The sequence below is a fragment of the Streptomyces sp. ISL-12 genome (genome assembly GCF_018614415.1).
GTDB lineage: Bacteria > Actinomycetota > Actinomycetes > Streptomycetales > Streptomycetaceae > Streptomyces.
Window position 1 is genome coordinate 57,131 of record NZ_JAGGOO010000059.1, and the last position, 47,260, is coordinate 104,390.

At 73.0% G+C, this 47,260-nt stretch carries 48 protein-coding genes and 1 pseudogene (1 of these 49 only partly in view); 30 read left to right on the forward strand and 19 right to left on the reverse strand.

Going from position 1 to position 47,260, the window contains the following annotated elements:
- On the reverse strand, positions 1-59 hold the 5' portion of the coding sequence (gene ileS / locus J7I94_RS16580; RefSeq protein ID WP_215167878.1) for an isoleucine--tRNA ligase. The gene continues 3,088 nt to the left of window position 1, outside the view; only the first 59 of its 3,147 coding nucleotides appear in the window; it begins with the start codon at positions 57-59; the stop codon falls past the left edge of the window.
- Between the two features lie 468 nt (positions 60-527).
- Here ileS and J7I94_RS16585 point away from each other — a divergent pair, with 468 nt between their 5' ends.
- The 5 genes from J7I94_RS16585 (at position 528) to J7I94_RS16605 (ending at position 5,232) form a co-directional block, all read left to right on the forward strand.
- Positions 528-1,460 carry a TraR/DksA family transcriptional regulator gene (locus J7I94_RS16585; protein WP_215167879.1) on the forward strand — a complete coding sequence of 311 codons (933 nt, stop codon included), beginning with the start codon at positions 528-530 and terminating at the stop codon, positions 1,458-1,460.
- A gap of 50 nt (positions 1,461-1,510) precedes the next feature.
- A complete protein-coding gene (gene lspA, locus J7I94_RS16590) occupies positions 1,511-2,089 on the forward strand; it encodes a signal peptidase II (protein WP_215167880.1) in 579 nt (192 codons plus the stop codon).
- A 48-nt stretch (positions 2,090-2,137) separates the two neighbouring features.
- Positions 2,138-3,082, forward strand: a complete 945-nt coding sequence (locus tag J7I94_RS16595; RefSeq protein ID WP_215167881.1) for an RluA family pseudouridine synthase — start codon at positions 2,138-2,140, stop codon at positions 3,080-3,082.
- Positions 3,079-3,555 (forward strand): GNAT family N-acetyltransferase, encoded by a 477-nt coding sequence (locus J7I94_RS16600; protein ID WP_215167882.1) that lies wholly within the window; start codon positions 3,079-3,081, stop codon positions 3,553-3,555. The genes J7I94_RS16595 and J7I94_RS16600 overlap by 4 nt, the downstream gene beginning before the upstream one ends.
- Before the next feature lie 90 nt (positions 3,556-3,645).
- Positions 3,646-5,232, forward strand: a complete 1,587-nt coding sequence (locus J7I94_RS16605) for a Na+/H+ antiporter (protein ID WP_215167883.1) — start codon at positions 3,646-3,648, stop codon at positions 5,230-5,232.
- Between the two features lie 20 nt (positions 5,233-5,252).
- Here J7I94_RS16605 and J7I94_RS16610 read toward each other — a convergent pair whose 3' ends face one another.
- Positions 5,253-6,377, reverse strand: a complete 1,125-nt coding sequence (locus J7I94_RS16610; protein ID WP_215167884.1) for a mechanosensitive ion channel family protein — start codon at positions 6,375-6,377, stop codon at positions 5,253-5,255.
- Between the two features lie 144 nt (positions 6,378-6,521).
- On the opposite strand from J7I94_RS16610, the gene J7I94_RS16615 reads away from it, so the two are divergent.
- Positions 6,522-7,115: a dienelactone hydrolase family protein gene (locus J7I94_RS16615; RefSeq protein WP_215167885.1), complete on the forward strand. Its 594-nt coding sequence runs from the start codon at positions 6,522-6,524 to the stop codon at positions 7,113-7,115.
- Here J7I94_RS16615 and J7I94_RS16620 read toward each other — a convergent pair.
- From J7I94_RS16620 to J7I94_RS16635, 4 genes and pseudogenes are all read right to left on the reverse strand, one after another.
- Positions 7,100-8,780 (reverse strand): annotated as a pseudogene (locus J7I94_RS16620) (alkaline phosphatase). The gene J7I94_RS16615 and the pseudogene J7I94_RS16620 sit on opposite strands and share 16 nt — an antisense overlap.
- A gap of 110 nt (positions 8,781-8,890) precedes the next feature.
- A complete protein-coding gene (locus tag J7I94_RS16625) occupies positions 8,891-9,736 on the reverse strand; it encodes a thioredoxin domain-containing protein (protein ID WP_215167886.1) in 846 nt (281 codons plus the stop codon).
- Between the two features lie 81 nt (positions 9,737-9,817).
- A complete protein-coding gene (locus tag J7I94_RS16630) occupies positions 9,818-10,522 on the reverse strand; it encodes a hypothetical protein (RefSeq protein WP_215167887.1) in 705 nt (234 codons plus the stop codon).
- A gap of 67 nt (positions 10,523-10,589) precedes the next feature.
- A complete protein-coding gene (locus J7I94_RS16635) occupies positions 10,590-11,927 on the reverse strand; it encodes a DUF2252 domain-containing protein (protein WP_215167888.1) in 1,338 nt (445 codons plus the stop codon).
- Positions 11,928-12,151: 224 nt separating this feature from the next.
- Here J7I94_RS16635 and dnaE point away from each other — a divergent pair, with 224 nt between their 5' ends.
- Positions 12,152-15,691, forward strand: a complete 3,540-nt coding sequence (gene dnaE / locus J7I94_RS16640) for a DNA polymerase III subunit alpha (RefSeq protein ID WP_215167889.1) — start codon at positions 12,152-12,154, stop codon at positions 15,689-15,691.
- A gap of 80 nt (positions 15,692-15,771) precedes the next feature.
- Here dnaE and J7I94_RS16645 read toward each other — a convergent pair whose 3' ends face one another.
- On the reverse strand, positions 15,772-15,939 hold the full coding sequence (locus J7I94_RS16645; protein ID WP_215167890.1) for a hypothetical protein: 168 nt from the start codon (positions 15,937-15,939) through the stop codon (positions 15,772-15,774).
- Positions 15,940-16,161: 222 nt separating this feature from the next.
- On the opposite strand from J7I94_RS16645, the gene J7I94_RS16650 reads away from it, so the two are divergent.
- The 4 genes from J7I94_RS16650 to J7I94_RS16665 all read left to right on the forward strand — a co-directional run bounded on the left by J7I94_RS16650 (position 16,162) and on the right by J7I94_RS16665 (position 20,085).
- Entirely contained in the window at positions 16,162-17,385 is a 1,224-nt protein-coding gene (locus J7I94_RS16650) for an NYN domain-containing protein (protein WP_215167891.1), read from the forward strand.
- Between the two features lie 120 nt (positions 17,386-17,505).
- Entirely contained in the window at positions 17,506-18,480 is a 975-nt protein-coding gene (locus J7I94_RS16655) for an ABC transporter ATP-binding protein (RefSeq protein ID WP_215167929.1), read from the forward strand.
- Positions 18,481-18,563: 83 nt separating this feature from the next.
- A complete protein-coding gene (locus tag J7I94_RS16660) occupies positions 18,564-19,388 on the forward strand; it encodes an ABC transporter permease (RefSeq protein WP_215167930.1) in 825 nt (274 codons plus the stop codon).
- A gap of 34 nt (positions 19,389-19,422) precedes the next feature.
- Complete coding sequence (locus J7I94_RS16665; protein ID WP_215167892.1) at positions 19,423-20,085, forward strand: AAA family ATPase; 663 nt, start codon at positions 19,423-19,425, stop codon at positions 20,083-20,085.
- Between the two features lie 328 nt (positions 20,086-20,413).
- On the opposite strand, the gene J7I94_RS16670 is transcribed toward J7I94_RS16665, so the two are convergent.
- From J7I94_RS16670 to J7I94_RS16695, 6 genes are all read right to left on the reverse strand, one after another.
- Entirely contained in the window at positions 20,414-21,295 is an 882-nt protein-coding gene (locus J7I94_RS16670; protein ID WP_215167893.1) for an alpha/beta fold hydrolase, read from the reverse strand.
- Between the two features lie 112 nt (positions 21,296-21,407).
- Complete coding sequence (locus tag J7I94_RS16675; protein WP_215167894.1) at positions 21,408-21,986, reverse strand: TetR/AcrR family transcriptional regulator; 579 nt, start codon at positions 21,984-21,986, stop codon at positions 21,408-21,410.
- Between the two features lie 168 nt (positions 21,987-22,154).
- Positions 22,155-22,655, reverse strand: a complete 501-nt coding sequence (gene ybaK / locus J7I94_RS16680; RefSeq protein ID WP_215167895.1) for a Cys-tRNA(Pro) deacylase — start codon at positions 22,653-22,655, stop codon at positions 22,155-22,157.
- 22 nt (positions 22,656-22,677) lie between these two features.
- A complete protein-coding gene (locus J7I94_RS16685; RefSeq protein ID WP_215167896.1) occupies positions 22,678-23,418 on the reverse strand; it encodes an LON peptidase substrate-binding domain-containing protein in 741 nt (246 codons plus the stop codon).
- 11 nt (positions 23,419-23,429) lie between these two features.
- On the reverse strand, positions 23,430-24,488 hold the full coding sequence (locus tag J7I94_RS16690; RefSeq protein WP_215167897.1) for a hypothetical protein: 1,059 nt from the start codon (positions 24,486-24,488) through the stop codon (positions 23,430-23,432).
- Positions 24,489-24,649: 161 nt separating this feature from the next.
- Entirely contained in the window at positions 24,650-26,227 is a 1,578-nt protein-coding gene (locus J7I94_RS16695) for an oxidoreductase (protein WP_215167898.1), read from the reverse strand.
- A 179-nt stretch (positions 26,228-26,406) separates the two neighbouring features.
- On the opposite strand from J7I94_RS16695, the gene hisD reads away from it, so the two are divergent.
- The 8 genes from hisD to hisF are packed head-to-tail and all read left to right on the forward strand — an operon-like array spanning position 26,407 to position 32,137.
- Positions 26,407-27,732, forward strand: a complete 1,326-nt coding sequence (gene hisD, locus J7I94_RS16700) for a histidinol dehydrogenase (RefSeq protein ID WP_215167899.1) — start codon at positions 26,407-26,409, stop codon at positions 27,730-27,732.
- Positions 27,729-28,841 carry a histidinol-phosphate transaminase gene (locus tag J7I94_RS16705; RefSeq protein WP_215167900.1) on the forward strand — a complete coding sequence of 371 codons (1,113 nt, stop codon included), beginning with the start codon at positions 27,729-27,731 and terminating at the stop codon, positions 28,839-28,841. Before hisD ends, J7I94_RS16705 begins: the two co-directional genes overlap by 4 nt.
- On the forward strand, positions 28,838-29,431 hold the full coding sequence (hisB, locus tag J7I94_RS16710) for an imidazoleglycerol-phosphate dehydratase HisB (RefSeq protein ID WP_215167901.1): 594 nt from the start codon (positions 28,838-28,840) through the stop codon (positions 29,429-29,431). The genes J7I94_RS16705 and hisB overlap by 4 nt, the downstream gene beginning before the upstream one ends.
- Entirely contained in the window at positions 29,428-29,592 is a 165-nt protein-coding gene (locus J7I94_RS16715) for a hypothetical protein (protein WP_215167902.1), read from the forward strand. The genes hisB and J7I94_RS16715 overlap by 4 nt, the downstream gene beginning before the upstream one ends.
- The gene (gene hisH, locus J7I94_RS16720) at positions 29,583-30,233 is read left to right on the forward strand and encodes an imidazole glycerol phosphate synthase subunit HisH (protein WP_215167903.1); all 651 of its coding nucleotides are present in this window, start codon (positions 29,583-29,585) and stop codon (positions 30,231-30,233) included. Before J7I94_RS16715 ends, hisH begins: the two co-directional genes overlap by 10 nt.
- Positions 30,234-30,237: 4 nt before the next feature.
- Positions 30,238-30,963, forward strand: coding sequence for a bifunctional 1-(5-phosphoribosyl)-5-((5-phosphoribosylamino)methylideneamino)imidazole-4-carboxamide isomerase/phosphoribosylanthranilate isomerase PriA (priA, locus tag J7I94_RS16725; RefSeq protein WP_215167904.1), 726 nt, complete (start codon positions 30,238-30,240; stop codon positions 30,961-30,963).
- Positions 30,960-31,355: a RidA family protein gene (locus J7I94_RS16730; RefSeq protein ID WP_215167905.1), complete on the forward strand. Its 396-nt coding sequence runs from the start codon at positions 30,960-30,962 to the stop codon at positions 31,353-31,355. The genes priA and J7I94_RS16730 overlap by 4 nt, the downstream gene beginning before the upstream one ends.
- Before the next feature lie 26 nt (positions 31,356-31,381).
- Positions 31,382-32,137 carry an imidazole glycerol phosphate synthase subunit HisF gene (hisF, locus tag J7I94_RS16735; protein WP_215167906.1) on the forward strand — a complete coding sequence of 252 codons (756 nt, stop codon included), beginning with the start codon at positions 31,382-31,384 and terminating at the stop codon, positions 32,135-32,137.
- A gap of 49 nt (positions 32,138-32,186) precedes the next feature.
- On the opposite strand, the gene J7I94_RS16740 is transcribed toward hisF, so the two are convergent.
- Entirely contained in the window at positions 32,187-32,822 is a 636-nt protein-coding gene (locus J7I94_RS16740) for a TIGR03085 family metal-binding protein (RefSeq protein ID WP_215167907.1), read from the reverse strand.
- Between the two features lie 82 nt (positions 32,823-32,904).
- Here J7I94_RS16740 and hisI point away from each other — a divergent pair, with 82 nt between their 5' ends.
- The 11 genes from hisI to lgt all read left to right on the forward strand — a co-directional run bounded on the left by hisI (position 32,905) and on the right by lgt (position 41,757).
- A complete protein-coding gene (gene hisI, locus J7I94_RS16745) occupies positions 32,905-33,303 on the forward strand; it encodes a phosphoribosyl-AMP cyclohydrolase (protein ID WP_215167908.1) in 399 nt (132 codons plus the stop codon).
- A gap of 11 nt (positions 33,304-33,314) precedes the next feature.
- The gene (locus J7I94_RS16750) at positions 33,315-34,820 is read left to right on the forward strand and encodes an anthranilate synthase component I (protein WP_215167909.1); all 1,506 of its coding nucleotides are present in this window, start codon (positions 33,315-33,317) and stop codon (positions 34,818-34,820) included.
- A 25-nt stretch (positions 34,821-34,845) separates the two neighbouring features.
- Positions 34,846-35,487 carry a TIGR02234 family membrane protein gene (locus J7I94_RS16755; protein WP_215167910.1) on the forward strand — a complete coding sequence of 214 codons (642 nt, stop codon included), beginning with the start codon at positions 34,846-34,848 and terminating at the stop codon, positions 35,485-35,487.
- 176 nt (positions 35,488-35,663) lie between these two features.
- Positions 35,664-35,921, forward strand: a complete 258-nt coding sequence (locus J7I94_RS16760) for an HGxxPAAW family protein (RefSeq protein WP_215167911.1) — start codon at positions 35,664-35,666, stop codon at positions 35,919-35,921.
- An 86-nt stretch (positions 35,922-36,007) separates the two neighbouring features.
- The gene (locus J7I94_RS16765; RefSeq protein WP_215167912.1) at positions 36,008-36,481 is read left to right on the forward strand and encodes a DUF2752 domain-containing protein; all 474 of its coding nucleotides are present in this window, start codon (positions 36,008-36,010) and stop codon (positions 36,479-36,481) included.
- Positions 36,482-36,607: 126 nt separating this feature from the next.
- Positions 36,608-37,417: an indole-3-glycerol phosphate synthase TrpC gene (gene trpC / locus J7I94_RS16770; protein WP_215167913.1), complete on the forward strand. Its 810-nt coding sequence runs from the start codon at positions 36,608-36,610 to the stop codon at positions 37,415-37,417.
- 21 nt (positions 37,418-37,438) lie between these two features.
- Positions 37,439-37,678: a tryptophan biosynthesis modulator TrpM gene (gene trpM / locus J7I94_RS39535; RefSeq protein ID WP_374198396.1), complete on the forward strand. Its 240-nt coding sequence runs from the start codon at positions 37,439-37,441 to the stop codon at positions 37,676-37,678.
- Positions 37,679-37,744: 66 nt separating this feature from the next.
- Entirely contained in the window at positions 37,745-39,028 is a 1,284-nt protein-coding gene (trpB, locus tag J7I94_RS16775) for a tryptophan synthase subunit beta (protein WP_215167914.1), read from the forward strand.
- Positions 39,025-39,840: a tryptophan synthase subunit alpha gene (gene trpA / locus J7I94_RS16780; protein ID WP_215167915.1), complete on the forward strand. Its 816-nt coding sequence runs from the start codon at positions 39,025-39,027 to the stop codon at positions 39,838-39,840. The genes trpB and trpA overlap by 4 nt, the downstream gene beginning before the upstream one ends.
- A 63-nt stretch (positions 39,841-39,903) precedes the next feature.
- Positions 39,904-40,680: a thioredoxin domain-containing protein gene (locus tag J7I94_RS16785; RefSeq protein WP_215167916.1), complete on the forward strand. Its 777-nt coding sequence runs from the start codon at positions 39,904-39,906 to the stop codon at positions 40,678-40,680.
- 84 nt (positions 40,681-40,764) lie between these two features.
- Positions 40,765-41,757 (forward strand): prolipoprotein diacylglyceryl transferase, encoded by a 993-nt coding sequence (lgt, locus tag J7I94_RS16790; protein ID WP_215167917.1) that lies wholly within the window; start codon positions 40,765-40,767, stop codon positions 41,755-41,757.
- A 69-nt stretch (positions 41,758-41,826) separates the two neighbouring features.
- Here lgt and J7I94_RS16795 read toward each other — a convergent pair whose 3' ends face one another.
- From J7I94_RS16795 to J7I94_RS16815, 5 genes are all read right to left on the reverse strand, one after another.
- Positions 41,827-42,651 (reverse strand): CoA ester lyase, encoded by an 825-nt coding sequence (locus J7I94_RS16795; protein WP_215167918.1) that lies wholly within the window; start codon positions 42,649-42,651, stop codon positions 41,827-41,829.
- Positions 42,648-43,838, reverse strand: coding sequence for a CaiB/BaiF CoA-transferase family protein (locus tag J7I94_RS16800; RefSeq protein WP_215167919.1), 1,191 nt, complete (start codon positions 43,836-43,838; stop codon positions 42,648-42,650). Before J7I94_RS16800 ends, J7I94_RS16795 begins: the two co-directional genes overlap by 4 nt.
- Positions 43,835-45,196, reverse strand: a complete 1,362-nt coding sequence (locus tag J7I94_RS16805; protein WP_215167920.1) for an ADP-ribosylglycohydrolase family protein — start codon at positions 45,194-45,196, stop codon at positions 43,835-43,837. Before J7I94_RS16805 ends, J7I94_RS16800 begins: the two co-directional genes overlap by 4 nt.
- Positions 45,184-46,347: an ADP-ribosylglycohydrolase family protein gene (locus J7I94_RS16810; RefSeq protein WP_215167921.1), complete on the reverse strand. Its 1,164-nt coding sequence runs from the start codon at positions 46,345-46,347 to the stop codon at positions 45,184-45,186. Before J7I94_RS16810 ends, J7I94_RS16805 begins: the two co-directional genes overlap by 13 nt.
- The coding region (locus J7I94_RS16815; protein ID WP_215167922.1) for an ADP-ribosylglycohydrolase family protein at positions 46,344-47,260 on the reverse strand (917 nt) is incomplete at its 5' end. The genes J7I94_RS16815 and J7I94_RS16810, both read right to left, overlap by 4 nt.

The window sequence follows — 47,260 nt, forward strand, 5'->3', positions numbered from 1 at the left end:
TCGAGCGCGGGCAGGTCGACCTGGGCGGGTACCTGGCGGTACAGCGGCGGCGTATTCAACGCGTTTCCTCCGGCGGACGTGCTGCCTTCCGTCGGAGGGACGAGAGCTTTGCGCTCCCGCGGTACCACCCTCCTTGGCTCCCGGTGCGCCTTGTGCGCCGGTGAGCCCCCTCATTGGGGCGCGATGCCGGGTCTACTCGCCGCGTCCGGTCCGGTGCGGCTTTCTTCCGGCGGCTCCGGGGTGATCTTCGCGTCGGGCTCGCCCCCGGGCTCACACCGTCCCCGGGTCGCTCTGGGCTGCGTACGCCGCTACTCGTCCCCATCCACGCTTTTCGCTCCGCCCAGTGTACGGCGCCCGGCGGACAGCGGCCGACCGGTTTTCGGACCGGCATACCCGGCGGGGAGCTGGGCACAACGGATGCAGGTCGGTCGAGCGGGGCGGTGCGTCCCGTTGCCGCGGGACTCAAGTCGATTTATCGTCCCAGCACGGTTCGCGTGCAAGATCACAGTTTGTGAAGGGGCCGCGGCATGGTGGCGAAGAAGACCGCCGTACGGCACTCGGGGTCCGGCGGACCCGCCCGTGCCCCGGCCTCCGGCACCTCCGGCTCCGCCGGTGGGGTGGGGGAGGGGGCGGGCGGGAAGAAGAGCACGAGCACGCGGGGCGGCGGGGAGGCCGTGGCGAGGAGGACTGCGGCGGAGAAGGGTGCTGCGGGGAAGAGCGCGGCGGAGAAGACGGCGGCCAGAAAGGTCGCTGCGGAGAAGGCCGCGGTCAAGAAGACGGCGGTCAAGAAGACGGCGGTCAAGAAGACGGCGGCCAAGAAGACGGCGGCCAAGAAGGTCGCTGCGAAGAAGGGCGCTGTGAAGCAGACCGCGGCCAAGAAGGCCACGGGGAAGAAGGCCGCGGCAGCGCCGGGCGGCGTGGCGGGGAAGAGCACGGCCAAGAAGGCGGGCGCGGCCGAGGCCGCGGAGCAGACGGGAGCCACGACGGTGGTTGCGAAGAAGACCCCTGGCACGGCCACGGCGGCCAAGACTGCGGTACCCAAGGCGCGGGGCGGCGCGGTGGAACCCGGCGACCTCGCGGTACGCCCCGGTGAGGACCCGTGGACCCCCGAGGAGGTCGAGGAGGCGCGTGGGGAGCTGCAGTCCGAGGAGGCCCGGCTCCGGGCCGAGCTGGACTCCTCCGAGCGGGCGCTGCAGGGCCTGATGCGGGACTCGGGGGACGGCGCGGGGCACGACGAGGCGGACACCGGCACCAAGAACATCACGCGTGAGCACGAGCTGGCGCTGGCCGCCAACGCGCGCGAGATGCTCACCCAGACCGCGCACGCCCTGGAGCGGCTGGACGCGGGCACCTACGGACTGTGCGAGAACTGCGGCGAGCCGATCGGCAAGGCCCGGATGCAGGCGTTCCCGCGGGCCACCCTGTGCGTGGAGTGCAAACAGAAGCAGGAGCGCCGCTGAGGTGTGCCGTACTCTCTTCCTCAGTCAGGTACCTAGGTCGAGGGACTCACGTGGCAGAGGCGGAGCGCATCATCGGTACGCCGGACACCCCGGACGAGGCGGGGGACGGGCAGCAGGAGGCCGCCGGCGCCGAGCGGCCCCGGGGCAAGCGCCGGATCGCCGTGCTGTTCGCGGTGGCCGTGTTCGCGTACGCGCTGGACCTGGTCAGCAAGATGATCGTGGTGGCGAAGCTGGAGCACCACGAGCCGATCGAGATCGTCGGGGACTGGCTGCGGCTGGTGGCGATCCGCAACGCGGGGGCCGCCTTCGGCATCGGTGAGGCGTTCACCGTGATCTTCACGGTGATCGCGGCCACCGTGATCGTCGTGATCGCCCGGCTCGCCCGCAAGCTCTACAGCCTGCCGTGGGCGATCGCGCTGGGCCTGCTGCTCGGCGGGGCGCTCGGCAACCTCACCGACCGGATCTTCCGTTCGCCGGGTGTCTTCGAGGGCGCGGTGGTGGACTTCATCGCGCCCAAGCACTTCGCGGTCTTCAACCTCGCCGACTCGGCGATCGTGTGCGGCGGCATCCTGATCGTGCTGCTGTCCTTCCGGGGCCTGGACCCGGACGGAACCGTCCACAAGGACTGAGCACCTGCCGGTGAGGGAGTGTCGATACCGTCCGGCATACTCGACCGGGTGAGCACGCTTCCCGAGATCCGTACCCTGCCCGTGCCCGACGGCCTGGAGGGCGAGCGCGTCGACGCCGCCATCTCCCGGATGTTCGGCTTCTCCCGTACCAAGGCCGCCGAGCTGGCGGCGGCGGGGAAGGTGGCGGTCGACGGCTCGGTGGTCGGCAAGTCCGAGCGGGTGCGCGGCGGGGCCTGGCTGGAGGTCGAGATGCCGCAGGCGCCCGCGCCGGTCCAGGTGGTCGCCGAACCGGTCGAGGGCATGGAGATCGTCCACGACGACGAGGACGTGGTCGTCATCGTCAAGCCGGTCGGCGTGGCCGCCCACCCGTCGCCCGGCTGGACCGGGCCGACGGTCATCGGCGGGCTCGCCGCCGCCGGGTACCGGATCTCCACGTCCGGCGCCGCCGAGCGGCAGGGCATCGTGCACCGCCTCGACGTGGGCACCTCCGGGCTGATGGCGGTCGCCAAGTCGGAGCGCGCCTACACCTCGCTCAAGCGCCAGTTCAAGGAGCGCACGGTCGACAAGCGCTACCACACGCTGGTGCAGGGCCACCCCGACCCGACCAGCGGCACCATCGACGCGCCCATCGGCCGGCACCCGCAGCACGACTACAAGTGGGCGGTCACGGCCGAGGGCAAGCCTTCCGTGACGCACTACGACCTGATCGAGGCGTTCCGCGCGGCCTCCCTGCTCGACGTGAAGCTGGAGACCGGCCGCACCCACCAGATCCGCGTCCACATGGCCGCCCACCGCCACCCCTGCGTCGGTGACCTGACCTACGGCGCCGACCCGACCCTCGCCAAGCGGCTGCGCCTGACCAGGCAGTGGCTGCACGCCGTCCGGCTCGGCTTCGAGCACCCCGGCACCGGCGACTGGGTGGAGTACGCCAGCGACTACCCGGACGACCTCCAGCAGGCCCTGGACCGGGTCAGGGAGGAGACCTACGCATGAGCGGCGGTACACCGGTGTACGAGGTGCGCGTCGCCGAGGACCCCGCCGACCGCGAGGCGTGCTTCGCGGTGCGCAAGGAGGTCTTCGTGGCCGAGCAGGGCGTCGACGAGGAGATCGAGTACGACGCCTACGACGCCGTCGCCACGCACGTCCTGGCGGTCCGCGAGGACGGCGTGCCGCTCGGCACCGGGCGGCTGCTGACCGGGGACGCGGCGGCCGGGAAGACCGGCGGCGACGCGGGCGTGGGGTCGCTGGGGCGGCTCGCCGTGACCCGGGCGGCCCGGGGGCTGGGCGTCGGGGCCGCGCTGGTGCGGGCCATCGAGGACGCGGCACGCGCGCGCGGGCTCACGGCGGTGGACCTGCACGCGCAGACCCACGCCCTCGGCTTCTACGAGCGGCTCGGCTACACGGCGTACGGTCCGGAGTTCCCCGACGCGGGGATACCGCACCGCGCGATGCGACGCGTTCTGTGACCCGGGGTTCTCGGCGGGGCGACGGGGAAGGCGAGGTGGCAGGCTGGAAGCCTGCCGTGTGATCGCCGAGACCCCTCCGGAGCGCTGACCGTGGATCAGTTGGCCCTGTTGTTCGTGCTGTTGCTCGGGGCCCTGCTGAGCGTCCCGGTCGGCGACCGGTTCGGGCTGCCGGCGCCGGTGCTGATGACGGTGCTCGGCATCGTACTGGCGCTGCTCGACTTCGTGCCCAACGTCGACATCCCGCCCGACCTCATCCTGCCCGCCCTGCTGCCGCCGCTGCTGTACGCCGCCGTACGGCGTACCTCCTGGCGGCAGTTCGCGGCCAACAAACGGCCCATCTTCCTGCTGGCCGTCGCGCTGGTCTTCGTCACCATGACCTGCGTGGCCGCCGTGGCCCACGCGATCGTGCCGGGCCTCGGCCTCGCCGCCGCCTTCGCCCTCGGGGCGCTGGTGGCGCCGCCCGACCCGGTCGCCGCCACGGCCGTCGCCGGGCAGCTCGGACTGCCCCGCCGCCTGGTGTCGATCCTGGAGGGCGAGGGGCTCTTCAACGACGTCACGGCCATCGTGCTGTACAACGTCGCCATCGCCGCCGCCGTCGGCGGGACCTTCTCGCCGTGGTCGGCCGGGTTCGACCTGGTGCTGTCGGCCGTGGTCGCCGTCGCCGTCGGTCTGGCGCTCGGGTGGGCGGCCAACAAGGTCCTCGGCCTGCTGGGGGACGCGACCCTGCAGATCGGGCTGACGCTGCTGGTGCCGTACGCCTCCTACGTCCTCGCCGAGGAGCTGCACGGCTCCGGGGTGCTGGCCGTGCTCACCACCGCGATGTTCCTCGCCGAGTACGCCTCCGACGCCGACGACGTGCTGACCCGGCTGGCCGGGCACACCGTCTGGGACGTCGTCGACACCCTGGTCACCGGGGTCGCCTTCGGGCTGATCGGCCTGGAGCTGCACAACGCGGTGCGGACCGCGTCCGGGCACTGGGCCGAGCTGCTGGGCTGGGCCGGGGCCGTGGTGGGCGTGGTGATCCTGGTGCGGCTGCTGTGGCTGCTGCCGGCGACCTGGCTGACGAAACGGCTGCACGCCAAGCGGGACCGGGACGAGGACATCCCGATGAGCCTGCGGGAGACCGTCGTCATGTGGTGGGCGGGGATGCGCGGGGTGGCCTCGGTGGCGCTGGCCCTGGCGATCCCGCTGGAGACGGACGACGGGTCGCCCTTCCCGCACCGCGAGGAGATCGTCTTCATCGCGTTCGGGGTGATCCTGGTGACGCTGCTGGTGCAGGGGCTGACCCTGCCCTGGCTGGTCGGGCGGCTCAGGGTGACGGCCGACACCGAGCAGGAGAAGGAGTTCGAGCGCACCCTCGCCCGGCGCGCGGCCAAGGCGGCCCGGCAGCGGCTGCGGGAGATCGAGGCGGTCGAGGAACTGCCGGAGGAGCTGACCGAGCAGATGCTGCGGCGCGCCTTCGACATCGGCCTGCGGATCAGCCCGGAGATCGGCGACGAGGAGCGGCGCGAGGCGCACCAGCAGCGGGCGCGGCGGATCAAGCGGCTCCGCCGCATCCAGGGCGAGATGCTGAGCGCCGCCCGGCACGAGGTGCTGGCCGCGCGCAGCGAACCCGGCGCCGATCCGGAGATCGTCGACCGGGTGCTGCGGCATCTGGACGTACGCAGCCTGCGCTGACCGCCCGCGGGGCCGCCGGGTCAGTGCGGCTGGCCCCGGGTCGGCTGGTGCGGCAGGCGGCGTGCCGCGCCGTCGGGGGAGGACTTGCGCAGGGAGGTGCGGCCGGGCGGGAGGGCCGCGTCGGCCGTGTTGACGCGGGGCAGGGCGTAGGGGTGCTCGTCGGCCAGCCAGCGGATCATCTGCTCGCGCACCTCGACCCGTACCGTCCAGATGTCGTCCGCGTCCTTCGCCGTCACCAGCGCCCGTACCTCGATGGTGTTCGGAGTGGTGTCGGTGACGGTCAGGTTGTACGCGCGGCCGTCCCAGGCCGGGCACTGGCGCAGGATGTCGCGGAGCCGTTCGCGCATCGCGTCCACCGGCGCCGTGTGGTCCAGGTACCAGAAGACGGTGCCGGTCATCTGCGGGGTGCCGCGCGACCAGTTCTCGAACGGCTTGGACGTGAAGTACGACACCGGCATGGTGATCCGCCGCTCGTCCCAGGTGCGCACGGTCAGGAAGGTCAGCGTGATCTCCTCGACCGTGCCCCACTCGCCGTCCACCACCACCGTGTCGCCGATGCGCACCATGTCGCCGAACGCGATCTGGAACCCGGCGAACATGTTGCTGAGCGTGGACTGCGCGGCGATGCCGGCGACGATGCCGAGCACCCCGGCCGAGGCCAGCAGCGAGGCGCCGGCCGTGCGCATCTCCTTGAACGTCAGCAGCATCGACGACACGGCCACCACGCCGACCACCGCCGAGACCACCCGCATGATCAGCGACACCTGGGTGCGCACCCGGCGCACCCGGGCCGGGTCGCGTTGGGCGCGGGCCTGGGCGTACCTGGTGTACGACGTCTCCACGACCGCCGCGGCGATCCGCACCACCAGCCAGGCGGCCGAGCCGATCAGCACCAGCGTCAGTATGTGGCCGATCAGGCCCCGGTGCGCCGGGAAGACCCCGGCCTCGACGTACGACCCTCTCAGCAGCGCCGCGCAGAGCAGCAGCTGGTAGGGGATGCGGGCGCGGCGCAGCAGTCCCCACAGGGGCGTCTCGTGATGCCGCTCGTCGGCCTTGCGCAGCAGCAGGTCGGTGGCCCAGCCGATGACCAGCGTGAGCACCAGCGAGCCGCCGACCACGATCAGGGGGCGGAGTATGTTCTCCATCCCAGGAACGTAACCGGCACCGGCGGACCTGAACATGCGGCCTCGGACCGGAATGTGTGACATAGGTGACCTGAGGGGCATCCCGGGCGGCTCCCGGCGGGAGCGCGGACCCGCGTTGTCGGACCCGGCTGGCACGATGGCCTCATGAACATCGTGCTCTTTCACTCGACCTTCGGCCTGCGGCCCGCGGTGCGCCAGGCCGCCGACCGGCTGCGTGACGCCGGTCACCAGGTGTGGACGCCCGACCTCTTCGAGGGACGGACGTTCGACACGGTGGAGGAGGGGATGGAGCACAACGAGAGCATCGGGCGGGAGGAACTGCTGAAGCGGGCCGTGCTGGCCGCCGCCCCGTACTCGGAGCGGGGCCTGGTGTACGCCGGGTTCTCGCTCGGCGCCTCCGTCGCGCAGACCCTCGCCCTCGGCGACCACCGGGCCCGCGGACTGCTGCTCCTGCACGGCACCTCGGACATCGCCCCCAACGCCTCGGTGGACGACCTGCCGGTGCAGCTGCACGTGGCCGAGCCCGACCCGTTCGAGACCGACGACTGGCTCAGCGCCTGGTACCTCCAGATGGGCCGGGCCGGCGCCGACGTGGAGGTGTACCGGTACGCCGGGGCCGGCCACCTCTACACCGACCCCGGCCTGCCCGACTACGACGCCGAGGCCGCCGAGGCCACCTGGCGGACGGCGCTCGGCTTCCTCGACTCGCTCCAGCAGGAGGCTCAGACCGGGTCGTAGACGCGCTCGACCCGCTGGGTGCCGCTGCGGGTGCGGTACGAGCGCGCCCAGGCGGACGTGGCGTCCGGGTCGGTGCGGTCGGACAGCACGTAGTAGTCCATCTGCGTCCGCTCGGCGGTGACGTCCAGGACGCCGTAGCCGTGCCGGTCGGTGTCGACCCAGTGGACGTGCCGGTTGGCGGCCCGGATCAGCGGCGCGGCGAGCGCGGACACCGTGCCCTCGGGGACGTCGACGAGGTCGTCGAGGTTGTCGGAGGTCACCGAGGTGACGACGAACTCGGTGGCGGCCGAGGCGGACAGCGGGTACGTCCCGGCGTTGACCGGCACGTCGTTGGCCCAGGCCATGTGGATGTCGCCGGTCAGGAAGACGGTGTTGCGGATGGCGCCCGCCCGCAGGTGGGCCAGGAGTTCACGGCGGTCGTCGGTGTAGCCGTCCCACTGGTCGGTGTTGAGGGCGAGGCCCTCCTTCGGCAGGCCCAGCAGTTCCGCCAGCGGCTTCAGCAGCTCGGCGGAGAGCGCGCCGACGGCGAACGGCGAGATCATCACCGAGTTGCCGACCAGCCGCCAGGTGGCGTCGGAGGCGGTCAGCCCGGCCTTGAGCCAGTCGAGCTGGGCGCGGCCGGTGAGCGTGCGCTCCGGGTCGTCGACGTCGCCGCTCCCGGCCAAGACCTGCTGGGAGCGGTAGGTGCGCAGGTCCAGCAGCGACAGATCGGCGAGCTTGCCGAAGCGCAGCCGGCGGTAGGTGGTGCCGGCCAGCGCCGGACGGACCGGCATCCACTCGAAGTACGCCTGCTTGGCGGCGGCCTGCCGCGCAGCCCAGGCGCCCTCCGTGGCCTCGGTGTGGTTCTCCGCGCCGCCGGACCAGGCGTCGTTGGCGATCTCGTGGTCGTCCCAGATCGCGACGACGGGCGCCGCCGCGTGCAGCGCCTGGAGGTCGGGGTCGGTCTTGTGCAGGGCGTGCCGGACGCGGTAGTCGGCGAGGGTGAGGATCTCGTGCGCGGGCGCGGTGGGGCGGACGACGGTGCCGCGCGTGCCGTACTCGCCGGTGCCGTACTCGTAGATGTAGTCGCCCAGGTGGAGCCAGGCGTCGAGGTCGCCGCGGGCCGCGAGGTGGCGGTAGGCAGAGAAGTGGCCGGCCTCCCAGTTGGAGCAGGAGACCACGCCGAACCGCAGGCCGGTGACGGCCGCGTCGGCGGCGGGCGCGGTACGGGTGCGGCCGACCGGGGAGTCGGTGCCGCCGGCGGAGAAGCGGAACCAGTAGTCGGTGGCGGGGGACAGACCCCGGACGTCGGCCTTGACGGTGTGGTCGGAGGCGGCGCGGGCGGTGACGGTGCCCTTGGCGACGACGTCCGTCAGCGCCCGGTCGGTGGCGACGGTCCAGCTCACCGGGGTGTCCGGGCCGGTCCCGGAGCCGGGTATCGCCTCGGGCACCGGGGTCACCCGGGTCCACAGCAGGATGCCGTCGGGTGGGGGTCCCCCCGCGCCTTCAAGGCAGTGGGGGAGGGTCGCCGGAGGCCACGCCGTGCAGGAAGGCGGGGGCGGCGTCGGCGGCACCGGCGGGCAGGGCGGCGGCGAGCGGGGCGGCCAGGACGGCGCCGCCGGCCGCGGCCTTGACGACCGTACGGCGGCTGGGAGCGTTCTGGGGAGATCTGAATCGGCTGGTCACGGCCGGTCAGGCTACTGGCCGGTAAGCCGGGGGAGCGGGTGAACCGGTGAGAGTTCACCCGCTCTTCGGCATCACTTCAAGGCGTCACTTCAGAGCGTCACTTCACGGCGTCACTTCAGGGCGGCGCCGACCACCTCGGTGAACTCCGCGGCGGTCATCGGCGCGTTGCCGCTGGACGTCTGGAGCTGCTTGCCGTCCATGACGAGGCTCGGGGTGCCGGTGACGCCGTCCTTGTTCTTGTTGAAGGCGTCGGACATGGCCAGCGCCCAGGCGTCGTAGGTGCCCTTCTTCACGGCGTTCTCGAACTTGGCGTTGTCCTTCAGCGCCGGGACGGTGTCGGCGATCTCGATCAGGTAGTCGTCGTCCTTGAACTTGTCGTCGCTCTCCTCGGGGTGCCACTTGGCCGAGTAGAGCGCCGACTTGTACTTCAGGAACGCCTCCGGGCTCACGTTCAGCGCGGCGCCCAGGGCGCTCATGGCGTTCTTGGAACCCTCGCCGTGCGAGCCGACCGAGAACTCGCCGTCCTTCTCGGTGTCGCCGTCGAGGAAGGTGCCGCCGACGAACTGGACCTTGTACTTGCCGTCCTCGACGTCCTTCTCCAGGGTCGAGCCGGCCGCCTGCTCGAACGCGGCGCAGATCGGGCAGCGCGGGTCCTCGTAGACCTTCAGGGTCTTCTTGGCGCTGTCCTCGCCGATGACCACGGTGGTGCCGTTCTCGCCCGTGGTGTTGGCCGGGGCGACGATCTTCGTCTCGTCGGCCACCGTCTCCCAGTGGGTGGGCTTGTTGGCCTGGACGACGGCGTAGCCGATGCCGCCGGCTATCGCCAGGACGCCGACGATGGAACAGGCGACGATGATCTGCCGCTTGGCCTTGTCGCGCTTGGCCTGGCGCTCGCGCTCCTGGCGCAGCCGCTCACGGGCCGCCATCTTCTGCTGCTGGCTGTTTCGCTTGCTCATGGTGTCGTGACTCCGTGGGGAGGCGCACACGCGGGTGCGCGGGGGTGGTGTGGGGGACTGCCGGTGCTCGGTGTCGGGTGTTCACCCGAAGGCGAGCGAGCACGGCGGTCCGCGCCGCCCCAGGGAGTGGGCGAGGACGCTGTCGCGGGCGGTGGCGGTGCGGCGGACCGGTCGCGCCGGGCGGCGCGGGGCCGGGACCGGGCGTACGGTGACCGCCGCGGCGGCCAGCAGCAGCGGCCGGAACGTGGTCGCGGCGGCCGCCCGCAGCAGCTGGGCCAGCGCGCTCTCGCCGTGCCGCAGCCAGGCGGCGGCGAGCAGGCCGACGCCGATGTGCGCGGCCAGCAGCAGCCAGGAGGTGCCGGGCGTCGAGTCGGCGAGCAGGGCCGCGAGCCGGTCGGTGCCGGCGCCGGTGACCTGGGTCAGCGGGTTGGTGACGTCGGCGTGGACGCCGGTGCCGTCACCGCACAGCACGTCGAAGCCGACCGAGCGCAGCGGACCGGCGACCGGGCCGCCCGCGGGGCCGTAGCAGACGTGCTGGCCGGTGGTGAAGACCGTGTCGGCGGCCAGCTCCAGCGGGATCAGCAGGGCGGCGATCCCGCCGTAGGAGCGCTCGCGGCCCGCCATGGCGTACGCGACGAGGAACACACCGGCCGCGACCAGGGCCACCGTGGGCAGCGGCAGCGGGACCCCGGACAGCAGCACGTGCGACGCGGTGCTGAGGGTCACGGCGAGTGCCGTGAACAGCGCCGCGCGGACGGCTCTGAGCGGGGTTCCGGATATGTCCATGGCGTAGAGAGTGTGACACGGGCTCCGGTAAAGGAACCCTAAAGGGCGGCTGTGAGGTGACCCGGGGTCACAGACCCGGGATCCGGCCGTTGCGGAACAGGTCGACGAAGATCTGATGGTCGGCACGCGCGCGTGCCCCGTAGCCGTGCGCGAAGTCCACCAGCAGGGGCGCGAAGCCGTCCTCGTCGGCCGCGATCGCCGCGTGGATGGCCCGCTCGGTGGAGAACGGCACCAGGGACTCGCCGGACTGGTCGTCCGCCGCCGCGTGCATCGCGGCCGTGGCCCGGCCGAGGTCGGCGACCACCTCGGCGATCTCCTCCGGGTCGTCGATGTCGCTCCAGTCCAGGTCGACGGCGTACGGCGAGATCTCGGCGACCAGCTGTCCCGCGCCGTCCAGCTCGGTCCAGCCCAGCCACGGGTCGGCGTGCGCCTGCAGGGCGCGCTGGGAGATCACCGTGCGGTGGCCCTCGTGCTGGAAGTAGTCGCGGATCACCGGGTCGGTGATGTGCCGGGAGACGGCCGGGGTCTGGGCCTGCTTGATGTAGATGACGACGTCGTTCTCCAGGGCGTCGCTGTTGCCCTCCAGGAGGATGTTGTACGACGGCAGCCCGGCCGAGCCGATGCCGATGCCCCGGCGGCCCACCACGTCCTTGACCCGGTAGGAGTCCGGGCGGGTCAGCGAGGACTCCGGGAGCGTCTCCAGGTAGCCGTCGAAGGCGGCCAGCACCTTGTAGCGGGTGGCCGCGTCCAGCTCGACGCTGCCGCCGCCGGGCGCGAAACGGCGCTCGAAGTCACGGATCTCCGTCATGGAGTCCAGCAGCCCGAACCGGGTCAGCGACCGGGCGTCGCGCAGCGCGTCGAGCAGCGGCCCCTGGGCGGTGTCCAGGGTGAACGGCGGCACCTCGTCGCTCTTGGCGCCGGTGGCCAGCGCGCGGATGCGCTCGCGGTACGCGCCCGCGTACACCGTCACCAGCTCGGTGATCTGCTCGTCACTGAGCGCCTTGGCGTACCCGATCAGCGCGATCGACGCCGCGAAGCGCTTGAGGTCCCAGGTGAAGGGGCCGACGTAGGCCTCGTCGAAGTCGTTGACGTTGAAGATCAGCCGGCCGGTGGAGTCCATGTACGTGCCGAAGTTCTCCGCGTGCAGGTCGCCGTGGATCCACACGCGGGAGGTCCGCTCGTCCAGGTACGGACCCCGGTCGCCGCCCTCGTGGTCGGCGGCGTCCAGGTCGCGGTAGAACAGGCAGGCGGTGCCCCGGTAGAACGCGAAGGCCGAGGCCGCCATCTTCCGGAACTTCACCCGGAAGGCCGCCGGGTCGGCGGCCAGGAGGTCGCCGAAGGCGGTGTCGAAGACGGCGAGGATCTCCTCGTCGCGGTGCTCGTCGCTGAGCTGCGGGACCGACATCGCGGGGTGCCTCCTGGTGCTGACGGTGCGTACATGCGCGTGGCGACCGGAACGGATCGTCCGACCGGACCAACGTCCGACGGCGCGCGGGAGTGCCCGCGAAACGCCTCGCTCGAAGGTACGCGGGGAGGCCCCCGGAGTGTCAGTCGCGAGGCATAGACTTCGACGCTGACCCCCCGGACTGCCCGCAGCCCGTCACCCCGAGTTTGCCCAGGAGGCCGAACGTGTCCAAGCCGCCGTTCACGCACCTGCACGTCCACACCCAGTACTCGCTGCTGGACGGTGCCGCGCGGCTGAAGGACATGTTCGAGGCCTGCAATAACATGGGCATGACACATGTCGCCATGTCCGACCACGGCAACCTGCACGGGGCGTACGACTTCTTCCACACGGCGCAGAAGGCCGGGGTCACCCCGATCATCGGGATCGAGGCGTACGTCGCCCCCGAGTCGCGGCGCAACAAGCGCAAGATCCAGTGGGGCCAGCCGCACCAGAAGCGGGACGACGTCTCCGGTTCCGGCGGTTACACCCACAAGACGATGTGGGCGGTGAACAAGACCGGCCTGCACAATCTCTTCAAGCTCTCCTCCGACGCCTACGCCGAGGGCTGGCTGCAGAAGTGGCCCCGGATGGACAAGGAGACGATCTCCCAGTGGTCCGAGGGGATCGTCGCCTCCACCGGCTGTCCCTCCGGCGAGGTGCAGACCCGGCTGCGGCTCGGCCAGTTCGACGAGGCGCTGAAGGCGGCCTCCGAGTACCAGGACATCTTCGGCAAGGACAAGTACTTCCTGGAGCTGATGGACCACGGCATCGACATCGAGCACCGGGTCCGCGACGGCCTCCTGGAGATCGGCAAGAAGCTCGGCATCCCCCCGCTGGTCACCAACGACTCGCACTACACCTACGCGCACGAGGCGACCGCCCACGACGCGCTGCTGTGCATCCAGACCGGCAAGAACCTCTCCGACCCCGACCGCTTCAAGTTCGACGGCACCGGCTACTACCTGAAGTCCACGGAGGAGATGTACGCCATCGACTCCTCGGACGCCTGGCAGGAGGGCTGCGCCAACACGCTGCTGGTCGCCGAGATGGTCGACACCACGGGCATGTTCGAGAAGCGCGACCTGATGCCCAAGTTCGACATCCCCGAGGGCTACACCGAGGTCACCTGGTTCCAGGAGGAGGTCCGCCGCGGCATGGAGCGCCGCTACCCGGGCGGCGTCCCCGAGGACCGGCAGAAGCAGGCCGAGTACGAGATGGACGTCATCATCCAGATGGGGTTCCCGGGCTACTTCCTCGTCGTCGCCGACTTCATCATGTGGGCCAAGAACCAGGGCATCGCGGTCGGCCCCGGCCGAGGCTCCGCGGCCGGTTCGATCGTGGCGTACGCCATGGGCATCACCGACCTCGACCCGATCCCGCACGGCCTGATCTTCGAGCGGTTCCTCAATCCCGAGCGCGTCTCCATGCCCGACGTCGACATCGACTTCGACGAGCGTCGGCGCGTCGAGGTGATCAGGTACGTGACGGAGAAGTACGGCGCCGACAAGGTCGCCATGATCGGCACGTACGGCAAGATCAAGGCGAAGAACGCCATCAAGGACTCCGCGCGCGTGCTGGGCTACCCGTACGCGATGGGCGACCGGCTCACCAAGGCGATGCCCGCCGACGTCCTCGGCAAGGGCATCGACCTCAACGGCATCACGGACCCCTCCCACCCCCGCTACAGCGAGGCCGGCGAGATCCGCTCGATGTACGAGAACGAGCCGGACGTCAAGAAGGTCATCGACACCGCCAAGGGCGTCGAGGGCCTGGTGCGGCAGATGGGCGTGCACGCGGCCGGCGTGATCATGTCCAGCGAGCCCATCGTCGACCACGCCCCGATCTGGGTGCGGCACACCGACGGCGTGACCATCACCCAGTGGGACTACCCGCAGTGCGAGTCGCTCGGCCTGCTGAAGATGGACTTCCTCGGCCTGCGCAACCTGACGATCATGGACGACGCCGTCAAGATGGTGAAGTCCAACAAGGGCGTCGAGCTGGACCTGCTCTCCCTGCCGCTGGACGACCCCAAGACCTTCGAACTGCTCCAGCGCGGCGACACCCTCGGCGTCTTCCAGTTCGACGGCGGCCCCATGCGCTCGCTGCTGCGCCTGATGAAGCCCGACAACTTCGAAGACATCTCCGCCGTGTCGGCCCTGTACCGCCCGGGCCCGATGGGCATGGACTCGCACACCAACTACGCGCTGCGCAAGAACGGCCTCCAGGAGATCACCCCGATCCACAAGGAGCTGGAGGAGCCGCTCAAGGAGGTCCTGGACGTCACCTACGGCCTGATCGTCTACCAGGAGCAGGTGCAGAAGGCCGCGCAGATCATCGCCGGCTACTCGCTCGGCGAGGCCGACATCCTGCGCCGCGTGATGGGCAAGAAGAAGCCCGACGAACTGGCCAAGAACTTCGTCCTCTTCCAGGCCGGCGCCCGCAAGAACGGCTACAGCGACGAGGCGATCCAGGCGCTGTGGGACGTGCTGGTCCCCTTCGCCGGCTACGCGTTCAACAAGGCGCACTCCGCCGCGTACGGCCTGGTCTCCTACTGGACCGCCTACCTCAAGGCCAACTACCCGGCCGAGTACATGGCCGCCCTGCTCACCTCGGTCAAGGACGACAAGGACAAGTCGGCCGTCTACCTGAACGAGTGCCGGCGCATGGGCATCAAGGTGCTGCCGCCCAACGTCAACGAGTCGATGTCCAATTTCGCCGCCCAGGGCGACGACGTGATCCTCTTCGGCCTCTCCGCGGTGCGCAACGTGGGCACCAACGTCGTCGAGTCGATCATCAGGTGCCGCAAGGCGAAGGGGAAGTACGCCTCCTTCCCCGACTACCTGGACAAGGTCGAGGCGGTCGTCTGCAACAAGCGCACCACGGAGTCGCTGATCAAGGCCGGCGCCTTCGACGAGCTGGGCCACACCCGCAAGGGCCTCACCGCGCAGTACGAGCCGATGATCGACAACGTGGTCGCGGTCAAGCGCAAGGAGGCCGAGGGCCAGTTCGACCTCTTCGGCGGCATGGGCGAGGAGGCGAACGACGAGCCGGGCTTCGGGCTGGACGTGGAGTTCTCCACCGAGGAGTGGGACAAGACCTACCTCCTCGCCCAGGAGCGGGAGATGCTCGGCCTCTACGTCTCCGACCACCCGCTCTTCGGCCTGGAGCACGTGCTGTCCGACAAGGCCGACGCGGGCATCTCCCAGCTCACCGGCGGCGACTTCGGCGACGGCGCGGTCGTCACCATCGGCGGCATCATCTCCGGCCTCCAGCGCAAGATGACCAAGCAGGGCAACGCCTGGGCGATCGCCACCGTCGAGGACCTCGCCGGTTCCCTGGAGTGCATGTTCTTCCCGGCGACGTACCAGTTGGTGTCGACCCAACTCGTCGAGGACGCCGTGGTGTTCGTCAAGGGCCGCCTCGACAAGCGCGAGGACGTGCCGCGCCTGGTGGCGATGGAGCTCCAGGTCCCCGACCTGTCCAACGCGGGCGCCAACGCGCCCGTGGTGCTCACCATCCCGGCGACGAGGGTCACCCCGCCGATGGTCAGCCGCCTCGGCGAGATCCTCACCCACCACCGGGGCGACAGCGAGGTCCGCATCAAGCTCCAGGGGCCGACCAAGACCACCGTGCTCCGCCTGGACCGGCACCGCGTCAAGCCCGACCCGGCGCTCTTCGGCGACCTGAAGGTGCTGCTGGGCCCGTCCTGTCTGGCGGGCTGAGCCACCGAGCCGTCCACCTGACCGAGGGGCGCATCCGGCAGCGGATGCGCCCCTCGGCGTCTACCGGCGCTCTGCGGCCGTCAGTTGTGACCGAAGCGCTTCTGCCGCTTGCCGCGCACGGCGGTGTCGGTGTGCGCCAGCGGTGGGGCGAGCTGCTCGTCCCGGGCCGCCGCGACGGGCCGGTCCGCCTGCTGCGTACGTTCGGACTTGGACTGCTTACGGTCACGGTTGTTCTTGTTCTTGGCCATGATGGTGCCTCCTGTGGGGAAATCAGTGGCCAGAGCCTCGACCAGATTCACATAGGCCGATAAAGAACGCATGTTGGACAATTACCGTCGGTGACCCGCTTCATCGGGGCGCCCGGACCGCAAACGCCACGCCGAAGATCGAGTTCCGACCGTTAACCCCCGCCCGGTCGGGCAGACTCGAAGCAAGCCCGAAGCAAACCTCCCGGAAAGAGGGTGGAAAGCGTGGACCGCTGCATCGTCCTGGTGGACGCCGGGTATCTGCTGGGGGCCGCCGCCAGTCTCCTCGCCGGGGAACCCTCGCGGTCCCGCATCACCGTCGATCACGCCGCCCTCATCCAGGGACTGCGCGAACGCGCCCAGGACGACACCCAGCAGCCCCTGCTGCGCATCTACTGGTTCGACGGCGCCCCCGACCGCGTCCCGCAGCCCGAGCACCGCCGGCTGCGCGTGATGCCCCGGGTCACCGTCCGGCTCGGCGCGCTGACCCGCAGCGACGGCCGCTGGGCGCAGAAGGGCGTGGACGCCGCGATGCACGCCGAGCTGACCGAGCTGGCCCGCAACCGGGCCTGCTCCGACGTCGTCCTGGTCACCGGCGACGGCGACCTGCTGCCGGGCATGATGGCCGCCAAGGAGCACGGCGTCGCCGTCCACCTGTGGGCCGTGCAGGCCGCCGACGGCGACTACAACCAGTCCGAGGACCTGGTCGCCGAGGCCGACGAGCGGCGCGTCCTGGACCGCGCCTGGATCACTCAGGCCGTCCGCGCCAAGGAGCTGACCGGGGTGTGCGCGCCGCCGCCCGTGCCCCGGCCGGAGATCGCCGCGATCCTCTCCGCGCCGCTGCCCGAGTCCGCGCTCGCCGCCGCGGCCGAGCGGCACCCCGAGGAGCGCCCGCACCCCGCCCCGCCCGGCGCCTCCCGCAACGGCGCGGGACCGGAGGACCGCGGCCCCGCCGCCAAGGGCGTCCCCACCCCCAAGGACCTGGCCGCCCTGCGCGCCCCCGGACCCCAGCCCGCCCAGCAGCCCCCCGCCAGTGCCACCCTGCGCTGGTCCTCCGACAAGGGCTGGGTCGACCGGCCGGCCGGCGAGCCCCCCGAGGCCGCCTCCATGCCGACGCTGGCCCAGCTCACCACCGCCGAACAGCGGTGGGCCGACCGGGAGGAGGACATCACCACGGTCGGCGGCGACCCGTACGAGGTCGGACAGGTCTTCGCCCGCCGCTGGGTGGAGCGCCTCGGCGACCAGAGCCACCTCCAGAAGCTGTCCGGCATGTACCCGCGCGTCCCGCACCGCATCGACGGCGAGCTGCTGCGCTACGCGGCCCGCTTCGGGCTGCTCGCCCACAAGGACGACCAGATCGACGAGCAGGACCGGTACGCCATCCGGGCCGGGTTCTGGCGCGAGATCGGGGTGCGGACGGCGGTGGAACACAGTCCCGCGACCGAGTGAGAGCCCCGCCGGACCCGCCCCCGTGGGCCGACCCGGGCGCGGCCCGGGCGCGCGCACCCCGTAGTCTCGTCCCTTGTGAGTACGCGCGCGGCACAGGCACTTCGACCCGGTGGCGATGCCGTGTGCGTGGTGCGGGGGCTGACCAAGACCTATCCGGCGGTACGCGGCCGGCGCGGCGCTCCGGCCGCCCCCGAGGTCAGGGCCACCGACGACGTGGCGCTGGACATCGCGCGCGGCGAGATCTTCGGACTGCTCGGGCCGAACGGGGCCGGCAAGTCCACCCTGGTGCGGCAGTTGACCGGGCTGATGCGGCCGGACTCCGGGAGCGTGCGCCTCTACGGCCACGACATCGTCCGCCACCCCGAGCGGGCCGCGCGCATCCTCGCCTACCTCGGGCAGGAGTCCACCGCCCTGGACGAGCTGACGGTCTGGCTCGCCGCCGAGACCACCGGACGGCTGCGCGGCCTCGACGCCCGGCTGGCGCGCGCGGAGACCGGCGCCGTCCTCGACGAACTCGGCCTCACCCCGATCGCCTCCCGCGCCCTCAAGAAGCTCTCCGGCGGCCAGCGGCGGCTGGCCTGCTTCGCCACCGCGCTGGTGGGGGAGCGGCCGCTGCTCGTCCTGGACGAGCCGACCACCGGCATGGACCCGGTGGCCCGCCGGGCCGTCTGGGCGGCCGTCGACCGGCGCCGCGCCGAGCACGGCACGACGGTGCTGCTGGTCACCCACAACGTCATCGAGGCGGAGACGGTCCTGGACCGGGTCGCGGTCCTGGACCGGGGCCGGGTGATCGCCTGCGACTCGCCGGCCGGCCTGAAGGAGAAGGTGGCCGGTGAGGTCCGGGTCGACCTGGTGTGGCGCGACACCGCGCCGCTGCACGTCCCCGAGGTGGCCGCGCTGCGCGACCGCGTCACCGAATCGGGCCGCCGCTGGACGCTGCGGCTGGCACCCGAGGAGGCCCGCGCGGTCGTCGCCACGGTCACCGGAGGCTCCGCCTTCGCCGCCCTGGACGACTTCACGCTGGCCACTCCCAGCCTGGAGGACGTCTACCTGGCGCTGGGCGGCGCGGCCCGGCAGGGACTGGTGAGGGCGTGAACGCCCAGGGACTGAGCATGCCGGCCGCCGAATCCGTACGTACCGAACAGGACGCCCGCCGGAGCGAAGAGGAGCAGCGCGACGTGAGTGTCGTACCCGCCGATGCCCTGCCGGGCGGTGTCCTGGCCGCCGAGGAGCAGGCCGCGCCCGCCGCGGCCGAGCTGGGGCCGAGGGCGCGGCTGTGGCCCTCCCTGGCGGCCGTCTACCGGGCGCAGCTGTCGCGGGCCCGGGTCGCGCGGATCCCGCTGCTGTTCGTGGCCACCTTCCAGTCCGTCGGCATCATGATCCTGATGCGCGGGGTGGTGGACGGCGGCGAGGAGGCACAGGCCGTGGTCGCCGGTTCGGCGGTCCTGGTCGTGGCGTTCGTCGCGCTGAACCTGCTCGCCCAGTACTTCGGCCAGCTCCGCGGCAGCGGCGGCCTCGACCACTACGCCACCCTGCCGGTGCCGCCGGCCGCGGTGGTGCTGGGCGCGGCCGGGGCGTACGCCTCCTTCACCGTGCCGGGGACCGTGGTCACGGCGGTGTTCGGCTGTGTGCTGTTCGGGCTGCCGCTCACCCATCTGTGGGTGCTGATCGCCGTGATCCCGCTGGCCGGCGCCGCGCTGGCCGGGCTGGGCGCGGCGCTGGGCCTGCTCGCGCCCCGGCCCGAGCTGGCCACGCTGCTGGGCCAGCTGGGCATGTCGGCGGCGCTGCTGCTCGGGGTGCTGCCCGCCGACCGGATGCCGGAGGCGGTGCGGTTCGCCCGGGATCTGCTGCCGTCGACGTACGGCGTGGAGGCGTTCGCGCGGACGTTCGGGGAGCGGGTCGACTGGGCCCTCGTCCTCGCCGACCTCGCGGTGTGCGGGGCGGTCGGCGTGGTGTCGCTCGCCGTCGCCACTTGGGCGTACCGCCGGGCGGCCGTCCGGTGACGCGCCGCACAGACGGGCCTGGCACGATGGCAGGGTGACCGCACCGCTGACTCCTCCTCCGCCACCCCACGAACACTCGTCCGCGTCCCACCAGGGACAGCCGGTGCCGCCGCCCGCCGGGGCGTACGCGGCCGACGGCGCGTACGGCCGGCCCGGCGAGCAGGACGGTCCGGGACTGAGGACCGAACTGTGGCAGGCCGCCGTGGCCGCGGTGTCGGTGGCGGTGTCCGGGGCGCTGCTCGGCGTGCTGTGGTGGCGGCTGGCGCCGAGCGTGCCGCTCGTCGGTGACGTGGTGGACAAGAGCTGGGTGGTCTACCTCAAGGACTCCGAGGGCGAGCAGGCGGTCGGCGTCGACGGCACGTTCACGCTGCTCGCGCTGGCCTTCGGGGCGCTCAGCGCGCTGGTCGTCTTCCTGGTGCGGCGGCGCGGCGGCGTGCCGCTGGTCGTGGCGCTCGGCGTCGGCGGCCTGCTGGGCGCGGTACTGGCCTGGCGGCTCGGGGTGTGGCTCGGACCGACGCAGGACGTGATCGCGCACGCGCGCGAGGCGGGCAAGGGAGAGACGTTCTCGGCGCCGCTGAAGCTCGGCGCCAAGGGGGCGCTGCTGGCGTGGCCGCTGGCGGGGCTGCTGGTGCACCTGGGGCTGACGGCGCTGTTCGCGCCGCGGGATCCGGAGCCGTACGACGGCGCGAGCGGCTGAGGCGGGGTCCGACCGCCCCGCCGCGCGGACCCGGGCCCGGGGAGACGCCCGGGGCCGCGCTCGCGGAACTCGGCGGCCATGGAGTGAGGTCAGGTGGGGTCCCGAGGGCCGCGGCCGTAGCGGTCGAGCGGGGCGGAGCGCCCCTGTGGGGAGTCGTGCGTGACGATCCTCCGGCGTCCGGCGTCCGCCACCGCGCCGGTCGGCGCGCCGGTTCCCGCCCGCGGCCGGTACCGGGCGTACCCGGTCACCGGTCGGACGCGCACGGCGATCCCGGCCGTGCGGGGCGCGGGGGAGCCGGGGCCCTGCGGCCCCGGCGGACGGAGGCCGGCTACCGGTGCGCCGCCAGGAACGGCAGGACGACGTCGGCCATCTCGTCGGGTACTTCCTCCGCGAGGTCGTGCCCGGCGTCGAAGACGTGGCCGGTGACGTGGTGGGCCATGAGCCGCATCTGGGACTCGTTGCGGTCGCCGATGAACGCGGAGCCGCCGAGCGCCAGGACCGGGATGTCGAGCTTCTTCTTCGCGGCCTGCCGGTTCTGTTCCGCGTCGACGAGCATCGCCCGGTAGACGGCGAGCATCGCGCGGATGCCACCGGGCATGGAGTAGCAGCGCACGTACTCCTCGATCGCGTCGGGAGTGGCACTGTCGGGGCGGGAGCGCTCGGACTTGATCATGTAGGTGATCAGTTCGCGTTCGTGTCCGGCGATCAGCATCTCGGGCACGTCCGGCTGGAAGTAGAAGCCCAGATGCCACAGATGCATACCGCCGGAGACGTTCTCGGGGGTGAGCGCGGTGTGGTCCTCGAAGCCGAAGCCGGGGAACAGCGCCTCGGCGAACACGAGGGAGCCGACCCGGTCGCGGTGGCGGGCGGCGAGCTGGTAGCCGATCACCGCGCCCCAGTCCTCGCCGAGCACGGCGTAGGTCTCGTGTCCGAGGCGGGCCATCAGCTCGGCGATGTCGTCGCTCATCGTCGCGCAGTCGTAGCCGTCCGCGGGGCGGGCGGAGTCGCCGAGACCGCGCAGGTCGGGCACGACGACGGTGCGGTGGGGCGTCAGCTTCGGGACGAGGTGGCGCCAGTGGTAGCCGGTCTTGGGCACGCCGTGCAGCAGCACCACGGCCGGGCCGGACCCGGCGGTCCGGTAGTGCAGGCTCGTGCCGTTGACGGCGGCACGGCCGGTGAGCAGGGGCGTTGCGGTGTGGTCGTACATCATGACGGGGGCTTCCTTCCTGTCCTGGGCGGGCGACGGCGGACGGGTCTTCGTTTTCTTTATCGACCGTTACAGATTCGGGGCAGGGGGAGCCCCCGGCCGAGGCCGGTGTCCCTCAGTCGAGAGCGGTCAGCGCGACGTCCACGAGGGGATCGAGGGCGCGCGCGTCCGGTGTGATCTTCGAGGAGACGAGCAGTCCGTTGAGGAAGGTGACCAGGAACGCGGCGGCCGTGTGCGGATCGTGCCGCGCCGCGATCTCGCCCCGCTCCATCGCCGCCCGCAGCACCTCGGCCAGCGCCTCGCGGCTCGCGTCCTGCATGTCGCGCACGGTGCGCCGGGTCGCCGCGTCCCGGGGCAGCCGCTCGCAGACGGCGTTGACGGCCAGGCAGCCCCGGCCGTCGCTCCTGACGGCGACGCGGATCCGCTCCGTCAGCAGCGCGCGGATCGCCGTACGGGCGTCCGCCTCCTCTTCCAGGCTGCGCAGGGCGTCCGCCGCGAGGGTGGCGCGGTAGTGCTCCAGCGCGGCCCGGTACAGGCCGTCCTTGTCGCCGAACGCGGCGTACAGGGACCCCTGTCCGATCCCCAGGTGCTGGGTCAGATCGCGCACCGAGGTCGCCTCGTAGCCGCGCGTCCAGAACAGCTCCATGGCGCGGCTCACCGCCGCCTCCGTGTCGAACTCCCGGGTCCTTGGCATGGCTCCACCGTAAACGATCTGGATCGCTCGCTCAAGAAAGCGGGTGCGGTCTGACCGTTCGCCCACCCGCGGGGCGGCCTCACGGCTGCTCACCGCCGGGGCCGGTCATCCGGACCGGCCGGCGGTCCTGGTGCGCGCGGCCTTTCCGGGGGCGCGTCCGCCGAGGGGTCAGGCGCGGCCCACCGGTGCGAGGACCGCGCCGGTCAGCTCGGCCAGGTCTCCGGGGGACAGCTCGATCTCCAGGCCCCGGCGGCCCGCCGAGACGCAGATGGTGGGGTGGGCCGGCGCCGAGTCGTCCAGGACCGTGGGCAGCCGCTTGCGCTGGCCGAGGGGGGAGATGCCGCCCCGGACGTAGCCCGTGGTGCGCTCCGCGAGGGCCGGGTCGGCCATCGCCGCCCGCTTGCCGCCCACCGCCGCGGCCAGCGCCTTCAGGTCCAGCTTGCCCGCGACCGGGACCACCGCGACCGTCAGCTGTCCGTCGACGTCCGCCACCAGCGTCTTGAAGACCCGCTCCGGCGAGACGCCCATCGCCTCAGCCGCTTCCTCGCCGTAGGACGGATGGGCGGGGTCGTGGTCGTAGGAGTGGACCGTGTACGTCACCCCGGCCGCCGTCAGGGCCACCGTCGCCGGCGTGCCCCCCGGCTGCTGCTTCTTCGCCTTCTTCGCCATGCTCGGCAGTTCCTCGGATCCGTCAGTTGAGACTCGTCGGGCCGCGCGTCAGCTCCGACGCGGGCAGCGACGGCAGCGTACGGATGACGGCCGTCTCGGTGCGCAGGAGTTTCAGCTCGTCCCGCAGGCGGGACGCGGTGTCCGGGGCCTGGAGCAGCCGCTGCTTGGTCGGCGTGTCCAGCATCATCGCGGCGGCCACCAGGTACGACACCACGCCCGGCTCGTCCGGCAGGTCGGCGCCCGTGGTCAGCGACCGCTCCCGCGCCCCCGCCAGCCGCTTCTGGTACTGGCGGAACGCCCGCAGCACGCCCTCCGCCAGCGCGCCCGCCTCGTCACCGGGCTCCTCGTCGAGGTGCTCCACCTCGGCCGTCAGGAACGGGCCGGAGGCGTCCACGGACAGCAGCCGCACCCGGGTCGTGCCGGTCGCCAGCACCTCGAAGGTGCCGTCGGGCCGCTCCCGGATCGTCGCGGCGTCGGCCACGCAGCCGACCTTGTGCAGCGCCTTGGCCGGGTCGGGGCCGAACCCCGCGGCGGCCCCGCGCTCGGGCACCGCCGTCGGATCGGGCAGGCCCGGCAGGCTCGGCGCCACCTCGTGGCCGTCGCGGATCGCCACGACGGCGAACCGGCGCGGTTCCTCCTCGGGGGTCTTCAGCAGCTCGCGCATCATGGCGCGATAGCGCTCCTCGAAGACGTTGAGCGGAAGCACCAGCCCCGGGAACAGCACCGAGTTCAGGGGGAAGAGCGGAAGCCGGACGGTGGTCACGGTCCAGAAGCCTAATGCGCGCCGGGACCGGCGTGAGAACCGCGCCCTGCGCAGACCCCCGCCGGGACCTTTCCGGCCACCGCCGCGTGGACGCCGTCGCGCACCTGGAGGAACCGGCCGAGCGGGTCGTCCGCCTCCCGGTCCCAGGGGAAGGAGGTGGCGTACGGGCCGGCCAGCCGAAGCTGCTCCAGGGCGTCCGGCCAGCGCTCCAGCCGGACCAGGACGTAGACGAGCAGATTGCGCAGCTCCGCCGGCCACGGGTCGGCCGCCGGCTGGGCCGCCGACAGCGCGAGGGCGAGATCGGCCGCCGTGTCCAGCCGGGCCCGCGCCACCGCGCCCGCGCCGCCCTCGGTGAGACACCGGAAGGCCGCCCGCAGCGGCAGCGCCCGCAGCGCCGAGCCCTCGGGGGCGTCCCGGGCTGCCGTCTCGGCGAAGTCCAGGCACTCGCGGTGGGCGCCCGGCGAGGCGGCGGCCAGGTACTCCAGGGCCGCGACATGGCAGCCGTAGTGGTGCGGGCAGCGGCGCACCGCCTCGGCCCACAGCCGCTCGAACTCGGCGTGCCCGGCGTGCCGTCCCCGCGCCGAGTCCAGCGCGACCCGCCAGGGCACCGGGTCCCGGCCGCTGTTCTCGGCGGCCTCCGTGACCATCGGGGCGATCTGCCGCAGCAGTTCCACGCGGTCCGGCGACTCCCAGCACCGGTCCACCGCCAGCCGTACGGTGACCAGCCGGCCGTCCGGGTCCTCGGGGGCGGCGGCGTGCCAGGCCCGCAGCCACTCGGGGCGGGAACGCGCGAAGGCCGCCAGCCGGGCCGCGTACCGGTCGCGGTGCTCCCACCGCTCCTGCGCACGGGTGCCGGCCAGCAGCGCGGAGGCGGGTCCGTGCGCGCCGTGCGCCGCGGCGACCAGCGCGGGCGCCAGCCGGTCGTCGGGCACGTCGAGGAGCACCTCGTCCCCGGCCGGGACACCGGCCGCAGGACCGGCCGAGGGGCCGGCCGCCGGGCGGGGAGAGGTGCCTCGCAGCCGAGTCGTGCGGCGGAGGAACGCGCGTAGACGGGCCATGGTGTCGACCATTGAAAGTCCGCGGTTCGGGACGGCGCCAGAGGGTTCACCGAACCTGTGGAAAGTTGTATGGACGGTGGTAAAGAGCGGGTAAAAGGTGAAGGTTCTTCGCGTTCTCGCGGAGTTCCCGCGGCGTCCTCGCGGCACCTTCGCGGCGTCCTCGCGGGGAGGGCTCAGTTCCGCCGCAGGGTCCGCGTCGCCCCCGCCGCGACCGTCGTGGCCAGTACCCAGCCCAGCAGGATCAGCGCCGCCGCCAGCCACTGCCAGCCGCCGGCCAGCCGCCAGTAGCTCACCTGGCCCAGGTCGATCACGGGCACCAGCAGGTCCAGCGAGAAGAGCGCCGGGTTCCACGCCGGGTGCTCGCCGCCCGTGAGCGGCGCCAGATCGGCGTACGAGAACGCCATCGAGCCGGCCGCCCACAGCACCGCCAGCCACGCCGCCGCCCGCCCCGGGCGGTAGCCGTAGCCGACGGTCCAGTCCTGGAGGTACCCCCACAGCTTGGTGCCGAGCGGCAGGCCCTCGCGGCGCCGGCGCTGCTTGGCGAGCAGCACCTCGCGGGCGTCCTCCTCCTCACTGCCCGCCTTGAGCACGGCCGCGAGCAGCTCGTACGGCTCCGGGTTGTACTCGGCGGTCGCGGCGACCACCCACTCCAGCCGCTCGGCCAGCGGGAACGGGCCCCGCGGCACCAGGTTCTCGTAGCTGAAGCCGCCCATGTGCAGCCGGCCCGGGCCCGGCCAGCTGTCCGCCCGGTCGATCAGGTTGACGACCCGCGCCCCCGACAGCACCACCCGGCCCAGCGCCGGCCGCTCCCCGAGGAAACGCAGCTCGGACGCCTGCACCCGGCGCAGCGACAGCTCCTGCACCTCGGTCAGGACGAAGCGGGCCTCCTCGCAGTCGACCGCGTCGCCGAACCGCCCGTCGTCCAGCCGTATCCCGCCCTGGCACTCGAACCGCTGGATCCGCGTCCCCTCCGCCGGCGTCGTGCCCATGAAGAGCGGGTTGCCCAGGCTCCCCGGGGACAGGTACAGCGAGCGTTCCACCGTCAACTGCGGGGCGTTCAGCGCGAACCGGGCCCGGGGGTTGCGCAGCCGGGCGCCGCGCAGGCTCAGCGAGACACCGATCTGGGCGCTGCGCAGCCGCAGCTCGCCGTGCGACTCCAGCATGTCCGCCTGGAGGTCCTGCCCGATGGACAGACCGTCCCCGGCGATCGACCGGCCGCTGCGGTCGTGGTGCACCACCGCCTGGTTGAGCAGCAGGTCGGTGCCTATCTGGGCGTCGGTCAGCCGCACCCCGCCCGGAAACCGGCAGCGCGGCAGATGCAGGTCGCCCTCGGTCTGCAGCCGGGCCGCCTCCAGCCGGGGCACGAGACAGTCCACCAGCCGGAGCGTGGTGAAACGCGCCTCCGGCAGCAGCACCTCCCGCTCGAACCGGCAGCGGCGCAGCTCCACGTAGGGCGCCACGGTGCCGCCCGCCAGGTCCATCGTGCCGCTGATCAGCACGCCGACCAGCTTCAGCGAGGACACCCGGCCGGCCAGCGCGGGCGGCCCGTCCAGCAGCAGCCAGCACACGACGCGGGCCCGCACGGTCCGCTCCGGCCCCCAGGGCAGCTCGCCGTGCGGATCGTCGGTGGCGGCGTCACCGCTGCTCAGGTCGTACACGGAGCCGTTGCGGAACGCCTGCCACATCCCCGCCTCGGCCGCCGTCAGGTCGTCGGGCAGCTCCGCGGCGCGGAGTTCTGCCACCTCGGTCACGGTGTTTCACTTCCTCCCCTGCTGCTTACGGGTCATCACCCTCGTACAACCGTTCATGCCCGCAGAGTGAGGTCGTGAATACTCTTGGTGATGATTATCTGGAGGAATCCGGGGCCGCGGTGTATCAGTGAGTGGAACGCGCGACCGGGCTCCGACGCGGGTCTGAGAGAATTGGTCGCGTGATCTCCCGAATCGATCTGCGCGGCGACGCCCTCCCCGAGGGCCCCGCCCTGCGCGTCCTGCTGCCCCGAGCCGACTTCGACGTCTCGGCCGCCCTGGAGAAGGTGCGTCCGATCTGCGAGGACGTGCATCATCGGGGCGACGCGGCGATGATCGACTTCGCCCGGCGGTTCGACGGCGTCGAGCTGGACCGGGTGCGGGTGCCCGCCGAGGCCCTGGAGAAGGCCCTCGACGAGCTGGACCCGGCCGTGCGCGCGGCCCTGGAGGAGTCCGTCCGCCGCGCCCGTCTGGTCCACCGCGCCCAGCGCCGGACCACGCACACCACCCAGGTCGTGCCCGGCGGCACGGTCACCGAGAAGTGGGTGCCGGTGGACCGCGTGGGCCTGTACGCGCCCGGCGGACGCTCGGTCTACCCGTCCTCCGTGATCATGAACGTGGTGCCCGCGCAGGAGGCCGGCGTCCCCTCGATCGCGCTCGCCTCCCCCGCCCAGGCGGAGTTCGGCGGCCTGCCCCACCCGACGATCCTCGCCGCCTGCGCCCTGCTCGGCGTCGACGAGGTCTACGCGGCCGGCGGCGCCACCGCCGTCGCGATGTTCGCGTACGGCACCGAGTCCTGCCCGCCGGCGAACATGGTCACCGGCCCCGGCAACATCTGGGTCGCCGCCGCCAAGCGCTACTTCACCGGCAAGATCGGCATCGACGCCGAGGCCGGCCCCACCGAGATCGCCGTCCTCGCCGACGCCACCGCCGACCCGGCGCACGTCGCCGCCGACCTGATCAGCCAGGCCGAGCACGACCCGCTGGCCGCGGCCGTCCTGGTCACCGACTCCGCCGAACTGGCCGACGCGGTGGAGCGGGAGCTGGAGCCGCAGGTCGCCGCGACCAAGCACGTCGAGGACCGGATCGTCCCCGCGCTCAAGGGCGAGCAGTCCGCCATCGTCCTGGTCGACACCATCGACGCGGGCCTGAAGGTCGTCGACGCGTACGGCGCCGAGCACCTGGAGATCCAGACCGCCGACGCCGCCGAGGTGGCCGGCCGGGTACGCAACGCGGGCGCGGTCTTCATCGGCCCCTGGGCGCCCGTCTCGCTCGGCGACTACGCCGCCGGGTCCAACCACGTCCTGCCCACCGGCGGCTGCGCCTGCCACTCCTCCGGCCTGTCCGTGCAGTCCTTCCTGCGCGGCATCCACATCGTCGACTACACGCGCGACGCGCTGGCCGAGGTCGCCCACCACGTGGTGACGCTGGCCGAGGCGGAGGACCTGCCCGCGCACGGCGCGGCGGTCAAAGCGAGGTTCGACTGGAAGGTTCCCGAGGGCAAGTGAGCACCACCCGCATCGACGATCTCCCCGTACGGGACGAGCTGCGCGGCAAGTCCCCCTACGGCGCGCCCCAGCTGGACGTCCCCGTACGGCTGAACACCAACGAGAACCCGTACCCGCTCCCCGAAGAGCTGGCCGACCGCATCACCGAGCGGGTCCGCGAGGCCGCCCGCGACCTCAACCGCTACCCCGACCGGGACGCGGTCGAGCTGCGCACCAGGCTCGCCGAGTACCTGACGACGACCTCCGGGCACCGCGTCGGCGTCGAGAACGTGTGGGCGGCCAACGGCTCCAACGAGGTCATCCAGCAGCTGCTGCAGACCTTCGGCGGCCCCGGCCGCACCGCCATCGGCTTCGAGCCGTCGTACTCGATGCACGGGCTCATCGCCCGGGGTACGGGGACGGGCTGGATCTCCGGTCCCCGCAACGACGACTTCACCATCGACCTCGCGGCGGCGGAGAAGGCCATCGCCGAGCACCGTCCCGACGTCGTCTTCATCACCACCCCCAACAACCCCACCGGCACCGCCGTCCCCCCGGAGACGGTCCGCGCGCTGTACGACGCCGCGCAGACGGCGAAGCCCTCCATGGTCGTCCTGGACGAGGCGTACATCGAGTTCAGCCACGGCGACTCGCTGCTGGAGCTGCTCGACGGCCGCCCGCACCTCGTGGTCTCCCGCACCATGTCCAAGGCGTTCGGCGCCGCCGGACTGCGCCTGGGCTACCTCGCCGCCGACCCGGCCGTGGTCGACGCCGTCCAGCTCGTCCGGCTGCCGTACCACCTCTCCGCCGTCACCCAGGCGACCGCGCTGGCCGCCTTGGAGCACACCGGCACCCTGCTGAAGTACGTCGAGCAGCTCAAGACCGAACGGGACCGGCTGGTTTCCGAGCTGCTCGCCCTCGGCTACGAAGTGACCGAGTCGGACGCGAACTTCGTCCAGTTCGGGCGGTTCGACGACGCCCACGTGGTCTGGCAGCAGATCCTCGACCGGGGCGTCCTGGTCCGGGACAACGGCGTACCGGGATGGCTGCGGGTCACCGCCGGCACCCCGGCCGAGAACGACGCGTTCCTCGACGCGGTACGTGAACTCAAGAAGGAGCAGACGGCATGAGCCGCGTAGGACGCGTGGAGCGCGTGACCAAGGAGACCTCGGTCCTCGTCGAGATCGACCTCGACGGCACCGGCAAGACCGACATCGCCACCGGCGTCGGCTTCTACGACCACATGCTCGACCAGCTCGGCCGGCACGGTCTGTTCGACCTCACCGTGAAGACCGAGGGCGACCTGCACATCGACTCCCACCACACCATCGAGGACACCGCCCTCGCGCTGGGCGCCGCCTTCAAGCAGGCCCTCGGCGACAAGGTGGGCATCTACCGCTTCGGCAACTGCACGGTCCCGCTGGACGAGTCCCTCGCCCAGGTCACCGTCGACCTGTCCGGCCGCCCCTACCTCGTGCACACCGAGCCCGAGACCATGGCGCCGATGATCGGCGAGTACGACGTCACCATGACCCGGCACATCCTGGAGTCCTTCGTCGCCCAGGCCCAGGTCGCCCTGCACGTCCACGTGCCCTACGGGCGCAACGCCCACCACATCGTGGAGTGCCAGTTCAAGGCGCTGGCCCGGGCGCTCAGGTACGCCTCCGAGCGCGACCCGCGCGCCGCCGGCATCCTGCCCTCCACGAAGGGCGCGCTGTGAACGGCACCTCGACCGTACTGATCGTCGTCGGCCTCTTCCTGGTCGGCGGGATCATCTCGTTCGCCAAGCAGGAGATGCCCAAGGGCCTGATCGTGCTGCTCTCCCTCGGCGCCGCGATGTGCCTGCTGGCGGGCATCCTGAGGCTGGAGGTGTGGAATTGAGCACGTCCACGAAGAAGGTCGTGGTCTTCGACTACGGCTTCGGCAACGTGCGCTCCGCCGAGCGCGCCCTCGCCCGCGCGGGCGCCGACGTCGAGATCACCCGTGACTTCGACACGGCGATGAACGCCGACGGCCTGCTGGTCCCCGGCGTCGGCGCCTTCGCCGCCTGCATGAAGGGGCTCAAGGAGGCGCGCGGCGACTGGATCGTCGACCGGCGCCTGGCCGGCGGACGCCCGGTGATGGGCATCTGCGTGGGCATGCAGATCCTCTTCGCCCGCGGCATCGAGCACGGCGTCGAGGCCGAGGGCCTGGACGAGTGGCCCGGCACGGTCGGACCGCTCCAGGCCGACGTCGTCCCCCACATGGGCTGGAACACCGTCGAGCCCCCCGAGGACTCCCAGCTCTTCGCCGGCCTGGACGCGGACGCCCGCTTCTACTTCGTGCACTCCTACGCCGTCCACGACTGGTCGCTGGAGACGCACAACCCCGCGATGACCGCCCCCAGGGTCACCTGGTCCACCCACGGCAAGCCCTTCGTGGCCGCCGTGGAGAACGGCGCCCTGTGGGCCACCCAGTTCCACCCCGAGAAGTCCGGCGACGCCGGTGCCCAGCTCCTCACCAACTGGATCGGAACCCTGTAGCGACATGGCCAAGCTCGAACTCCTCCCCGCCGTCGACGTCCGCGACGGCCAGGCCGTCCGCCTCGTGCACGGCGAGTCCGGCACCGAGACGTCCTACGGCTCTCCCCTGGAGGCCGCCCTCGCCTGGCAGAACTCCGGCGCCGAGTGGCTGCACCTGGTCGACCTGGACGCCGCCTTCGGCACCGGCGACAACCGCGCGCTGATCGCCGAGGTCGCCGGGGCCATGGACATCAAGGTGGAGCTGTCCGGCGGCATCCGCGACGACGGCACCCTCGCCGCCGCTCTCGCCACCGGCTGCACCCGCGTCAACCTGGGCACGGCCGCCCTGGAGACCCCCGAGTGGGTCGCCAAGATCATCGCCGAGCACGGCGACAAGATCGCCGTCGGCCTCGACGTACGCGGCACCACGCTGCGCGGCCGGGGCTGGACCCGCGACGGCGGCGACCTCTACGAGACGCTGGCCCGCCTCGACAAGGAGGGCTGCGCCCGGTACGTCGTCACGGACATCGCCAAGGACGGCACCCTCCAGGGCCCCAACCTGGAGCTGCTGAAGAACGTCTGTGCGGCCACCGACCGCCCGGTCGTAGCCTCCGGCGGCGTGTCGTCCCTGGACGACCTGCGGGCGCTCGCCGGACTGGTCCCGCTCGGTGTCGAAGGCGCCATCGTCGGGAAGGCCCTGTACGCGAAGGCGTTCACCCTGGAAGAAGCCTTGGAGGCTGTGTCGCGATGACATCCGAAGCCGTGCGGCGTGTGCAGAGCGGAAGTCCCTGGGAAGAGTCCTTCGGTTTCGCACGCGCCGTCGCGGCGGGCGACCGGGTCGTCGTGGCGGGCACGACGGCCTTCAAGGGCGATGTGCTGTACGGCGAGGGCGACCCGTACGAGCAGGCCAAGGTCGCCTTCGCCACCGCGCTGGACGCGGTCGGCGAGTTCGGGCTCGGCGTCGAGTCCGTGATCCGCACCCGTGTGTACCTGGCGCATTCCCGGGACGTCGACGCGGTGGGGCGGGCCCACAAGGAACTGTTCGACGCCGTACGCCCGGTCACGACCCTGCTGGTCGTGCAGGGCTTCATCGACTCCCGGGTCCTGGTGTCGGTGGAAATAGAAGCTTTTAGAGGACAGTAAGCACTGCTAAGAGGAGCCGTGGATTCATGACCCTGGCGGTCCGAGTCATCCCCTGCCTGGACGTGGACGGCGGCCGGGTCGTCAAGGGCGTCAACTTCGAGAACCTGCGCGACGCGGGCGACCCCGTCGAGATGGCCAAGGTGTACGACGCCGAGGGCGCCGACGAGCTGACGTTCCTGGACATCACCGCCTCCTCGGGCAACCGGGAGACCACCTACGACGTGGTGCGCCGCACCGCCGAGCAGGTCTTCATCCCGCTCACCGTCGGCGGCGGCGTGCGCACCGCCGAGGACGTCGACAAGCTGCTGCGGGCGGGCGCCGACAAGGTCGGCGTCAACACCGCGGCGATCGCCCGCCCGGACCTGATCCGCGAGATCGCCGAGCGGTTCGGCCGGCAGGTGCTGGTGCTCTCCGTGGACGCCCGCCGCACCGCGGCCGGCACCTTCGAGGTCACCACCCACGGCGGCCGCAAGGGCACCGGCATCGACGCCGTCGAGTGGGCGCACCGCGCCGCCGAACTGGGCGCCGGCGAGATCCTGCTGAACAGCATGGACGCGGACGGCACCAAGGACGGCTACGACCTGGAGATGATCACGGCCGTGCGCAAGCACGTCACCGTCCCGGTCATCGCCTCCGGCGGCGCCGGCAAGCTCACCGACTTCCCGCCGGCCGTCGCCGCGGGCGCCGACGCGGTGCTGGCCGCGTCCGTGTTCCACTTCGGCGACCTGCGGATCGGCGAGGTGAAGGAGACGCTGCGGGGGGCGGGGCACGCGGTGCGGTGACGCCGCGCCCCGCGCCCCTGGTGGGCGCGGGGAACCGCGCACGGTCAGGTCACAGACCGAGCTGTTTCGTCTCGTGCACCCGGGCGATCGCCTCCTTGTCCCCGTCCAGCTCCACCGCCGCCGCGCTCTGCCGCCCGAAGGCGAACAGCAGCAGCTCGGACGGCTCGCCGGTCACCGTCACCACCGGCGCGCCGCGGTGGGCGACCGCCGTCTGCCCGTCCGGGCGGCGCAGCACCAGACCCGTCGGCACACCGCGGCCCAGCAGCCGGGCCGTGCGCTCCAGACGGGACCACAGGGCGTCCTGGAAGACCGGGTCCAGCTCCCGCGGCGTCCAGTCCGGCTGGGCACGGCGGACGTCCTCGGCGTGGACGTAGAACTCCACCGTGTTGGCCGCCTCGTCGACCTGCTTGACGGCGAACGGGGAGAAGCGCGGCGGGCCGCTGCGCAGGAGCTGGAGCAGCTCCTCGTAGGGCTTCGCGGCGTACTCCTCCATCACCCGTTCCAGCCGGGACGCCAGCGGCTTGATCACGGCGCCGCCCACCGCGTCCGGCCGCCGCTCGCGCACCACCAGGTGCGCGGCGAGATCACGGGTGCGCCAGCCCTCGCACAGGGTGGGGGCGTCCGGGCCCGCGGTCTCCAACAGCTCGGCGAGCAGAAGGCGTTCACGCTTGGCGAAAGTCGACATGGGGCCAGCCTACGGCCGCGCACCGGGTCCGCACAGTGGACGGCGCCGGGCCGCCCGCCGCCCACCCGGCACAATGGACGGCATGACCAGCACGCCCCCCGGCAGGACCGGCGCACTCGACCCGGATCTCGCCGCCCGCCTCAAGCGCAGCCCCGACGGCCTCCTGCCCGCCATCGCCCAGCAGTACGACACCGGTGAGGTGCTGATGCTCGGCTGGATGGACGACGAGGCACTGCACCGCACGCTGACCACCGGCCGCTGCACCTACTGGTCGCGCAGCCGCCGGGAGTACTGGGTCAAGGGCGACACCTCCGGCCACGTCCAGTGGGTGAAGTCCGTCGCCCTGGACTGCGACGCCGACACCGTGCTGGTCAAGGTCGACCAGGTCGGCGCCGCCTGTCACACCGGCGCCCGCACCTGCTTCGACGAGGACGTGCTGCTCAAGGACGGCGACACCGCCGCGGCCGCCGGCGATCAGTAAGGTCTGCCGCCATGGACCTCGACACCTTCCGCAAGCTGGCCGCCGACCGACGGGTCGTCCCGGTCACCCGCAAGCTCCTCGCCGACGGCGACACCCCGGTCGCGCTGTACCGCAAGCTCGCCGCCGAGCGTCCCGGCACCTTCCTGCTGGAGTCCGCCGAGAACGGGCGTTCCTGGTCCCGGTACTCCTTCGTGGGCGTCCGCAGCGCCGCCACCCTCACCGAACGGGACGGCCGCACCCACTGGCTCGGCACCCCGCCCGTCGGCGTCCCCGTCGACGGCGACCCGCTCGCCGCGCTCCGCGCCACCGTCGAGACCCTGCACACCCCCCGTCAGGACGGCCTGCCCCCCTTCACCGGCGGCATGGTCGGCTACCTCGGCTACGACATCGTCCGCCGCCTGGAGAAGGTCGGCCCCGGGGAGCGCGACGACCTGAAGCTCCCCGAGCTGACCATGCTGCTCACCAGCGACCTCGCCGTGATGGACCACTGGGAGGGCACGGTCGTGCTGATCGCCAACGCGATCAACCACAACGACCGGGACACCGGCGTCGACGAGGCGTACGCCGACGCCGTCGCCCGTCTGGACGCCATGGAGGCCGACCTGTCGCGCCCGGTGGCCCAGCCGCCCGCCGTGCTGCCGCCCTCCGAACTGCCCGAGTACACCGCGCGCTGGGGCGGCCCCGACTTCCAGGAGGCCGTCGAGGACATCAAGGAGCGCATCCGCGCGGGCGAGGCCTTCCAGGTCGTCCCCTCGCAGCGCTTCGAGACGCCGTGCGCCGCGAGCGCCCTGGACGTCTACCGGGTCCTGCGGGCCACCAACCCCTCGCCGTACATGTACCTGTTCCGCTTCGACGGCTTCGACGTCGTCGGCTCGTCCCCCGAGGCCCTGGTCAAGGTCGAGGACGGCCGGGCCCTGCTGCACCCCATCGCCGGCACCCGGCACCGGGGCGCCACCCCGCAGGAGGACCAGGCCCTCGCCGACGAGCTCCTCGCCGACCCCAAGGAGCGCGCCGAGCACCTCATGCTCGTCGACCTCGGCCGCAACGACCTCGGGCGGGTCTGCGAACCGGGCTCCGTCGAGGTCGTCGACTTCATGTCCGTCGAGCGGTACTCGCACGTCATGCACATCGTGTCGACGGTGACCGGCCGCGTCGCCCCCGGCCGCACCGCCTTCGACGTCCTCACCGCCTGCTTCCCCGCCGGCACCCTCTCCGGCGCCCCCAAGCCGCGCGCCCTGCAGATCATCGACGAACTCGAACCCTCCCGGCGCGGCCTGTACGGCGGCTGCGTCGGCTACCTCGACTTCGCCGGCGACTCCGACACCGCCATCGCCATCCGCACCGCCCTGCTGCGCGACGGCACCGCCTACGTCCAGGCGGGCGCCGGCGTCGTCGCCGACTCCGACCCGGTCGCCGAGGACACCGAGTGCCGCAACAAGGCGGCGGCGGTCCTGCGGGCGGTGCACACCGCGAACCGGCTCGGCGGAAGGGACGAGGCTCACGTGAACCCCGCGTGACCGTTTCACCGGGGTTCAGGCGATAGTGGAGTACGTGACTGCTGTTCCTCACCCCCGTACCCAAGCCGCGGGACCCGCCCGGTCCGGCCGCCGTAGCCTCGCCCTCGCGCTGCTCAGCGGTGCCCTGGGCGCGGCCGTCGCCCTGCTGGCCACCCGCCAGGAGTGGTCCCACGGCACCGCGACGGTGGCCGGCGGCGACTTCCCCCTGACCGCCCAGGGCAGCGACGTCACGGGCGTTCCCGCGGCGCTCGCCATAGTGGGGCTCGCCGCGCTCGTCGCCGTGTTCGCCGTCCGCCGCACCGGGCGGTACGTCGTCGCCGTCCTGCTCGCGCTGTGCGGCGCGGGCACCGTGGCCGCCGCCGTGACCGGCGCCTCCGACAGCGCCGCCCTGGACGACCAGGCCGCGCAGGCCGCGGGCGCCACCTCGGCCACCGTCCACGCCCTCGGCCACACCGCCTGGCCCTACGTCGCGGCGGCGGGCGGCGTGCTGCTCCTGCTGGCCGGGCTGCTCGCCCTGCGCTACGGCCGGCAGTGGCCCGCGATGTCCGGCCGCTACGAGCGCTCCGGCGCCCCCCGTCCCCGCCGCGCCGCCAAGGCCGCGGACCCCGACCGCCCCGAGGAGCTGTGGAAGGCCCTCGACCGCGGCGAGGACCCGACCGGGGCCTGACGCGCGGCACGCGCGCGTGAGGCGCGATTGCGGATACGCGCGCGTGGGCACCCGCGACCGTGGCCGTGCGCGTTGCGCACCCCACCGCACACCACGCGCGCGCGTGCGGGAGAATGAACGGGAGCGTCCAGCTCAAGCACGTACAGCGACACGTACACGGCAACGAGGAGCCAGCAATGTCGGACAGCAGCCACGGCCACACCCCGGCCGCCTGGACCGGTGTCATCATCGCCTTCATCGGTTTCTGCATCGCGGGCGTCTTCATGGTCATGGCCCAGCCGGTGGGCTTCTGGGTCGGTATGGCGATCACCCTCCTCGGTGCCGTCGTCGGCGGCATCATGCGCATGATGGGCATGGGCCAGCCGAAGGACACCCACCCGGTGCACAAGACCACCGAGCCGGGACAGCGGCAGCCCGCGGGCATCAAGGCCTGACCGGACGCCGTACCCGCGCGACTCGGCCGAGGGGCGGCCGGCACCTGGGTGCCGGGGCCGCCCCTCACGCGCGCGCAGGGGGCACAATGCGGGGCATGGACGCCGACCGCCGGGACCCGCCGCACCCGCCCGCCCGCGCCACCGCCCCGCCCGACCGCGCCACCGCACGGGCCGTCCGGCTGGCCGCCCCGGCCGCCGTGCTCGCCGCCGTCGCCGGGGCCTTCGCCTACGTCGGCACGGTCGACCCCAACGAACCCGGCCACTACCCCGTCTGCCCGCTGCTGCGCTTCACCGGCGTCCACTGCCCCGGCTGCGGCGGCCTGCGCAGCGCCCACGCGTTCGTCCACGGCGACCTGGCGGCGGCGCTCCAGGCCAACGCCCTGGTCGTCGTCGGCTGTCTGGCCCTGGCCGTCCTGTGGACCGTCTGGGTGGTGCGCGCGGTGCGCGGCCGCCCGCTGCGCATCGACCTGGGCCCCGTGCACCTGTGGACGCTGGGCGTGCCCGTGCTGGTCTTCACCGTCGTCCGGAACCTGCCGTTCGGTGGCTGGCTGCACCCTTGACCGCACGCCGGACGTCCAGGTGGCGGGACCGGGCGTCAACCGGATGCGAGACCGGCGCCCTCCTGCGGATACCATCGGAACGAAGCCGTACCCGGAACCGAACCGTCTGAAAGGGGGGCCGCTCGCGTGAGTGTGCTCGACGAGATCATCGACGGAGTCCGCGCCGACCTGGCGGAGCGGCAGGCGCGCGTCAGCCTCGACGAGCTCAAGGAGCGCGCGGCCAAGGCCCCCGCCGCGAAGGACGGCGCCGCCGCGCTCAAGGGCGACGGCGTCAAGGTCATCTGCGAGGTCAAGCGCTCCAGCCCGTCCAAGGGCGCGCTGGCCGCCATCGCCGACCCCGCCGCCCTCGCCGCGGACTACGAGGCGGGCGGCGCCGCCGTCATCTCGGTCCTCACCGAGCAGCGCCGCTTCGGCGGCTCGCTGGCCGACCTGGAGGCCGTCCGCGCCCGCGTGGACATCCCCGTCCTGCGCAAGGACTTCATCGTCACCTCGTACCAGCTGTGGGAGGCCCGGGCCTACGGCGCCGACCTCGCGCTGCTGATCGTCGCCGCCCTGGACCAGCCGGCCCTGGAGTCGCTGATCGAGCGCGCCGAGTCCATCGGCCTGACCCCGCTGGTCGAGGTCCACGACGAGGACGAGGTGGACCGCGCGGTCGAGGCGGGCGCCAAGGTCATCGGGGTCAACGCGCGCGACCTGAAGACGCTCAAGGTCGACCGCGGCACGTTCGAGCGGGTCGCCCCGGAGATCCCCGAGGGCCTGATCAAGGTCGCCGAGTCCGGCGTCCGCGGCCCGCACGACCTGATCGCCTACGCCAACGAGGGCGCCGACGCCGTCCTGGTCGGCGAGTCCCTGGTCACGGGCCGCGACCCCAAGGCCGCGGTGGCCGACCTGGTGGCGGCGGGCGAACACCCGGCACTCCGCCACGGCCGGAGCTGACACCCCGGTAGGCTTGCCCCGATGACTCTCCTGCTCGCCTCGGTGTCCCGGGACCCGTACGCCCGCCTCGCGCGCGGCTGCCGGCCCCGGGGCTGCCGCGCGCCCGCTCGGCGCGTCCACGGCCGCAGGGTTCGCTACGTCATCGGTGACGAACCGGGGCAAGTCAACGGACGGCGATGGCAGCGGGCCTTCCAGGGGCGCGGGGCTGTATCCGATGTGCGACTGCCGTCGCGTGGGCGCGACCAGCCACAGACGGCCTGAAGCAGGTCGACCACCCCGCCCCCACGGCGATCCGTGTCTTCCCCACACTCACCGTGAGGTTCCCGCATGCCCAGCACCTTCTTCATCCCCGACCCCGAGAGTCAGGTCCCCAGCCCCGAAGGCTACTTCGGGGCGTACGGCGGCAAGTTCATCCCGGAGGCCCTCGTCGCCGCCGTGGACGAGGTCGCCGTCGAGTACGACAAGGCCAAGCACGACCCCGAGTTCGCCCGTGAACTCGACGACCTGCTGGTGAACTACACCGGCCGCCCCAGCGCCCTCACCGAGGTCCCCCGGTTCGCCGAGCACGCCGGCGGCGCCCGCGTCTTCCTCAAGCGTGAGGACCTCAACCACACCGGCTCCCACAAGATCAACAACGTGCTCGGCCAGGCCCTGCTGACCAAGCGCATGGGCAAGACCCGGGTCATCGCCGAGACCGGCGCCGGCCAGCACGGCGTCGCCACGGCCACCGCCTGCGCCCTCTTCGGCCTCGACTGCACCATCTACATGGGCGAGGTCGACACCGAGCGCCAGGCCCTCAACGTGGCCCGGATGCGGATGCTCGGCGCCGAGGTCATCGCCGTGAAGTCCGGCAGCCGCACGCTGAAGGACGCCATCAACGAGGCGTTCCGCGACTGGGTCGCCAACGTCGACCGCACGCACTACCTCTTCGGCACGGTCGCGGGGCCGCATCCCTTCCCGGCGATGGTCCGCGACTTCCACCGCGTCATCGGCGTCGAGGCCCGCCGCCAGCTCCTGGAGCGGGCCGGCCGGCTGCCCGACGCCGCGATCGCCTGCGTCGGCGGCGGCTCCAACGCCATCGGCCTCTTCCACGCCTTCATCCCCGACACCGGCGTCCGCCTCATCGGCTGCGAGCCCGCCGGGCACGGCATCGAGACCGGCGAGCACGCGGCCACCCTCTCCGCCGGCGAGCCCGGCATCCTGCACGGCTCCCGCTCCTACGTCCTCCAGGACGAGGAGGGCCAGATCACCGAGCCGTACTCGATCTCGGCGGGCCTGGACTACCCCGGCATCGGCCCGGAGCACTCCTACCTCAAGGACTCCGGCCGCGGCGAGTACCGGGCGGTCACCGACGCCGCCGCGATGGAGGCCCTGCGCCTGCTGTCCCGCACCGAGGGCATCATCCCGGCCATCGAGTCCGCCCACGCCCTCGCCGGTGCCCTGGAGGTCGGCAAGGAGCTGGGCCCGGACGGGCTGATCGTGGTCAACCTCTCCGGCCGCGGCGACAAGGACATGGACACCGCCGCCCGCTGGTTCGGGCTGTACGACACCGACGCCGAGGTCGCCGACGACGCCGCCGGCACCGCCGAGATCGAGGGGGACGCCAAGTGAGCGGGAACCTGCACCTGCTGGACGACACCCTCGCCGCCGCCAAGGCCGAGGGCCGCGCCGCCCTCATCGCCTACCTGCCGGCCGGCTTCCCGACCGTGGACGGCGGCATCGAGGCGGTCAAGGCCGTCATCGACGGCGGCGCCGACGTCGTCGAGGTCGGCCTGCCGCACAGCGACCCGGTGCTCGACGGCCCGGTCATCCAGACCGCCGACGACATCGCCCTGCGCGGCGGCGTGAAGATCGCCGACGTACTGCGCACGGTCCGCGAGGCGTACCAGGCCACCGGCAAGCCGATCCTCGTCATGACGTACTGGAACCCGATCGACCGCTACGGCGTCGAGCGGTTCACCGCCGAGCTTGCCGAGGCGGGCGGCGCCGGGTGCATCCTGCCCGACCTGCCCGTGCAGGAGTCGGCGCTGTGGCAGGAGCACGCCGCCAAGCACGGCCTCGCCACCGTCTTCGTGGTCGCCCCCAGCAGCAAGGACGAGCGGCTCGCCGCCATCACCGAGGTCGGCACCGGCTTCGTCTACGCCGCCTCCCTGATGGGCGTCACCGGCACCCGCGAGTCGGTCAGCTCCCAGGCCGAGGACCTGGTCCGCCGCACCCGCGCCACCACCTCCACCCCGGTCTGCGTCGGCCTCGGCGTCTCCACCCCCGCCCAGGCCGCCGAGGTCGCCCGCTTCGCCGACGGCGTGATCGTCGGCTCGGCGTTCATCAAGCGGATGCTGGACGCCCCCGGCCACGCGGCCGGCATCGAGGGCGTGCGCGCTCTCGCCGGGGAGCTCGCCCAGGGCGTGCGCGGTCACGCGTAACTCGTACGGGTGGACCTGTGACCGGGGAGGCGCGGTGCGCCTCCCCGGTTCGTTCTGCGGGGTGTGAGCGAGAAGAACCGTGAGGGAAAGCGGACCGCCCGCGAGCGGCTGGCGGCCGAGCGCGAGAAGCAGAAGAGCGCCGACAAGCGCCGCCGCGCGCTGATCGTGGGCGCCACCGTCGTCGGTGTCCTGGGCGTCGCAGCGGCGATCGGCGTGGTGGCGGCCGAGGCCGGCAAGGACGGCGGCGACGAGGCGGCGTCGGGGCCGGTCACGGCGCCCTCGGGCGCCCAGGGCAAGGACGGCCTCGCGATCCCCGTCGGCAAGGAGAGCGCCGGGTCGACGCTGACCGTCTGGGAGGACTTCCGCTGCCCCGCCTGCAAGAACTTCGAACAGACCTACCGTTCGGTGATCCATGAGCTGACCGCCGCCGGAAAGCTCAAGGTCGACTACCACCTGGCGACCATCATCGACGGCAACATGGGCGGCACCGGCTCCCGCACCGCGGCCAACGCCGCGGCCTGCGCCCAGGACGCCGGGAAGTTCCCGGCCTACCACGACGTGCTCTTCGACAACCAGCCCGCGGAGAGCGACGACGCCTACGCCGAGACCGACAAGCTGATCGAGCTGGCCGGCAAGGTCGACGGCCTCGACACGCCCGCCTTCCGCGAGTGCGTCACGAACGGCACGCACAACGGCTGGGTCGACAAGTCGGCCGCCGCCTTCCTCGACGGCGACTTCACCGGCACGCCCACCGTCCTGTTCGGCGACAAGAACATCTACGCGGACCAGTCGATGACCCCGGCGAAGCTGAAGAAGATGGTGGAGGACGCCGGCGCGTAGGCCCTCTCCCGGTGCGCCTGTTATGGACCCGTAGCCGGGCCGCCCGGCGCGGGCCCGGTCCGGCACGGTAGCGTCGGGCCTGTCATGGAACTTGCCTTCATTCCCAGCCCGTCGCGCGGGGTCCTGCACCTCGGCCCGATTCCGCTGCGCGGCTACGCGTTCTGCATCATCATCGGCGTCTTCGTCGCCGTCTGGCTCGGCAACAAGCGCTGGGTCGCCCGCGGCGGACAGTCCGGGACGGTGGCCGACATCGCGGTCTGGGCCGTCCCCTTCGGCCTCGTCGGCGGCCGGCTCTACCACGTGATCACCGACTACGAGCTGTACTTCAGCGAGGGCCGGAACTGGGTGGACGCCTTCAAGATCTGGGAGGGCGGCCTCGGCATCTGGGGCGCGATCGCGCTGGGCGCGCTGGGAGCCTGGATCGGCTGCCGCCGCCGGGGCATCCCGATGCCCGCCTACGCCGACGCCGTCGCCCCCGGCATCGTCCTGGCGCAGGCCATCGGCCGCTGGGGCAACTGGTTCAACCAGGAGCTGTACGGGCGGGAGACCGACCTCCCCTGGGCGCTGCACATCACGTCCACGGCGGACGGCCGGATCCCCGGCTACTACCACCCGACGTTCCTGTACGAGTCCCTGTGGTGCGTCGGCGTCGCGGTGCTCGTCATCTGGGCCGACCGCCGCTTCAAGCTCGGGCACGGACGGGCGTTCGCGCTGTACGTCGCCGCGTACTGCGCGGGCCGGTTCTGGATCGAGTACATGCGCGTCGACGACGCCCACCACATCCTGGGCCTCCGGCTGAACAACTGGACCGCGCTGTTCGTGTTCCTGCTGGCGGTCGTGTACATCGTGGTGTCGGCGAAGAAGCGGCCGGGCCGCGAGCCGGTGGTCGAGCCGGGCGCCGCCGATGACGACGGGGACGGCGCGAAGGCCGTCGACGACGCCCCGGGCGAGGACCAGGCCGACAAGGACGACAAGGACGACAAGGGCGAAGAGGGCACCGAGGCCGAGCAGGAAGAGAAGGACGACGCCGTTCCGCAGGACGTGACGGACGGGGCCGGTTCCGCGAAGAAGAGCTGACCGGCGGTCGTACGCCGATACGCCGACGAGGGCGCCCGGGGCCCTGTCCCGGGCGCCCTCGCCGTCCGTTCAGGTCCGCCGTGACAGTGCCAGCGTCCGCCGGGCCGCAGCGACCACCGCCGCGTCGACGAACCGCCCGTCCGGCAGCGCCTGCGCACCCTGCTCCACCGCCGCCGCCTTCAGCACCGCCTCCGCCGCGTCCAGCTCCGCCGCGCCGGGCAGGTACGCCCGCTCGATGACCGGCAGCTGCCGGGGGTGGACGGCGGCGCGGCCCAGGAAACCCAGGGCCCGGCCGTGGGCGCAGGAGGCGGCGAGCCCCTCCAGGTCACGGACGTCGGGGTGGACGGACTGGCAGGGCGGGGCCAGTCCCGCAGCCCGGGCGGCGACGACCACCCGGGAGCGGCAGAAGTCGAGGCCGGTGTCGTCCCGTACGCCCAGGTCGGCGCGGAGGTCGGCCTCGCCGAGGGCGATGCCGCGCACGGCGGGATGCGCGGCGGCGACCGCGAACGCCCGTTCCACCCCCAGCGCCGATTCCAGCAGCGGGTACAGCGGCACCCCGGCGGTCCGCTCCGCCACCCGGACGGCCTGCTCGGACGCGGTCACCTTGGGCAGCCGCAGCCCGGACAGGCCGGGCAGTCCGGCCAGGGCCGCCAGGTCGGCGGCGGCCCACGGGCCGTCCAGGGCGTTGACGCGCACGTGCACCGGCACCGGCTGCCGCGCGGTGAGCAGCTCGGCGGTGGCGGCGCGGGCGTACTCCTTGCGGTCCGGGGCGACCGCGTCCTCCAGGTCCACGATCACCACGTCGGCCCCGCAGGACAGCGCCTTGGCGACGACGTGCGGCCGGTCCCCGGGGGCGTACAGCCAGGTCAGCGGGGGCGAGGCGGGGGTGGTCATACGGCGCCCGCCTCGCGCAGGAGCTTCAGGTCGCCCGGGGTCAGGCCCAGCTCGCTGAGGACCTCCTCGGTGTCCGCGCCGTGCGGACGGCCCGCCCAGCGGATGGCGCCCGGTGTGGCGGAGAGCCGGAAGAGGACGTTCTGCATCCGCAGCGGGCCCAGCTCGGGGTCGTCGACCGTGGTGACGGTGTCCAGTGCCTGGTACTGGGGGTCGGCCATCACGTCCCGTACGTCCTGGACCGGGGCGATCGCCGCCTCGGCGGCCTCGAAGGCGGCGAGGACCTCGTCGCGGGGGCGGCGGGCGATCCAGTCGCCGACCGCCGTGTCCAGGACGTCGGCGTGCCGGGCCCGGTCGGCGCCGGTCGCGAACCAGGGCTCCTCGATCAGCTCCGGGCGGCCCACCAGGCGCATCACCCGCTCGGCGACCGACTGGGCGGAGGTGGAGACGGCGACCCAGGTGCCGTCGGCAGTGCGGTAGGTGTTGCGCGGGGCGTTGTTCGCGGAGCGGTTGCCGGTGCGCGGCTGGACGTGGCCGAGCTGGTCGTACCAGAGCGGCTGCGGGCCGAGCACGGTCAGGATCGGTTCGATGATCGCCAGGTCGACGACCTGTCCCTCGCCGGTGCGCTCGCGGGCGGCGAGCGCGGTCATCACCGCGTACGCCGTGGCCAGCGCGGCGATGGAGTCGGCGAGGCCGAACGGCGGCAGGGTCGGTGGCCCGTCCGGCTCGCCGGTGGTCGCGGCGAAGCCGCTCATCGCCTCGGCGAGGGTGCCGAAGCCGGGCCGGTGCGCGTACGGGCCGAACTGGCCGAAGCCGGTGACGCGGGTGAGGATCAGGCGGGGGTTGACCTCGGAGAGTTCCTCCCAGCCGAGGTCCCAGCGCTCCAGGGTGCCGGGGCGGAAGTTCTCGATGACGACGTCGGCGCCGGCGGCGAGGCGGAGCAGGGTGTCCCGGCCGCCGGGTGTGGACAGGTCGAGGGTGATGGCGCGTTTGTTGCGCCCGAGGAGTTTCCACCACAGGCCGATGCCGTCCTTGGACGGGCCGTGGCCCCGGGAGGGGTCGGGCCGGGTGGGGTGTTCGACCTTGACGACGTCGGCGCCGAAGTCGCCGAGCATCGTGGCGGCGAGCGGTCCGGCGAAGAGGGTGGCGAGGTCCAGGACGCGCAGACCGGTGAGCGGGGCGGGGGTCATGGGCGGGTGGCCTCCCGGTGGGTGAGGTGGGCGAGGGCGTCGAAGCCGGTGCCGTCGAAGTCCGCGACGGAGCTGGCGAGGCGGTTCTTGAGCGGGGCGGTGAAGTGGTGGGGGAGGGCGGCGGGGTCCCCGGCGAGGAGGGCGGCGACGCTGCCCGCCGTGGCCCCGTTGGAGTCGGTGTCCCAGCCGCCGGAGACGGCCCGGCAGACCGAGCCGGCGAAGTCGCCGTCGGCGTGGGTGAGGGCGGCGGCGATCAGGGCGGTGTTGGGGACGGCGTGCACCCAGTGGTACGTGGTGCCGTGACGGGCGTGGAGCCGGTCCACCACGGTGTCGAAGTCGCCGTGCGAGGCGGCCAGTTCGACGGCTTCGCGGACGGCCGTCGCCAGCCGGGAGCCGGGCGGTACGACGGTCAGGCCGGCGGCGAGGCAGGCGTGCACGTCGTGGGTGCCGGCGGCGGCGGTGGCGATCACGGCCGCCGCGAACATGGCCGCGTAGACGCCGTTGGCGGTGTGCGTGAGGACCGCGTCGCGGTGCGCCTGCTCGGCGGCGGCGGCCGGGTCGCCGGGGTTGGTCCAGCCGTGCAGGTCGGCGCGGATCAGGGCGCCGATCCACTCCCGGAAGGGGTTGCGGTGGCGGGCGGTGTGCGGCGGTTCGAGGCCGGTGAGGAGGTTGCGGTAGGCGACGCGTTCGGCGGTGAAGGCGCGGCCCGCGGGGAGTTCGTCGAGCCAGACGCGGGCCACGTCGGCGGTGGAGAAGCCGCGGCCGTGACGCCGGATCAACAGGAGGTTGAGGAGCGGGTAGTCGAGGTCGTCGTCCTCGGGCATGCCGTCGATGTTCTCGGCGAGGGAGGTGGCGGCCGAGCGGCGGTTCCAGGGGTGCGCGGCGGCGAGGTCGTCGGGGACGCCGCGGGCGGTGAAGTACGCGGCCAGCGGCCAGTTCCCGGTGGCGCGGGCGAGGCGGCGGATGGCGTCCAGGGGGAGCTTCTCCACGGGTTTGCCGAGCAGGCAGCCGACGGCCCGGCCGAGCCAGGCGGCCTCCAGGCGGGCGGGGTCCACGCCGGCCCGTCCGGCGGGGGCGGGCCAGTGGGGGCAGCGGGCCTTGATGTCCGCCAGGTCCGTCGGTTCCGCGTCGGCCGAGGGGACGGGCAGCGCGGCCAGTTCGTCCAGCAGGTCCTCCGCGAGCAGCCGCAGATAGCGGGAGGCGGGCTCGGGGGAGGCGCCCGCCCGGGCCGGGGCCTCGCAGCCGCCCGCCGCCCGCCAGCGCCCGGCGACCGCCGAGGCGTCCCGGCCGTCCTGGGCGGCCTGGCGCAGTTCGTGCCCGATCAGGTCCTCGGGCTGGACCCAGGTCAGCCGGAGCACCGCGGCCCCCCGATCCCGGCGAACGCCCGCTCGTGGGCGCGGCGGCGGTCCACGTCCCGCGCGAAGACCTCCCGGGTGACCCCGGTGAGCGCGGCGGCCGGCTCCCACAGGTCCAGCCGGCTGGCCTCCGCGACCGTCTTCGCCCACTCCTCCGGTACGGCGGAGCCCAGCGCCCCGGCGAGCGCGCCGGCCATGGTGGCGATCGAGTCGCAGTCGCGGCCGTAGTTGACCGAGCCGAGCACCGCGTGGCGGTAGTCGCCGCCGGCGACCAGCAGCATGCCCAGGGCGACGGGGAGTTCCTCGATCGCGTGCAGCCGGGAGGGGCGGCGGGCGCCGAGGGAGGGGGAGCGGTAGTCGGGGCCGACGGTGTCGTACGGGGCGACCGCCGCGCGCAGCGGGGCGAGGGCCGACTCGAAGTCCGTGTACCCGGCGGCGACTTCGCAGACCTTGCCGATCGCCTCGCGGGTGCCGTCCTTGGCCAGGGTCAGACAGGCGTCCACCACCGAGGCCGGGGTGGCGCCGGGCGCACAGGCCGCCGCGACCGCCGCGGCGAAGACCCCGGCCGCCTCCCGGCCGTACGACGACTGGTGCGCGCCCGCGATGTCGAGGGCCTCGGCGTAGGCGCCCGCCGGGTGGGCCGCGTTGACCAGGCCGACCGGGGCCATGTACATCGCCGCACCGCAGTTGACGATGTTGCCGACGCCGGCCTCGCGCGGGTCGACGTGGCCGTAGTGCAGCCGGGCGACGAGCCACTTCTCCGCCAGGAAGATCCGCTGGAGGGGGAGCGCCTCGGCCTCCAGTTCCGGGATCCAGCGCGGGTTCGTCATCAGGTCCGGGACCAGGTGCTCGGCGACCGCGTGGGCGTCGAGGTGGTCGCGGACGGTGACGTAGACCCTGATCAGGGCGTGGGTCATCAGGGTGTCGTCGGTGACGTGCCCGTCGCCCTTGTGGTACGGGGCGAGGGGGCGGGCGGTGCGCCAGGCGTCGCCGTGCCAGGGGCCGACGACGCCGTGGACGCGTCCGCCGTGCCGCTCGGTGATCTGCTCGGGGGACCAGCCCTCGACGGGGCCGCCGAGCGCGTCGCCGACGGCCGCGCCGACGAGGGCGCCGGCGATCCGTTCCGCGAGGGCGTCTTCTGCTTCGGGTGTCATGTCCCGTCGGGTCCTTCCGGTCGGGCCGGGCGCGCCGCTTCCAGGCGTCCGGCGAGTTCCACCAGGTCCGTGCCGGTGAGGCGGGGCAGCACGCAGCCGGGGAGGGTGCGGCAGGTGTCCCGCCAGGCCGCGGGGATCGCCGTACCGCCGCCGATGGCCCCGGTCAGGGCGCCCACCAGGGCCGGGGCGGAGTCCGCGACCCGGGACAGACAGGCCGCCGCCGGCACCGCCCGGGCGATCCGGCCGTCGGCGGCGGTGGCCAGGGCGAGGGCGACCGGGACCGTCTCGGCGGCGGCGATGCCGTAGCTGTAGACGTGGTCGACGATCTGGTGCTCCAGGAGGGGGACCAGGGCGAACGTGCTGTCGGCGGCCCCGGCGAGGGCCAGGGCCTGGCGGGCGTTGCGGCCGATCTCCGTCTCCTCGGGCAGCTCGGCGAGCGCCGCCGCCACGCACGCCCGTACGTCGGCGCCGGCGAGGGCGCACGCCACCGCCGCAGCCATCGCCCGCGCGCCGTGCACGCCGTCGCCGTCCTGGGTGTAGCGGGCGTCGAACTCGGCGAGACCGGCCGCGAGCCAGGGTTCGCCGGGGTGGGCGACGGCGAGGACACAGGCCCGTACGCAGGCGGCGTCGTCGAAGTAGTGCGGGTTGTCGTGCCCGGTGGCGGGCGGCCGCAGCCCGGCGGCCAGGTTGCCGAGGCCGGCCCGCACGGAGATACGGGCGCGCAGCGGCAGCACCGCCGACTCCACCTCGGGGGCGCGGTCCGCCGCCGCGGCGACCTCGGCGGCGACCGCGCTCCAGGTCAGATCGATGGCGGTGCGGATACGGCGCTCCCGGCTCAGGTCGCCGAGGGCGCCGGCGTCCCCGGCCCGCAGGACCGCCTCGGCGGCGAACGCCGCCCACTCGGCGTCGTCGG

What these genes read in the sequence shown, in the direction of transcription:
- J7I94_RS16765 (WP_215167912.1), top strand. Translation starts at nt 36,008, where the DNA reads ATGCGGGGCATGGACGCCGACCGCCGGGACCCGCCGCACCCGCCCGCC.
- J7I94_RS16760 (WP_215167911.1), top strand. Translation starts at nt 35,664, where the DNA reads ATGTCGGACAGCAGCCACGGCCACACCCCGGCCGCCTGGACCGGTGTC.
- J7I94_RS16585 (WP_215167879.1), top strand. Translation starts at nt 528, where the DNA reads ATGGTGGCGAAGAAGACCGCCGTACGGCACTCGGGGTCCGGCGGACCC.
- J7I94_RS16610 (WP_215167884.1), bottom strand. Translation starts at nt 6,377, where the DNA reads ATGGAGAACATACTCCGCCCCCTGATCGTGGTCGGCGGCTCGCTGGTG.
- hisB (WP_215167901.1), top strand. Translation starts at nt 28,838, where the DNA reads ATGAGCCGCGTAGGACGCGTGGAGCGCGTGACCAAGGAGACCTCGGTC.
- J7I94_RS16635 (WP_215167888.1), bottom strand. Translation starts at nt 11,927, where the DNA reads ATGTCGGTCCCGCAGCTCAGCGACGAGCACCGCGACGAGGAGATCCTC.
- J7I94_RS16675 (WP_215167894.1), bottom strand. Translation starts at nt 21,986, where the DNA reads ATGCCAAGGACCCGGGAGTTCGACACGGAGGCGGCGGTGAGCCGCGCC.
- J7I94_RS16670 (WP_215167893.1), bottom strand. Translation starts at nt 21,295, where the DNA reads ATGATGTACGACCACACCGCAACGCCCCTGCTCACCGGCCGTGCCGCC.
- J7I94_RS16690 (WP_215167897.1), bottom strand. Translation starts at nt 24,488, where the DNA reads ATGGTCGACACCATGGCCCGTCTACGCGCGTTCCTCCGCCGCACGACT.
- hisI (WP_215167908.1), top strand. Translation starts at nt 32,905, where the DNA reads ATGACCAGCACGCCCCCCGGCAGGACCGGCGCACTCGACCCGGATCTC.
- J7I94_RS16740 (WP_215167907.1), bottom strand. Translation starts at nt 32,822, where the DNA reads ATGTCGACTTTCGCCAAGCGTGAACGCCTTCTGCTCGCCGAGCTGTTG.
- J7I94_RS16645 (WP_215167890.1), bottom strand. Translation starts at nt 15,939, where the DNA reads ATGGCCAAGAACAAGAACAACCGTGACCGTAAGCAGTCCAAGTCCGAA.
- ybaK (WP_215167895.1), bottom strand. Translation starts at nt 22,655, where the DNA reads ATGGCGAAGAAGGCGAAGAAGCAGCAGCCGGGGGGCACGCCGGCGACG.
- J7I94_RS16795 (WP_215167918.1), bottom strand. Translation starts at nt 42,651, where the DNA reads ATGACCACCCCCGCCTCGCCCCCGCTGACCTGGCTGTACGCCCCCGGG.
- J7I94_RS16625 (WP_215167886.1), bottom strand. Translation starts at nt 9,736, where the DNA reads ATGAGCAAGCGAAACAGCCAGCAGCAGAAGATGGCGGCCCGTGAGCGG.
- J7I94_RS16750 (WP_215167909.1), top strand. Translation starts at nt 33,315, where the DNA reads ATGGACCTCGACACCTTCCGCAAGCTGGCCGCCGACCGACGGGTCGTC.
- trpB (WP_215167914.1), top strand. Translation starts at nt 37,745, where the DNA reads ATGCCCAGCACCTTCTTCATCCCCGACCCCGAGAGTCAGGTCCCCAGC.
- J7I94_RS16800 (WP_215167919.1), bottom strand. Translation starts at nt 43,838, where the DNA reads ATGACCCCCGCCCCGCTCACCGGTCTGCGCGTCCTGGACCTCGCCACC.
- J7I94_RS16810 (WP_215167921.1), bottom strand. Translation starts at nt 46,347, where the DNA reads ATGACACCCGAAGCAGAAGACGCCCTCGCGGAACGGATCGCCGGCGCC.
- J7I94_RS16730 (WP_215167905.1), top strand. Translation starts at nt 30,960, where the DNA reads ATGACATCCGAAGCCGTGCGGCGTGTGCAGAGCGGAAGTCCCTGGGAA.
- J7I94_RS16630 (WP_215167887.1), bottom strand. Translation starts at nt 10,522, where the DNA reads ATGGACATATCCGGAACCCCGCTCAGAGCCGTCCGCGCGGCGCTGTTC.
- lgt (WP_215167917.1), top strand. Translation starts at nt 40,765, where the DNA reads ATGGAACTTGCCTTCATTCCCAGCCCGTCGCGCGGGGTCCTGCACCTC.
- priA (WP_215167904.1), top strand. Translation starts at nt 30,238, where the DNA reads ATGGCCAAGCTCGAACTCCTCCCCGCCGTCGACGTCCGCGACGGCCAG.
- trpM (WP_374198396.1), top strand. Translation starts at nt 37,439, where the DNA reads ATGACTCTCCTGCTCGCCTCGGTGTCCCGGGACCCGTACGCCCGCCTC.
- J7I94_RS16600 (WP_215167882.1), top strand. Translation starts at nt 3,079, where the DNA reads ATGAGCGGCGGTACACCGGTGTACGAGGTGCGCGTCGCCGAGGACCCC.
- J7I94_RS16615 (WP_215167885.1), top strand. Translation starts at nt 6,522, where the DNA reads ATGAACATCGTGCTCTTTCACTCGACCTTCGGCCTGCGGCCCGCGGTG.
- hisF (WP_215167906.1), top strand. Translation starts at nt 31,382, where the DNA reads ATGACCCTGGCGGTCCGAGTCATCCCCTGCCTGGACGTGGACGGCGGC.